Source organism: Ligilactobacillus hayakitensis DSM 18933 = JCM 14209 (genome assembly GCF_000615845.1).
GTDB classification, from domain to species: Bacteria; Bacillota; Bacilli; order Lactobacillales; family Lactobacillaceae; genus Ligilactobacillus; species Ligilactobacillus hayakitensis.
In genome coordinates this window covers 1-42,958 of the sequence record NZ_BAML01000011.1, presented here as the reverse complement: position 1 = coordinate 42,958, position 42,958 = coordinate 1, and the positions used below count along the sequence as shown (strand labels likewise).

Below are 42,958 nucleotides of genomic sequence, written 5' to 3'. Positions count from 1 at the left end.
GTTAGAGCTTGCAAGTGAGGGCTATCCCTCCAGTGGTTAAAACCACTGGTATCCCGCCCTAAAATCAATGAACTTTTTAAAAGAAAAAAAATCAAATTATTTTCTGATGCTTTTTATCATTGAATTAGTTCTCTTATTTATGCAAGGAACCACGATTATGTGGGCCTTGCCTTTTGAATTTGGAAGGTACTTAGTTAAAATAACTCAACTTATCGCTTTATTAGTATTATTAAAGCCACTGTTAATCGATAATATTGCTATAAAAAAGAAATTTTACATAATATTATTACTAATGGTTATTTTCTTAGCGTCATATAATTCAAAAGAACAAGATATGATAATTTATGCCAGTTTTATTACGGCGGCATTAGATGTGGATTTCAAACAAATTGTCCGGGCATATTTTTGGACGGAATTGAGTTGTTTGATAATAACGGCGACGTTATATATTCGTAAAATAATCCTTCATCAGATATCTTTCGGGATGGAACCGTTCATATTCGGTATGCATTAGGAATTATTTCGCCGTCTGATTTTGCGGCACATATCTTTTATTTGATGGTAGCGTACATGTTATATCGCGGCTTTAAAATCGAACGCCGGCATTGGATAATTTTTTTGGCAATCATTATCCTGACATACATTGTTAGTGATACGCGCTTAGATTTTGCTTTGATGCTATTAGCGTTCTTCTTATTAGTTTTCTATGACAAGATTATAAGAGTTCTAAAAAGATTAGGAATACCATTTTTACTTTCAGTAATTCCTGGATTTTTTATGGCATTTACTTTATTTACCTGGAAATTTAATTTTAATCCTAATGCGCATGTCTGGGCAACCATGAATCATTGGCTTTCAGGGCGTTTAGGATTAGGAAGTTTGGCGATGCATCGCTATCCCATGAACTTTACAGGAAACTTTATTCCGCAAATTGGAATGGGAGAAATGAATTATTCCGGTGAAAATTATTTTTATATTGATTCATCGATTATTCGTGCAATTATGATGTGTGGGATTATTTTTACTGCGATTATAATCATGTATATGCTTTATTTAGTGATGAGAGCTTGGAAATTTAAGCGCTATGACGTTATTTTGGTATTAATACTAACACTCATAAGTTCAGCAATTGATCAACATTTATGGGAAATGGCATACTCATTTATTTTATTTGCAGGGGTAGCTAATATTAATAAGAAAAATTTGAATAAAAGCAAATGAGACTGACGAAACGTCAGTCTTTTTTTGGTATACTAGAAAAGAGATATTTTTTGGAAAGGCAGCGTTTAGAATGAACAAACATGCATATTTAATTATGGCTGATCAAGATTTTGAACAACTTGAAATCTTGTTACCATTACTTGATGATGCTAAAAATGATTTTTTTATCCATATTGATAAAAAAGTTAGATTAACTTCTGAAAATCAAAGAAAAATTAAATCTTGTATCAAACGAAGTCAGGTTTATTTTGTTAAACGGCTAAACGTGAATTGGGGAGCGCCGGACCAAGTCTGGTGTGAACTTATTTTGATGAAGGCAGCTCATCAAAATGGACATTATAGTTATTATCATTTTTTATCGGCCAAGGACTTACCTTTGCAAAGTCAAAAAAAAATTCATGCATTTTTTGAGCAACATCAAGGAGAAAATTTCATTGAGTTTTTACCGATTAATCGAGAAGTAAAAAACCGAGTAGCTGTTAAGCATGCTTTTCCTAAAATTTCGGCTTACCGGTCGACGAATAATAAAATTTTACAAATCTTAATTCGCTTGTATCGTAAAAGTGAACGTGGAATTCAAAATATGTTGCACTTGAATGCGTACGCTAAATATCAATTGGATTTAGCATACGGTTCAAATTGGTTAAGTATTACCGAAGAAGTTGTTGATGAGGTTTTACATCAAGAAGAAAAAATCAAAAAAATGTATCAGCATAGTATTTTGTGTGATGAAATCTTTATTCAAACGATGGTAATGAACCATCCTAATCTCAAAGCTACAATCTCTCCCTTAGGAAATTTAAGATACCTTGATTTTGGGAAGAAAGATAGTAGTCCAAAGACATTTACGGAAAGTGATTTTCAGGATTTAAAAAATGCAAAAGAATCAGGGCTGATGTTTGCGCGTAAATTTAACGCAGACGTTGATAAAATAATTATAAAGAAATGGATAAAGGAAGGATTGCAGCATGAATAATTTAGTCTTATATTCAGTTTTAAAGACAAGTAAAAAAAGTAAAGATGCCGGTCCTAAAGCCAAAACCGATATCAATTATTTTTTAAAAGAGCAAGGATATCAGGTGATTGATATGGATTTGCCAGTATCACATTTTGATAAAGTTATGTATCGCTTATTCAAATTACCTAAATTCTTAAAGCATCAAAAAGTTGATAATATTATTTTTCAATATCCAATCTACTCACTTTTTTTAACTAAGCAAATTATTACGAGAATTCGGAAAAATACGCGAGCTAAATTAATCTTTATGGTGCATGATGTGGAAACTTTGCGCGTATATCTTGGTGATAAGAACTTCGAAAAAGGCGAATTAGAAATCTTTAATGCAGTTGATGCATTAATCGTTCATAATGAAGCTATGAAAGATTGGTTACAACAAAAAGGCGTTACAACGCCAATGATTGTGTTAGGGGTGTTTGATTATTTCAATCCCCAATCAATTCAACCAATTAAAGAATTTAATCAAAGTGTGTGCTTTGCAGGAAATCTACAAAAGGCAGAATTTTTAACGAAGCTTAATTTTAAGAAGACAAAGATGGCAGTATATGGACCTAATCAAAAAGATAAGTATCCTAATTGTGTTGATTATCAGGGGGCGTATCTTCCGGATGAATTACCAAAATATTTAAATGAAAATTTTGGGTTGATTTGGGATGGCGATACCCTAGATCGTTGTAGTGGAACATTTGGAGAATATATGAAATATAATAATCCCCATAAAACTTCGCTATATTTAAGTAGTGGAATTCCGGTGATTATTTGGAAAAAAGCAGCAATGGCTGAATTTATTGAAAAAAATCAAGTTGGAATTACAGTGGATAATCTTAATGAACTTGATCAAATTTTAGAAAATATGTCAGAAGAAACATATTTAACTTTAAAAAATAATGCCATGAACTTAGCCGAAAAGTTAAGAAATGGCGAATATATTAAAAATGCAATTAAACAAGCAATAACAAATAAATGAGGTAAGAGAAATGTCAATTTTTACAATGATTTTTGGAACTTTGGTTGCGCTAGAGTTCTTTTATATTTTTTATTTAGAAACAATTGCCACAACATCTAAAAATACTGGGCGTGTTTTTAATATGGATGAAGCAGAATTAAATCGCGATAGTGTGAAGACACTTTTTAAAAATCAAGGAGTATATAATTTATTAATCGGAATTTTAGTTTTGATTGCATTATATGTCCAACCTAATCCAGTTTGGTTAGGAATTTTTATGGGATATATCATTTTAGTAGCAGCATATGGTGCGATTACGAGTGATAAAAGTATCCTTTTAAAACAAGGTGGTTTAGCTATTATTACAGCAGTGACATTACTATTTTAGAGAGTAGTAGGATGGGAAAATGAAAAAGAACATTGTATTTTGTGTTGATCAAAGATATGTAACACAAGTTTTAGTAGCAATTAAATCATTAATTGCAAATAACGACAATATGGATATTTATATTGTAAATACTGATCTCCCATTTGAATTTTTCTTTAAATTTAAAGAAGAATTAAGTGGCACAAACATTCGTGTCATTGATTGGAAAATATCTGAAGACGAATTAAAGTGGGATGCATCGTTTGAATATATTACTAAAATTTCATATGCGCGTTTATTGTTGCCAGATTTGTTACCAGATTTAAATCGAGTGCTATATTTAGATTGTGATATTATTGTAACGGAAAACATTGATGAATTATTTACAGTCGAGTTACTAGATTCAGGGATTGGAATGACAATCGACTGGTTAAATTATAGGACTTTAGTAAATCGTTATAATTCAGGCGTGATGCTAATTGATTGTGAAATTTGGAGAAAAAATGGATATGTTGAAGGATTAAAAGCAGAAGTTGAAAATCGAATTGAAACTGATATGAAGGCCGACGATCAACATGTAATCAATGGGTATTTTGATTATGAAGATATTTATGAATTACCGATTGAATATAATGCTCAACATGGAACGACCGTTTTAGCAGTCCCTCAAAGTTATCTTGATAGATTTGGGGAATATGCAGGCGGAAAAATCATTCATTTTACGGGTCCTGCTAAACCTTGGGGAGACTGGGGAGTAATTCGTGGTCGCCGCCAGTGGTGGGAGTTTAACTTTATGAGTATCGGACAAGCACTTCAAAAAAATAAAGAAAAACAAAGCAAGCAACAGTTTTTAGTATATACAAGGACTGAAAATTTACGGGGAATTTTGGAGTTATCTAAAGCATTTCCCAAAGTTAGCTTTATAGTTGTAGCACCAACAAAAGCAAGTTTCAAGGTTATCAGATTAGGGGCTCAAACAAATATTTTTGTTAAAGAATTGTTCAAAAAAGAATTTTATAACTATGATGACATTAAAGCTGTACTTATGATCGGTGAATATGATGATGTGAAAAAAGATAGTCAATTTTATAATAAATTAAATATTCCAGTTTTAACGTATAAGGATTTGGCTTTCGATGGAGTAGATTATGCATATGAAGCTGAAAATGTCGAAGATATGGTTAATGAAGTTCAAAAATATTTAAATTAAATGGCTAAATGCTTAATTTAAATATGTTCAATTTATTTTAGGGGGGAAAACAAGTATGAATAATTTTTGTCAAAATTGTGGGCATTCTTTAGGGCCAGGTGAAAATTTTTGTCAAAATTGTGGATTTAAAGTTGGAGATTTGGAAGAACAATCATCACAAGTAAATCAAGAAGGTAATCAACAAATTAATACAGTTGATGATGCGTCTAATTCCAATATGACCCAAGAAAACCATGATAACAATCAAATGGCGGATGCATCACAAATGCAAGAAAATATTGATATGCCACAACAATATCAATATTTCGATCAACAGTTCTCGGAACAAATGTCGGTTCAAAAAAAATCGAAAAAGAATAATATTTTATTATGGGTAATTACTTTAGTTGCGGTTGCTGGAATTGTAGTTGCCGGAAATTACTATTTCTTTAATCATGTGTTTGCTCAACCAGAAAAAGAAACTGTGGTAGGAGCTAAAAAGAATGCAGCTAATTCTAGTAAAACTGTAGCTAACAATGATAGTGCTAAAGGCTCAACATCAAAAAAAGCAGCAAGTTCAAGTAGTAAAGATGACAAAGATAAATGGAATTCTGATAAAGAATCGGAATTAAAATCATTTCTTGATTCTTGGGCTCCAACTATGAATCAAACATATACTAAATCTACTAAGAGTGACATGCCATTAGACGGGCAACAGTATTATGAAAGCCACGGAAATGATTTAGATATTGGTTGGTCAGATTCTAAGAATGGCTCACATGATTACAATGTTGTGTCAATGTATAACTATAATAAAGTCGGCCAACAACAAGGACGACCAGGTGGAAGCCACATTACATATGCATTTTCATATCATAATGGGCAACCAGTTGCTTTAGTTTGTGAAAATTCAGACGGTGGTTATGTTTGGAAACCAACGCGTAATCCAGATGTAGCTGAAAATTGGCAAAGAATTGCCAGCGAATAACTTTACAAAAGATTGGGAAAATTTTCTCAATCTTTTGTATTAAATTGATAAGAAATATATAGGTGAAAATTATGTTAAAAATTTTAAAACAACGGTTTGACGAACACAAAAGTAGATTTGAAAACTTAGATTGGCAAGAAATTCAACAACGCCTTGAAGAAAATCCAACCGCATTGAAGGCGTTAGAGTGGATGGAAGCAACCAAAGGGGAACCTGCTTTATTAGGGTATGATGAAAGTAAAGATCGTTACATTTTTACAGACTTTTCAAAAGCATCACCTAAAGGTAGAGTAAAAGTTTGTTATGATCAACAAGCACGCGAAAGTCGAAAGAAATTTCCGCCAGAAACTAGTGCGATGGAATTAGCCCAAGAACACCAAGTTGAATTGTTGGATGAAGCAACTTATCGACAATTACAAGCAATAACTCCAGTTGACTTGAAGACAAGTAGTTGGTTAAAAACGCCTGAAAAAATTCGGGATTTAGGTGGAGCAATTTTTGGTGATAACCATTATGAATGTGTGTTTATTTACCATAACGGGGCAGATTCTTATTATTCTAACCGTGCTTTTCGCGTGAAAGTTGAATTATAAGCAGACCCAAAATTTAAATAAGAGTATAATAAAAAAGAAAGAACAAGGAGGAATTGCAATATGAAGATTGTATTAGCAAGTGACCATGCTGGAGTTGCCTTAAAAAAAGAAGTAATTGAATTACTAAAAGATATGGGACATGAAGTTGAAGATTTAGGTCCTTATAATGAAAATCCGGTGGATTTATCAGATTTCGTTTACCCCGCAGCTTTAAAAGTTGCTAAAAAAGAAGCTGATCGCGGAATTTTTATTGATGGTGTAGGCTATGGGAGTGCAATGATTGCGAACCGTGTTTTAGGTTGCGATGCTGTTGTTTGCCAAGATCCGTTTTGTGCGAGCTTATCACGCCAACATAACGATAGTAACGTTTTATGTCTTGGTGGTAAAATTATTGGACCAGCAATTGCAATGGAAATCGTCCGTACATGGATGACAACTGATTTCTTGAATGAAGAAAAATATATTCGTCGTGTCAAAAAAGTTGAAGCAATCGCTAAAAAGCACCTTCGTCCACTTGACGAAATCTAAAATGCATAGAAAAAAGAAGTTAGTTTGAGGCTAACTTCTTTTTTTATATATCAAATTTTTTGAGTGGATAACTACGATCATCAGCTTCGTCATAGACTTCGCTTGGAACACCATTGACTAAATTAATTCGAAGATGATAACCATAACTATCTAAGAAATTAAGACTGTGCTCGTTAATACTGAGAAATTTTCCAGGAAGGATTTTAGAATCAATCATGATTTCAAGTTTATCAGTAATTTGTAAACGGTGTTGGCGATTACTTAAGTCATCAAAAAAAGACCAAGTTCCATAAAAATGTTGGTGATTAAACGAAGTGGGAAGCCCCTTCTTTTTTAAATTTAAAAAATCTTTCATCTTTATAAAATTGCTTGAAACTTGATTCCAATTACCGATTAACTTACGGTGTTCCATTATGATTCTCCTTTCCCATTGCCCGTACAATTATTTTTTGTAACTCTATCATATACCAATGCTTCAAGGATGAAAATAGCTAAAACAAAATATTATCAAATTGAAATAATTCTGGGGTTTTGTTACAAAAAAGAAACATTTTAGCGTAACAAATATCACTAATATCAACCGTTTTTACAAGGACAAGACTGTATTAATATTAGAAATTTTGTTAAAATGAAAATGAAGTCTTTAAAAAAGGAGACGATAAGAATGAAATTAGGAATTATTGGGACTGGCTGGATTGCAAAGCAATTTGTACAAGCCGCCCTCAAAACTGAAAAATATGAATTAACAGCTGTGTACTCACGAAATCTTGAAACTGCTCAAAAATTTAGCAGTGATTTTACAGAATCAACAGTTGAACATTTTAATGAATTAACAGAATTTTTTCATAGTGATGCCTTTGATGTCGTGTATATTGCATCCCCTAATAGCTTGCATTATGCACAAGCAATGGCCGCTTTAAAAGCCGAAAAAAATGTAATTGTTGAAAAACCAATCGCAACTAATCCAAAAGAAATGGAAAACTTAATTGCAGAATTAAGATTGCATCCAAAGAACTATCTTTTTGAAGCAGCTCGTCACTATCATCAACCAAACTTTAAAGCGATTACGACTGAAATTCAAGGAATGGAAGTTATTCAAGGTGCTACTTTAACATATGAAAAATACTCTTCTCGCTATGATGCATATCTAGCAGGAGAAAAGCCAAATGTTTTTACAACTGACTTTGCGGGCGGAGCGCTAGAAGATTTAGGAGTCTATCTAGTGTATGATGCCTTAGCATGGTTTGGAGTACCCGACAGTGTAATTTACGAAGCTACAAAATTAAACAGTGGAGTAGATGGTTCGGGAATTGCGATTTTGAAGTACCCACAATTTAACGTGACGCTTCAAATTGGTAAAACTGCTAATTCATATTTACCGGGCGAAATTTATGGTCTTAAAGAAACTTTGGTAATGGATAATGCGGCCGACTTGAATATTGTTTATGTAGCCGATGAAAACGGAAATAAAGATGTAATTTCAAGATTAGTTGATGCTAACCCATTGTATGAAGAAGCCCAAGCTTTTGCAGAAGTATTAGAAAATCCTGATGATCTAGAATCACGGGATAACGCTGATCGTTGGTTGGCAATGGCAGTTGAAGTCAATAAAGTTCTCTATAAATTACGTCATTATGCAAAGATTACTTTCCCTAATGATGTAATAATGGATAAAGATTAAGGAAAGAAGAAAGAATGAATCCAAAATTTGAAGCAAAATTCAAAGAAGATGGTTTTAGTGAAAAGACACTAATTCAAGAAAAAACATATGAATTATTAGCGAAAGGACAAAACGTTTTGGGACTGGCACCAACCGGTTCTGGAAAAACCTTAGCGTATCTTTGGCCACTATTAGAAAAGGCAATGCCAAATGATGGGACCCAAATCTTAGTGATTGCGCCCTCACAAGAATTAGCGGCGCAAATTACAGAAGTAGCGCGTCCATGGGCTAAATTATTAGACTTAAATGTTTTAAGTTTGATTGGTGGAGCTAATGTTAAACGTCAAATTGAAAAGTTAAAAAAACGCCCGGAAATCGTAATTGGAACACCAGGGAGACTTTTAAATCTAATTGATATGAAAAAATTAAAATTACATTTGGTTGATGCCATTGTAATTGATGAAGCAGATGAATTGCTAGGACAAAGCGAATCATTAAAAGACGTTCGTGAAATTGTAAGTCATACCAAAGCTGACAGTCAACTCGCCTTTTTCTCAGCAACAGATGCTCCAATCTTAAGTGAGCTTCATCGCTGGTTTGGCGTTGATGTTACAAGAATCGATGTTAGAAGCCAAGATCAAACTCATGGTAAAGTAACTCATTTTATGCTTGAAACACCAACCCGTAAAAGAACAGAAATGCTTCGACGTTTAGGAAATATGGACGGATTTTATGGGTTAGTATTTTTCAAACAAACGTCAACTTTACGTGATGTTGCGGAAAAATTAACTCATATGAAAGTCCCAGTGGCATTGTTATCAAGCGAAAAACGTCAAATTGATCGTCAAGGAGCTTTACGACGTTTGAAGAAAAAAGAAATTCGGTTCGTATTAACAACAGATGTGGCTGCACGTGGTCTAGATATTCCTAACTTACCGGCCGTTGTTAACTACGACTTACCTAAAGACACTAATACTTACATCCATCGAGTAGGACGTACTGGTCGAATGGGAGCTGAAGGGGTTGTTGTTAATCTTGGAAATGAACATGGATTACGTCAATTCAAACAATTGATGAAAGAAACAACCTACCAAATCGAATCTGGAGTATTATTTGCTGGAAGTTTAATTAAGGAAGCGGATCGTCAAAATTATATTGAAGAAGCTGAATTAGAAAATAAACCCAAAGCAAAACCTAAGAAAAAAGCTCAACCAAAACCTGAAGCAACTAAAAAAGATGAAAAAGTGGCACAAAAGAAACGTAAGAAGCGTAAACGTAACCAAAAAAATAAAGGGATGCGTCGTAAGAAAAGCAAAGAATAAGATGTAAATTTGACTACTCTAGTATAATTTTCTATACTAGAGTAGTCGTCTTAATGCGTTCGTAGCTCAGCAGGATAGAGCAACCGCCTCCTAAGCGGTAGGTCATCGGTTCAATTCCGATCGAGCGCATATTAAAAAGGACTGGATTTTTTTCCAGTCCTTTTTTTATTTTTCAGAAATTTTTGGTGTTTGTTTAGCAATCAACCAGATTACAAGTATTGCAATGATTGATTCGATTAGAATGTATAAACCGCGTAATGCAATTTTAGTTCCACCTAACCAGACATTAAAGATGATTGATAAGATTAGTAAGGCAAAAATTAAGTACCATTGAGTTTTATCAAAAGCGATACCATATTTTTCTTCGCGCTTACGCACTGATGGTAAAATGGCACCTAAGCCAATTAAAACTGTAATTGAAACGATATTGATTACTAATTCATACCACCAAGTATTTGAAAATAACTTAACATCTTGAGGACTAATACCTAAAATTGTAGCTAATGCAGTCACTACAAGTAATCCTAAACCAGCGAAATAAGCTAAACGGTCATTTTTAATAAAGATATATTCAGAAGGATATTTAGCTGAATTTTTTCGTACACGCATAAACGCGTAGAAAATCCAGCAGGTTACACCTGGAGAAATAATGCCGTTTAAATTTAAGAGCCAATTGAAAATATCGTTCATTTCAGGTAAAAATATCCCAAGTAACATGATAAAAGCAGAAAGGCCACAAGTTAAGATGTAGCCATTAATAGGAAGACCATCTTTGTTAGTTTTTTGTAAGAATTTAGGCATGTAATGATCACCAGTATCAGAAATTAACATGCGGGTCATCGCATCAAGTAAAACAGCAAGTAAAGCACACATATAAAGAACTGATGTCCAAGCGTAAATGTACATAAATAAGTTTCCGACACCAAATTGCTTACCAAGAGCGGCGAAGGCATAGTATGAACCGTTCATTTTTAAGTCATTTGGTAAATTGTAAGCATCAAAGTAAATACCTAAGGCAAAAGACCCAAAAATGGTTAAAAATGCCGTCATGACAGCTAAAGCAATCATGGCTTTGGGGAATTCACGCTTTGGTGTTTTCATTTGCGTTACGTAAGGGGCAATTAATTCACAACCATTAACAGCATAAATCAACATCCCAACTGTCGACCAATATTTTAAATCGAATTTAGGGATGATTGTGTGCCATGTCATTGGTTGGGTTGCCATATGCCCTCCAGTTTTAGCTAAACCGACAAATGCGAGCAAAACAAAGAGGATAGTCATTAGAAACATCATCCCGCCACCAATGGTACTGAGAATTTCCATTGAGTTTTTCAAGCGTCTTTGAACGAAAATAAAGACGATAAATGTCACGAAAGTCCAAAATGTAAATGCGGCATTAGACATTGTATTTTGGAATTTTCCTGATCCAGTAAAGGCCCAACCAAACCCAACAACAACTGAATTAGCGGAATCCACGACGTAAGGAATTGAAGCGGCCCAATATGTCCAAGCTGTAAAGTATCCCAGAAATTCACCGTTAGTTCCACGAATCCAAGAACTTAAACCGCCGCCTTCTTTGTTAAAAATACCACCGAGTTGTCCAACCATTAAAGAGTAAGGAATTACATATAGAAATAACATTAAAATCCAAGAGGTGATAACAGTCATCCCTTGGTTTTGGAAATTATACATAATATCATCGAACCCAATAACAGTTACAAAGGCCATCAAAGTTAAGATGGGCCAAGTTAGATACTTCTTTTGAGTTTGTAAGTTATCCATGAGATTCTCCTTGTAAATAAAATATAAACACCGTGTACTAGATTATCACTAGTCCACGGTGTTTATCAAGATTTTTTTAATTTATTTAGCACTTTTTGTGCAAGGAATCCAAATAAAATAAGCCACATTAAAATTGAAAAACATAATAAACCTGTCATCCATTTTGGCTGGATAAATTGCAGGGTCACTGTATTTGTTCCTTTTTGTTGATGTAAGAGCGGCACGCCGATTTTAGTTTGAGCATAATGTGTTAAAACTTTACCATTTAAAGTTAAGCGTGATTGTTTGTATGTAATGATTGGAATCATAATTCGACTCGAATTGTTAGCATTCCATGTTAATTGAAGTTTCCCATTTGGAAGCACTTTGTGGTTAAACAAGTGGTATTGATAAATAACTTGTTCTTGATAAAGTTTAGAATTTGCTTTTTTGGCATGGTTTTTAGTGTCAATTTGTGGCAAATAGTCCGGAATTCTTTTTTCAACAAGTTGAAGAAGTTGGCCTGGATATTTTCCATGTAAAGAATGGCGAATTTCTTGACGGTTTTGGGAAACCGAAACGACAGCAGACCAGCTTGAAAGTACTTCATAGGTATGATACTTTTCACTTCTTTCAAAAGCATCAGTGACATTTGGGACAAAACTTTCCATTACTACAAATAATAATGCTCCGGTGATTAAATGACGCTTAATGTTATTGGAGTCCTGCAATAAAGCATGTACCGACATTGCGACTCCAACTAGTAAAAGTGGATAAGCAATGATAGTTAAACGGACGGGAAATTGGAGATTACTGGCTAAAAAGGGTAGTAATTTTTGAATCGGCATCCAAAAAAAGAGACTTGAACTAAGGTATAAGACAAGCGCTCCATAAATTGTAAGCCAAAAATTTAGTTTATCAACTTGAGTGCGTTGTTTAATGACAAATCCTAATTGAAAAATAAAAATGATAAGTACGGAATAAATAATATAATCGCGCGTATTTTTGAATACCCCGATTTTTAATGCGTTATCAGCTAGTGAAAACGGAGCGGGGGCGGCGATTGTGTTGGTGAATTTCAGATATAAGATACTTGCCCAAATATTAGCACTTAATGCAGTGGTCATGAGGACAGCCTTTAATGTATCCAAGATAAGTCTTTGTTTAGTTTGACTTTTTTTTAGACAATAAAAATAAAAGGGAATTAAAGTAGCTGCCAAAATTAAGGTACTTAAAATATGAATCTGCGCAATAATACTCATCAAAAGTCCGAGTTTAAACCATTCGATTTTGTGTTGGCGTACCATTTTAATCCCTAAAATAATTGCATAAGGAGCAATCGCTGCACCCCAAGAATTAAGATTTTGCGCCAAATGCCATCGTGGAAGCCACCCAATATTCATAAAAATTGTGGTTACTAATAAAGCAATTTGACGTTTAGGTTGCACTAAAATTGCTAATTTATACATTCCATAACCACCAATTAAATACACCATGAAGTTCGTAACAATTTGATAGCGGGACCAACTTCCTAAAATTGCCAGAAGTAAACCATTAAAATAGGCAAAAAATGGGCCATACATCGCATTAATAATCCGACCGCTTTGTTGGAATCCATAATTGGTTTGAAAAAAACTAAAATTAAAATTTTGTAATTGTTTAGCTGCATCATAGAAACGATTAAAATGAAACATTGCATCCGAACCGATAATAACACTGCGATAAACAATTTGAGCTTGCATTAAGAAAAATGCGATACAAGTAATTGCAATTAGCGGAAGAGCATTATCTAATAATTTAGCAATTTTTTTCATCTAAAAATTCACATCCTAAATAATAATTTTCTTGATTCAATAATGCTACTATAAGCTAGCATAGAATTATTTTTTTGTGTTTGCTATACTAGCTATGATAACAGAAAAAAGAGGTGCGAGGGAGAAATATGAAAAAAATTAAGGTAATGACTATTTTTGGTACCAGACCAGAAGCAATTAAGATGGCACCATTAGTCTTAGCATTAAAAAAAGATACACGCTTTCAAGCAATTACCACAGTTACAGCGCAACATCGTCAAATGCTTGATCAAGTCCTTGATATTTTTAAAATAAAACCAGATTATGATTTAGATATTATGCACCAACGCCAAACCTTGACGGAAATAACAGCTAATGTCTTAGTAAAACTTGATGAAATTTTAAAAGAAGTTAAACCAGATATTGTATTAGTTCATGGTGATACAACAACGACCTTTGCTGCAAGTATGGCAGCTTTTTATAATCAAATTCCAGTCGGGCATGTTGAAGCCGGCTTGAGAACTTGGAATAAGTATTCACCATATCCAGAAGAAATGAATCGACAAATGACTGATGTTTTAAGTGATTTGTATTTCGCGCCGACAACTCAAAGTAAAGCTAATTTACTAGCAGAAAAACATGATGAAAACAATATTTTTGTTACCGGAAATACAGCGATTGATGCGCTTAATCAAACGGTAAATCAAAATTATCATCATACTATTTTAAATCAGATTGATGAAAAGAAACGTTTAATTTTAGTTACAATGCATCGGCGTGAAAATCAAGGGGAACCTATGCGCAGGGTATTGAAACAAATTAAAGAAGTAGTCCAACAAACCCCTGATATTGAAGTTATTTATCCTGTTCATTTAAGCCCAACAGTTCAAGAAGTGGCCCATGAAGTATTAGGTGATGTTGAGCGGGTTCATTTAATCGAACCGCTTGATGTAGTTGATTTTCATAATATCGCTGCGAAAAGCTACTTTATTATGAGTGATTCAGGTGGTGTCCAAGAAGAAGCCCCATCTTTAGGCAAACCAGTTTTGGTTTTACGTGATACAACTGAGCGACCTGAAGGAGTGGCCGCTGGGACTTTAAAACTAGTAGGTACAGATAAAAAAAAGGTTAAAGAATCCATGCAAACATTGTTAAATAATGAAGCTGAATATCAAAAGATGGCAACTGCCAAGAATCCTTACGGAGATGGGAAAGCATCAAAACGAATTTTAGATGCGATTGCATATCACTTTAATGTTGAATTAAAGCGCCCGATTGATTTTGGATAATAAAAAAGGACCGGAAAAAATTCCAGTCCTTTTTTTTATATTGAAATTCGTTTTTTAAATTGAAGCATCCAACTAAAAATCAGAAGAATAATCCCGATGACAGATAAAGTTAAGCCTAACTTTAAGCCAGGAATCTGGTAAACCAAGTTAATATGATGTTTACCACTTGCAAGTTTAAAACCAACAAAAGCCTGGTTAGTACGGTAAAGTGGTACTTTTTTACCGTCAACATATAATTTCCATCCTTTTGAATAAGGGATAGATGAAGTAATAACCCCCAGTTGATCAGTTGTAATGTCACCACTTACCCCGTTTTGTTTAAATGAAAGATTCTTAACGGCATGCTTTTGAATTTGTTTAACATCGCGTTGATAATCTGAAGTAAAAGGTTGGGCGTAAACTTTTATTTTGAAATTATACGTTCCCATTTTTGAAAGTGTTAATTTTAATGAATCAGGTAAGGTTTTAAATTGGCCCAAATTCATTGTTCCATTATTAACAATTTTGAAAAAAGAAGTTTTACTTTGACGCGGTTGTGCAATGGTTTCAGCACCTAATTTTGAATTAACGGTAATATTATAACTCATATCCGGCGAACCTTTTAAAACGTGGTATCTAAAGTATTTATAGTATGCTAAACGGTCGTTGGAAGCTAAAAGTCCTTTAGTTAAATCATCGGCTTGATTTTTTTCTTCAAATTGAATTTGTTTTTTGAAAGAAAACGGCGTGTATTTGATGTCGTTTATTTCAACATGCAATTCACTATTTTTAGGGAGTTGTTTTGTCCGTTTAAGTTCTTCAAGATTCAAAACAATGCGATAAGTTTCATTCTTGTCTGAATTTTGCAGATTTGAAGGATCAACAATATTACCTCGATCAGAAATCAATTTAAACGGAACTTCTACAGTGTCATTTTTGATGTCTAAGCGTTTTAAGCCGGTTGCATCTTTTTTAGTCATCAAAACCCCTTGACTTAAAAGGCGTTCTTTTTGCGTCACACTTAAGGATTGAATTTGCTTTGCAGTAATCACTTTGTTTTGCCAATACATCAACGGAAAGGCGTAATTGGTTGTATAACGACGCATTTGTTGATTTTTTGATGCCTTTTGGTTAACATCATGAATTAAGCGCGTGGATTGGCTCAGATGATAACCATAAGGGATTTTATTATCGTTAGGTTGATTCAATTGCGCAAATAGATGTTTAACACCAAGGAAATTAAGAAGAATTGCGCGATCATCAAATTCGCGTAAAGGGACATTAGTTTCGTATTGAATGTTTTGCATGTTACGTGAGAAATCACCTAAATATTGGTTTTGAAGTGAATAATAAGAACTAAGCCCATGAAGTTTTTCATTTAAAGTATTATACATTTTAAAATCTTTAGCTAAAAAGAAGTTATTACTAATCGTTGATACTCTAAATGTATTGCTTGGAGCGATGTCATCATCAAGGCCACCATAACGATTCTTGAGCAGTTTTTCATAAGCTCCGTTAGGTAACATTTCGTTAGCAAATCCGCCATTATACGGTGTTTCAAAATAAATTGCATTTAAAACAATATTGGCAATAATTAAACCGTTGGCTAAGCGATACGGGTGAATTGATTTACCATATCTAATCCAAAACAGCATTCCTAAAAATACCAATAAGAAAATAATTGGGATAAAGAGTTTTTCTGAATTTTGGAAGTAATAGTTAATTCCGACAACTGTAATGTAAGCAAAGGTTAAGTAAGCTAAATATTTCATTGTCCGATCAGAAAGCGTTGGTAACTTTTCCAACAATTCACTTACAGCAAGTGAAAGGGGCAAACAAAGCATTAAAGTCCAACGATTCGATGGAGACATCATTCCGTTGAAAAGCGCTCCAAATTGAGGGAACAAGAGCATTATAAAACTAAGGATAAATGTACTTGCCAATAATGGATAGCGTTTATATTTTAAAAGAATAAAGCAAACCCCAAAAAAGGCAATGCTCGAAAAACCTAATGCACTCCAAAAATAAAAATCACGGTTCCCACCATTAATTAACTGAGATGGTAAAGCTAAGTAATAATAAATTGGATAAGTTTTAAGGCCGTTAGCAAATAAACTGCCAGCGCGAGTAGAGCTTTGAACGGCTAAAATTTCAGGTAAAAGTAAGCCTGCACTGATTAATAAACTAGTTAAACTAGCAAAACTTAACTTTTTAAAAGTTACCCAATAGTCAAGGCGCTTACGGTAATTAAATAAAACGCGTAAGATTAAATATATAATGCCTCCTAGACCAAGGATAAATGCAAAGTAAAAATTATTAATAAACATCCATGAAAACACGAAGGTGAGATAAAATGCTGATTTTCCTTGCAAAATCCTTTCAATTCCTAAAATTACCAACGGAAAGATAATGAATGCCGTGGTAAAAAATGGCTGCGCAACATTGGCATATAAAAGATATGCATTAAAAATATAAATCATCGCTCCAACAATAATCGTAGAATTTTGCAACCTTAAGTGTTTCGCAAAGTAAGCAAATGATAAGCCAGCAAAATACATGCGCAAGATAATCATTACTTGATAAGCAAAAATAATTTTACTTGCTGGAAACAGCAATGTAAGATATGCAAAAATATCGCCGATTGTATAGTAGGAGTAAATCTGAAAGGTATCAGACCCAAGACCATATTTCCAAGACCAAGTTGTAATTCCAGCAAAGGGATGTTGGAAAAATTCAATCAAGGCTTTACGGTAACTAATTAATAAGGGCAGATGTTGTTGAGATCCATCAATTTGCCAAATTAATGAGTGACCGGAAAGATAATATGCTCCATAAACAAAGAAGGCAACAACTATAAAAGTAAGAGTATACCAACTAAAAAGCGAGTGATACGATTTTTTTTTAAAAGAAAATTCCAAAAAAATAACCTCCTAGTCATTCACTAACCATTTTACCGTACAAATGGTTTACTGTGAACAAGCAGGAGATTATTAATTATTAAGATTTCTTAGTGAAAATGAAAAATTTACTGAAAATATAATTCAATAATACAATCACAAATTGATCAATTAATTTGGTTAAATTACTATTGGCATGGAGTAAAGAAATACCGATAAACATAATACCAGCATCCATAAAATAGGAAAGTCCCCGAAAGAAAAAGAAACTCCATAATTCTTTAAAAAAAGCTTTAACGGTTGTATATGAAGATCCAAAAACCCAAACTTTATTGGTAAAAAAGGCAAATAAAACAGAAACCAACCAAGCAATAAAATTCGCTAATTGATAGTTCCATCCAAGCTGGGTATCAAAAATATAAAAAACAACCATATTAATTAGAGTCGTTAATCCACCAAAAAAAAGATATGCGATGATATTTTGATATTTTTTAAATAATGCAATCATGGTTTAAAAACCTAACTTTTGACTTAAATCAGCGGCTAGACGGTCAAGGTTATCGATATCTTCTGTTGTATCAGGAGCAAAATTAATCTTGATATTTTCAGTTGCTTTAGTAGCACCGCTCTTAGCTAATTGGGCATCGAACTTATCAACAGCGACGCAGAAATCATCGCCATAAAATTCATCTCCAGAACCTGCAACCGCATAAAATTTACCAGTAAGATCAACTTCTTCAAGGTCATCAAAGAAATCTAAACCTTCTTCAGGTAAACTACCACCATCGTATGTATATGGACAAACAACAACAGCATCAAAATTTTCCAAATCAAAAGCATCTGCTTGAGAGATTTCTTCAACATCAACAGTTAAGTTTTTATTTTCTAAACTTTCAGAAATAACATCAGCAATTTCTTCATTATTACCTGTAATTGTAGCAAAAATGATTTTAACATTTGCCATGATTGAACCTTCTTTCAAAATTAGTTTTAAAACTATTATAACAGATATCAAGGAAAAATTTTAATTTCAGTGATATAATGGAAAGGTAAATACAAAATGGAGGCATAAAAATGATTACATTAAAATCACCTCGTGAGATTAAGGAAATGCAAAAATCAGGTCAAATTTTAGCAGGATTACATATTGCTTTACGCGATATCATTAAGCCGGGGATTTCAAGTTGGGAAATCGAAAAATTTGCACGTAAATACTTCAAGGAAAATGATGCGATTGCTGAACAAATTGGTTTTGAAGGTTATGAATATGCTACATGTGTTAGCGTAAATGACGAAATTTGTCACGGTTTTCCAAGAAAAGGCCTTATTTTAAAAGACGGAGATTTAGTTAAAGTTGATACAGTTGTTAACTACCACGGTGCAATGAGTGACTCATGCTGGTCATATGTTGTAGGTAAATCAACTCCCGAAATTGATCGCTTAATGGAAGTTACAAAAGAAGCAATGTACAAAGGAATTGATCAAGCTCAAGTTGGTAACCGCATTGGCGATATTGGAGCAGCAATTCAAAAATATGTTGAAGACGAAAATGGTTATGGCGATGTCCGCGAATTTATCGGTCATGGAATTGGACCAACAATGCATGAATCTCCAAATGTTCCTCATTATGGTGAAGCTGGTAAAGGACTTCGCTTAAAAGAAGGAATGACAATTACCATCGAACCAATGGTAAACATGGGAACATGGGAATCTATCATGGATGATCCTAACGGGTGGACAGCACGTACAGCTGACGGAAGCCTTTCATGCCAATTCGAACATACAATTGCAATTACAAAAGAAGGTCCAAAAATCTTAACTTCACAAGATAAAAAACGTGATGCAAAATATCTTTTAGAAGATTAAAATATACACATTGAGAACAATTTTTAAGAAATTATTAAGAAATTATATTGTAAAAATAGCTTTTTTTAGTATAATGTTACTAGAAGAATTGATTAGAATATTTTTTTGAAACAAGATATGTATAAGGAGTTTAATATGAAAGTAAGAAAAGCGGTTATTCCAGCTGCAGGTTTAGGGACTCGTTTCTTGCCAGGGACAAAAGCTTTAGCTAAAGAAATGTTTCCAATTATTGATAAGCCAACAATTCAATTTATTATTGAAGAAGCTAAAAAATCAGGGATTGAAGATATTTTAGTAGTTACTGGGAAAGGTAAACGTCCAATCGAAGATCACTTCGATTCAGTTCCAGAATTAGAACAAAACCTTAAAGAAAAGGGAAAAACTGATTTATTACGTTTAGTTCAACAAACTACAGATATTAACCTTTACTTTATTCGTCAATCTCATCCACGTGGATTAGGGGATGCCGTATTGATGGCTAAGGATTTCGTTGGAAATGAACCTTTCGTTGTTATGTTAGGTGATGATGTGATGGAAGATAAGGTGCCTTTAACAAAGCAACTTATTAATCGTTATGAAGAAACTCATGCCTCAACATTAGCAGTAATGAAGGTTCCTCATGAAGAAGTTAACAAATATGGTGTTATTGATCCAACTGCTGAAACTAAACCAGGACTATACGATGTTAAACAATTCGTTGAAAAGCCTGCTGTTGAAGAAGCTCCAAGTGATTTAGCAATCATTGGTCGTTATCTTTTAACACCTGAAATCTTTGGAATGCTTGAAACTCAAGAACCAGGAGCAGGGAACGAAATTCAATTAACTGATGCAATTGATCGTTTAAACAAAATTCAACGTGTATTCGCACATGAATTTAAAGGCGAACGTTATGATGTTGGATATAAATTTGGTTACTTGAAGACATCAATCCAATTTGGATTACGTCACCCAGAAGTAAAAGACGAACTTAAGGAATATATCCAAGAATTAGCTAAGTCTTTTAAATAAAATTAATGTAGGACGGGGGCAGTGATGCTCAAGTCCTATTTTATTTGAAATAAAGATTATCGTTAGGAGAAAAAGTGTGAAGAAAAAAAGACGTCAAAAAAAATTAATTATGTTTACAAGCTTACTTGCCCTGGGAGCATTTTTATTTTTCTTTTTTAGTAATCAAGTAATTCAACAACGAATTAAAGAACATATTTCACCATCAGCTGAATTACAAAAAGCAGAGTACGAAAAAAATAAGCAAGCAGCTAAAGTACGTTATGGTGCTTCAAAGGTACAAACAAGTAGTGAAGTAAATGAAGTGGATGAGGATGTAGAAATTGATCAACTTGCTTCAACTACTACACAAGCAAAAAAAGTCATCAAATATAAAGTTCAACCAGGAGATTCATTAACAATGATTGCTGAAAAATACAACACGACGGTTGAACAAATTATGCAAGATAATAATTTGTTGGATGGAAACGTTGCTAGTGGAGTAACTTTAACAATTAAACGACACTAAAAATGATGAAGGAAAAATTATTAAAAGTACGGGATTTATTTTTTAATATTGTCAAAAGAGCTAGTGAGGCCAATATTAACGGAGTGGCAATTATAATTTCGTATTATTCTTTGCTTGCAATTTTACCTACCGTTATTTTTTTAGGAAACTTAATTCCGTTGTTAAATATTCATGTACAAGATATTTTAGATTTTTTAAAAACCTTAGTTCCGGTTAATATTTATCCAACGCTTAAGCACATTATTAATTCCTTTTTAAAACGCGGTTCTGGTAGTTTAGCGTCAATTAGTGCGATTTTAGCCATTTGGGCTGTTAGCCGAGCTATTAATACGTTGCAAAGAGGATTTAATCTGGCCTATGGCGTGGGGAAAAGGCAAGGGGCGTTTTTCTCGCGGATGTTTGCAATTATTTTGACTTTAATTATTGGATTTTTAATTGCGTCATTATTTATCTTATTTAGTTTTGGTCAAATTGCTTTAGATTATCTAACGCCAATTTTTAATTTATCAACTGACTGGATGGAGATATTTTTGAAATGGAAATTTCCGACAGTATTTTTAGGGATTTTTATTAGTTTGGTAATTGCGTATCGCGTGATTCCTAATGCAAAAACTCATTTTATCTTAGTTATTCCAGGAGCGATTGTTGCAACGATTGGTTGGATAGTTCTCTCACAAGGTTTTTCGATTTACGTAACTTATTTTGCACGTTCAATTATGAGTTATGAAGCTTTGGGAACCTTTATTGTACTGTTATTATGGCTTAATTATACCGGTTGGGTCATTATGTTAGGCGTGGTTTTAAACGCCGGCTTAGAGTACTATTTTTACCAAGGTGTTGAAGAAAAAACACGTAGATTACATCGCATTTATTTAAAGACAAATAAAAAAGAAAACAAAAAAGGATTGGAGTAATTTTCCAATCCTTTTTTAGTCCTCAAAATCATTTTCTTTATCTTCAAGGTATTGTCTAATATCATCAAGAGCAAACCCTTTACGATAAAGCGCTTGTTGAATTTTTAACGCCCGTTTTTTGCTTTCAAGTCCGACATAGCGGTTCCACAATTTATCTCCGGCAGACACCAGTAAATCAAATTCGTTTTCTTGATCTAATTCTAAGGCCAAGTCTTCAAGGGTTAAATTGGCAATCTCGCTTGAAAAACCTTTGGTAATAAGACCTTGTTTAATTTTTGTTTGTAGGTTTTTGAAAGATTCATTATGATACCGTTGTGCGAGTTTTTTGCCTAATTTTAGACAGTTTTTAGCTTGAAGCTCTGGGGTATATAAAATAAGCGCATCTTCAATGTCGTTTGAACTGACCCCTTTTTGGAGTAATTTTGTTCGAATGACTTGGGGTCCTTTATCAGACGTATTATACATGGTTCGAACAAAACTTTTAGCATATTCTAAATCGTCAATTAAGTGATTTTCTTTAAGTTTAGTTATGATGTCATCAAAAAAGCCTTCGGCGATATCTAAAGATTTGAGCTTGAGTTCAATTTCTTTTTGTGTCCGCATTTGATGGGAAAGGAAATCTAAAATTTTATTGTATCCTTTTGAAATGTTATCGCTAATTTGAATATCAGCGATTAATTCTAGGCTTAATTTTTTACCTTTGGCTAAGCGGTAATTAATTAAGACGCTTTCGCTAACAGCAAACGCATATTCGCCATCTAAATAGATATTATAGCGCCCTGGTTTTTTTTGAGCCTGAATCATCGTGATTTTTTTATCCACGGAATCATCCTTTCCTTAAATTTGATATAATAATCATAACAGAAAATACGAGAGAGGATATAGCAATTTAACATGCAAAAAAACAATCAAGGAATTATTGTAAAAGCCGGCCAAAAATTTGTTGTGACAATTAAACGTCTAGGAATTAATGGGGAAGGGATTGGTTATTATAAGCGTAAGATAACGTTTGTCCAAGGAGCTTTACCTGGAGAAGTTGTCTATGTGCAAGTAACCAAGGCCCACCCTAAATATATTCAGGCGAAATTATTAAAAATTAATGAAAAAAGTCCTGATCGGGTTGTTGCCGTTGATAAATATGATGTAGGGGGCATTGAGTTAGAAATTCTAGATTATCAAAAACAATTGGAATTTAAACGCGATGTTGTATTACAAGCTTTAGAGAAGTTTAAACCTAAAGGATATCAAAATTATGAATTACGACCAACATTAGGCATGCAAAATCCTTATGAATATCGTAATAAAGCTGCTTTTCAAATTGGAAAAAATAAGAAGGGCGAAATTATTGCTGGTTTATACAAAGCCAATAGTCATTACTTAGTAGACTTACCAACTTTTAAAACGCAAATGCCGTTAACGATGGAAGTAATGAGAGCAATTGTGAAGTCGCTAAACAAATTTCGGGTTGCCGTTTATGATGAACGTAAAAATACTGGGGACTTAAGAACCGTGGTCATTCGGCAAACAACTTTCGATCAGTTACAAGTCGTATTTATTACGCGCCAAGCTCATTGCGCACGCTTAAATAATGTTGTGGCTGATATTAAGCGTCAGTTCCCACAAGTCGTATCAATTATGCAAAATGTTAATCCAGCGAAAACATCATTAATTTGGGGTGAAGAAACATTCAAATTAGCTGGGACCGACCGTTTGAAAGAACAGTTAGGCGATGTTAAATTTGAACTTTCCGCTAGAGCGTTCTTCCAACTTAATCCCAAACAAACAGAAGTTCTTTATACTCAAGTTAAAGAGGCTTTACAACTAAAAGAAACTGAATCTTTAGTTGATGCTTATTGTGGTGTCGGAACGATTGGATTATTTGTTTCTAATGATGCTAAAGAAGTTCGCGGGATGGATACAATTAAAGAATCAATTGAAGATGCCAGGGTAAATGCAGAGTTATCGCAACGAAAAAATGTCCATTACGAAGTTGGCGCAGCAGAAGATGTGTTTTCAAAATGGACCAAAGAAGGTTTTGTTCCTGATGCATTAGTTGTAGATCCGCCCCGAACAGGCTTAGATGATAAAATGATTGATACGATTATTAAATATCAACCAGAAAAATTTGTTTACGTTTCATGTAATCCATCGACTTTAGCGCGTGATTTAGTGCGCTTAGTTGATGTTTATGACGTTGAATATCTCCAATCAGTCGACATGTTTCCACAAACCGCGCGGTGTGAAGTGGTAGTTAAGTTTGTCAAGAAATAAGTCATTCTAGATAAGTCTTGCAAACTTTGGTATAATATCCATGATAATGATGTAAGTACATTCATGTTTATATGAAGTGGAGGCCAATTTAATGGTGAATCTATCCGGACCCCGTGAAGGTGAGTTCATTACGATTAAGAGTTATAAGCATGACGGTAGTTTACATCGTACGTGGCGAGATACAATGGTTCTAAAGACTAGTGAAAATTCAATTATTGGTTGTAATGATCATACGTTGGTGACCGAAGCAGACGGTCGTCGGTGGGTAACTCGTGAGCCAGCATTAGTTTATTTTCATAAACATTATTGGTTTAACATTATTACGATGATTCGCGATAATGGAGTTTCATACTATTGTAACCTAGCTTCTCCTGCTGTTTTAGATAAAGAAGCATTGAAATATATAGACTATGATTTAGACGTTAAGGTCTTTCCTAATGGGGAAAAACGATTGCTAGATGTAGATGAATATGAAGATCATGGTAAAAAATGGCAGTATTCAAAAGATACAGACAAGATTTTAAAAAGCAACGTTATGACTCTAGTGGATTGGATTAATAATGAGAAAGGACCATTTTCTAAGGAATACGTAGAAATTTGGTATAATCGTTATTTAGAATTATCGCGTCGTCAATGATGTTACGCCGCTGTATTGTAACTAAATAGTGACTAGCAATAGTCGAAGACAGAAGCTGGAGAAACCGCTTGATAAAGGATTTTTCCAGCTTCTATTTTGATACAAAGGAGAAAATACATGAGTAATTCTTTCAAAAGAAATTTATTATTTTGGACCTTCGAAATTTTAGTGATTGCCTTGATAATTTGGGTAAGTACAAAAATTGATTTTATTTTTCAACCAATCGTAACTTTTTTTTCTACACTTTTTATGCCGATTATTATTGCAGGATTTTTATACTATGCATTAATTCCGTTGGTCAAACAAGTTGAAAAAATAAAACTCGGAAAAATGAAGTTAAATCGTACCTGGGCAACAACCGTTGTATTAGTTCTTTTATTTTTAGGACTAGGATTAGCAATCGCATCAATTGTCCCTAAGTTAATTGTTCAGTTTGAAAAATTATTATCAAATATTCCTGAATATAGCAATATATTGCAAGATAACTTCAAGCATTTTATGCAAACAGATGCTAAAAAGGGCTGGTTTGCTAAAATTAATTTACAAGGAAATATTAAAGAATTAGAAAATTCTGCTTTAAAGGCAAGCAAAAACTTCTTAATGACATTTACTTCAAGTTTTGGCAATGTGATTGCTGCAATTAAAGATATTACGGTAACAATTGTGACAGTCCCATTTTTGCTATTCTATATGTTAAAAGATGGTGAAAAATTATTACCAAATATTTTGAAATTTTTCCCCGAAAAAAGTAGAAGTTCAATGAAAGGACTTTTATCAGATATGAGTAATACAATTGCTAAATATATCAGTGGGCAAGCTATTGAATGCTTATTTGTGGGGACGTTTACTTCAATTGGTTATGGGATTTCGGGAGTCCCATATGCCTTATTATTAGGTTTGTTTGCTGGAGTTGCCAATATGATTCCATATTTAGGGCCATACATTGGACTGGTTCCAGCATTGATTTTATCGATGACAATATCAACTAAAGTAGCAATCTTGGCAATTATTGTTTGTATCGTAGTTCAACAAATTGATGGAAACTTAATTTATCCAAATGTTATTGGAAAAAGTTTAGATATTCATCCCTTAACGATTATTTTATTGTTATTGGTAGCCGGAAATATTTCTGGACTTCTCGGGATGATTCTTGGGATTCCAGCATATGCAATTACTAAAGTTGTGTTTAAACATTTAAGAGAAATAATAAGATTAAATCAAGATGAAGAAATTCATATTGATTAGTGGTATGATAAAAGAGAATGATTAATTGAAATGAAAAATAAGGATGGTATTTTAGAATGAAAGAAAAAGTGGCAGTTTTAGGTGCTGGTTCATGGGGAAGTATTCTTGCCAGTGTGTTAGACGAAAATGGGCATGATGTTTGGTTATGGTCAAATTCTCAAGCTCAAGTAGATGAATTAAACAATCAACACACTAACGAACGTTATATTCCAAATTACAAGTATTCTGAAACTTTACATGCAACTGTTGATTTAAAAGAAGCAGTTGACGGAGCTAAAGCAGTCTTATTTGTAGTTCCAACTAAAGTAATTCGTTTAGTTGCTAAGCAATTAGTAGAAGTGTTATCAGAATTAAAGCAAAAACCTTTGATTATTCATGCAAGTAAAGGGTTAGAATTAGGTTCACATAAACGAATTTCAGAAGTAATTGCTGAAGAAATCCCTTCAGATTTACGTCGTGAAATCGTTGTGCTCTCAGGACCAAGTCATGCTGAAGAAGTAGCTAAAAAAGATATTACATTAATTACATCAGCATGTGAAAACCTCGAAGCTGCAAAAGAAGTCCAAAAATTATTCATGAATAACTACCTCCGGATTTATACAAATACAGATGTTATTGGAGTTGAAACTGGCGCAGCCTTTAAAAATGTTGTGGCAATTGGAGCGGGAGCCTTACATGGTTTAGGTTACGGTGATGATGCCAAAGCTGCACTTATGACACGTGGTTTAGCTGAAATTTCACGTTTAGGAGTAGCCTTTGGTGCCGATCCATTAACATTTATTGGTTTATCAGGGGTTGGTGATTTGATTGTAACATGTACAAGTGTTCATTCAAGAAACTGGCGTGCTGGAGATCAATTAGGTCAAGGTAAAAAACTTGATGAAGTTATTGAAGATATGGGAATGGTTATTGAAGGAATCAATACTTGTAAAGCAGCTTATGAATTGGCACAACAAAAGGGAATTGAAATGCCAATTACTGAAGCAATTTACCATGTTTTATATGAAAATAAAGATATCAAAGAAGAAATCAACTTGTTGATGAGACGTGAAGGTAAAGCTGAATTAGGTTAATTTACGAAAAAGAGGAAATGCTGGAAAATAATCAAACAGCATTTTCTTTTTTTTATTTAAAATAGTTTGTAGTAAATGTATAATGATAAGTGTTAGTTGGAAAACAACAAAAAGGGTGAAAATATGGCAAAATTAACAGTTAAATACTTGACTAAAAGCGGACCTCTTTTAGGGGAAGCAGTAGAAAAAACTAAAAACAAAAAGCAATTCTGGGCTTTAAAAGGTTTGAACTTTGACGTTAATCAAGGCGAAGCTATCGGATTAATTGGAAAAAATGGATCAGGTAAAGCTTTGTTACTTAAAATATTAGCTGGAATTGAAGAACCATCAACAGGTTTTGTTATTTCAGATGCACATATTTATTTGGCTTCGATGACAAATAGTATTGATGCAAAACTTTCGGGAATGGCAAATATTGAAAAAGAAGTTAAAAAAATAATTTTAGATGAAGTTCAACAAGGCCATGTCATCAAATCCATTGTCAATTTTACAGAAATTGGACAATGGATTTATCGACCAGTTGAAGAATATTCAGCAGGAATGATTTCCCGCTTGGTACTGTCAATTGCATTATTTAATAAACCAGAAGTCGTTTTATTAGATGATGTCTTTTCATCATTAGAGCAAACTTTCTTCCAAAAAGTGATGCAAAAAATTCGAGAACTAAAAGATTTAGGGGTATCTTTTGTAATTACTGCAACTACAGGAGTAACCTTGGAAGCTATTTGCGAACGCACTATTTGGATGGACTTTGGGGAAGCTAAAAAAATTGGACCAACCCCAATGGTTATGCGTGATTTTCGCTTTGAAAATGATTGGTATAATGGCCTATCTAGTGGGGAAAAGAATAATTTTATTCGTGAAAAACAAAAAGCACAAATTGATTATGATATTACCTCACTATATAATCAATTTAAAGAAGAACAATTTGAAAATGGGTTCACACGAAAAGATGAACGTAAAATGAAAAAAGCTTTTTACAATAATCACCGGATTGATCCATTAGTAGAGTTGACCAGTGATGCTAAAAAAAGCGATAAAAATAAAAAGCATAAAGCAACCAACCATAAAGTAAAGAAAAAGCGCGGACTTAGAGTACTAATTGCGATTGTTGTTTTAGGGTTGTTAGGTGTTGGTGGATATCAATTATGGGATCAACATCAAGTTCGTCAGGCAAAAATAGCGCAAGAATCTTCAAAAAAAGCATCTCAACGTTATTCTGTGTCTGTATCAAGAGCCCAAAAACAAGCTTCGATTAAAAAAGTTGAAGCAAGTAAGGCTAAGGCAAAATCAATTTCTGAAAGCAAAAAAAATGAGAGTGCAAAAGCTAAAAGTTCTCAAAAGAAAGCTTTGGAAGCCAATTCTTCAACAATTACAGCCCAAGATGGCGATACGCTTGAAAGTATAGCTAATCGTTATGGTGTAAGTGTTGGTGATATTATGTTGTTAAATGATTTTGAAGGAAATGTCTCTATTTCAGGAGGACAAAACCTAAAAGTTCCCGGAAACGGAGTACCTTTAGATCAAGGGGAAAGTGAAAGTTTACAAGTCCAAGAACAAGCTGATTCAAATACAAATGATTATGGACAAACTCAAGCTGACACAACGACAGTCAATGGATAGTTTTCATAATTTATCAAAGGTAGGAGCTTGAAACCTACCTTTTTCTTATGTAAGATAGTAATGACTGATATTTAAAAATAGGAGAAAAAAATGGATCAAGAACAATTAACTAAAGCAGTTGATAAGCGTCGTACATTTGCGATTATTTCTCACCCTGATGCAGGGAAGACAACAATCACGGAACAACTCTTGCTTTTTGGTGGGGTTGTGCGTACTGCCGGAACTGTTAAAGCTAAAAAAAGTGGAAATTTTGCTAAATCTGACTGGATGGAAATCGAAAAGAAACGTGGGATTTCTGTTACTAGTTCAGTTATGCAATTTGATTATGCAGGCAAACGTGTCAATATCTTAGATACACCAGGGCACGAAGATTTCTCAGAAGATACTTACCGCACATTAATGGCGGTTGACTCAGCGGTCATGGTGATTGACTCAGCCAAAGGGATTGAGCCCCAAACAAAGAAATTATTCCAGGTTTGTCGCATGCGTGGTATTCCAATCTTTACTTTTATTAACAAGTTGGATCGCGATGGACGCGAACCATTAGATTTAACTGCGGAACTTGAAGAAGTTTTAGGAATTGAATCATACCCAATGAATTGGCCAATTGGGATGGGTAAAGGTTTAGAAGGACTTTACGATATCTATAACAATCGCATTGAACTTTATCGTTCTGAAGGGGAAGGCCAAGAATTTTTAGAATTAGATGAAAATGGAGAAATCAAAGGGGATAGTCCTCTTAAAGAAGAAAGTATCTATCGTCAAGTTTTAGATGAAATTGATTTAATTAAAGGTGCCGGAAGTGAATTTGATAAAGAAAAAATTGCAAACGGAGAATTAACACCAGTTTTCTTTGGTTCTGCCTTAACAAACTTTGGGGTTAAGACATTCTTAGATGCTTACCTTCAATTTGCGCCTAAACCAGCTGAACATAAAGTTGAAGATGATAAGCAATTAGCTCCTGATGACGAAGCATTTTCTGGTTTTATTTTCAAAATTCAAGCTAACATGAATCCTAACCACCGTGATCGGATTGCCTTTGTAAGAATTTGTTCTGGTGAATTTGATCGGGGAATGGATGTTTTCTTAGAAAGAACTGGGAAAAAATTACGCCTGTCAAATTCAACGCAATTTATGGCTGATACCCGTGAAACGTTAGAAACAGCGGTTGCTGGAGATATTATTGGGTTGTATGATACTGGTAATTTCCAAATTGGTGATTCAATTTATACAGGTAAAAAACCAATTAAGTTTGAAAAACTACCACAATTTACTCCTGAATTATTTATGCGTGTTCAAGCTAAGAACGTTATGAAACAAAAGTCATTCCATAAAGGAATTAACCAATTGGTCCAAGAAGGTGCGGTCCAACTTTACCAAAGTTACAGTACTGGGGAATATATCTTAGGTGCTGTTGGTCAACTTCAATTTGAAGTATTTAAATTCCGTATGATGAATGAATATAATTCAGAAGTTGAAATGACACCGATGGGCCGTAAGATTGCGCGTTGGATTAATCCTGAACAATTAGATGAAAAGATGTCATCATCACGAAATCTGTTGGTTAAAGATCGCGCAGATCAACCATTGTTCTTATTTGAAAACGAATTTGCAGAACGCTGGTTTAAAGATAAATATCCTGATGTTGAATTAACAGCAAAATTATAATAATTATTTCTATGTAAAAAAGACTTGAGATTTTTTTCTCAAGTCTTTTTTTTAGAATTTAAGATACTCCCAAATTGTCCATCCGAGATCATCGATTTTAAACCATACCATATCGCCAACACGATTACGTGCAGTAACTAATACAGTTGAATTATTGTCAATTTCATTAATTTTTCGTCCAAAAGGTCGGTCATACAAGGCTAACTTTTTATTAGGTACGAAGTTAATTATAGCAGTAATTGAAACTGGAATTGGTTCTGGAATATGCAATTCGGGATCTTCTTGAATAGGTGCGAGTAGGAATTTTTCATCGAATTTATAAGGATTTTGCTCTAATAATTCCATTTTATTTTCATCGAATTTAACCCAAGAGTTTCCTCCGATGTTGTACCACCATTCATCGTTAATCATTTGAATTGATTCAAATGTTTGCCAAACAGTATCTGGAGAAAGTGTAACAGATACATTTTGACCTTCAGGTTCATCATAACTTAAGCTGTAAAATTTAACCCGAAGATAATGAACGTTATGATCAACATGTTTCCACCGTGATTTACGATAATAGTAGGTAACTTTTTGTTGTTTTGCAGAAAAAGTTCCACGAGTTGGACCAATTGCCTTTTTTAAAGAATAATCAGGGATTCTTGGAGCATTTAATTCAAATCTAGTCCCAATATCTCCTCGAATAAAAGCTGGGCGCATTAATAATTGTTGTTTGTCAATGTCTTGTGAAAACATCCAAACATCGGCGCTTGGTGCTTACGATAAGTTAAAGTTATTGAACCATATGTATCAACAAAAGCACTGGTAAAACCTGAAATATTAACTAAATCATAGTTAGGAAATTCTTTAAATTGAAGATTTAATTGTTCTCCTTGATACCCTGAAATGATTTGAGGAGTTGACAAACTTTGACCATGGTCATCTTGGTAGATAATGATTAAAGTTGCACTTTGTCGTTTAGCCGCAACCTTTGTTTGATTAAAATCAATTTCATTTTGATTAGAATCATCGTTTTTGACGCTTGTTTCAAGCACGGCATTTGTTTTTTGACGTGCTGCTTCAGCGTTACTCTTACCAAATAAATTTTTCATTGTATCGAAAATAGCCAAAATTTTCACCTTCTTTTCCCAATATAAATATTAATTCTATTATACCGTATATGGCAGCGTATTTTAAATGTTTTTGAATAAAAGTTTCAGTGAAAAAATAAAAGAGGACTAATTAAAAATTAGTCCTCAAAAACAAGCTGTTAATTAGCCTGAGTAATATCAATAACACTACCTTGATTAGTAATGTCCAATGAATCAGAATTATTATCAAATAATTTTTTAATAACAAATGCTAACTCTTTTTCAGTAATGTCACGTAATTTATTTGAAATTACTACCTCTGAAAAAGCTTCTTTTTTCTTGTAAACTACACGTGAATTGCCAAGCGTATAAACTTTAATAAAGTGGACGGGTGTTTCTGCAAGAACCCGTTGAACTTGATATGCATGGCTTTTAGTAACGTCAATCAAAGTCATCATAAGCGTTGCCATCCCTTCACATAATTTTCTAAGTTCATCTTATAATTAAAATTTTAATTTAGCAAGAAGTTTTTTACAAGAAATCATGAATCTTATTCTTCAGTTGACGTTTCTGTATCGCTAGTTACGGTTTGTTTTTCATTTGCTTTATCTGAAATAACAATTTGATCGTCGTTTAAGCTAGCATAGAAGTGTCTGCTAGTAGGGTTGTCCAAGTAGAAATCAGCAATTTTATCTTCAATTTGTTCTTGGATAACGCGACGCAATGGACGTGCCCCCATTTTAGGATCATAACCAAGTTCTGCAAGTTTTTCAATTACATCTTTATCTACTGTGAGCTCAAGTCTTTGACGAGTAAGCATATTATTTACATCAGCTAACATTAAATCAACGATTTGAACTAGATTTTCTTTTGATAGCGGTTGGAATTCAACAATATCATCGAAACGGTTTAAAAATTCAGGCTTAAAGTAAGCTGTTAATTTTTCAATGATTGAATTTGTTGATGAATTATCAGCCCCAAAACCAACAGATGTAACTGAATCACCGCTACCAGCGTTACTTGTCATGATAATAATTGTATCTTTGAATGATACGGTACGCCCTTGAGAATCAGTTAGACGTCCATCATCAAGAATTTGAAGGAACATATGCATAACGTCAGGGTGAGCTTTTTCAATTTCATCCAATAAGATTAAACTGTATGGATGACGACGAACTTGTTCCGTTAATTGACCAGCTTCTTCATATCCCACATATCCAGGAGGTGAACCGATAAGTTTTGAAACTGAGAATTTTTCCATATATTCACTCATATCAAAACGAATCATCGCATCATCAGTTCCGAAAAGTTCACGTGCTAATTGTTTAGCAGTTTCTGTTTTACCAACCCCAGTAGGACCAACAAATAGAAATGATCCAATTGGGCGACCTGACTTGTTAAATCCAATTCGATTACGACGAATTGCATGAGCAACGCGATCAACCGCTTTTGTTTGACCAATAACGTGCTTATCTAATGAATCAGCTAAGTTACGTAATTGTTCTTTTTCTTTAGCCTTTAAATCACCGACAGGAATTTCAGTTTTTTCTTCGATGATATGTTCCATATCTTCTTCTGTGATAATCGGAATATTTTGATCTTCGACGTTATCGTTTTTCATTTTTTGGAAACGAGCAACTTGATCACGATAATAAGCGGCTTTTTCGTAATCTTCATCTTGTAACGCAGATTGTTTTTGCTTCTCAGCATTTTCAATTTTTTCTTCGATAACCTTTGGATCAACTAAGCTAATCGTTAAGTTCTTCTTAGATCCTGATTCATCAAGTAAATCGATTGCTTTATCAGGTAAAAAGCGATCTTGAATGTAACGATTTGATAGGTTAACAGCGGCTTCAATCGCTTCATCTGTATACTTAACATGATGATAAGATTCATATTTTCCTTTAATTCCCATCAAAATTTTAATTGTTTCTTGTGTTGATGGTTCGTTTACTTGAACTGATTGTAATCTTCGTGCAAGTGCAGCATCTTTTTCAATTGTCCTAAATTCATTTAATGTTGTCGCACCAACTAATTGGAATTCACCACGGGCGAGGGCAGGTTTTAATACGTTACCTGCATCCATTCCACCTTCGGCATTACCAGCCCCAACAATTTCATGAATTTCATCGATGAAAGAATCGTATCTTTTGATGCTTTTAATTCATTCATTAACTCTTGCATTCTTTGTTCAAATTGACCACGCACACCAGTCCCTTGAACTAAAGAAACAACATCAAGGCGCACAACTTTTTTGTTTGTAAGTTTTTGTGGTACATCGCCATCAATGATTTTTTGGGCTAAACCTTCAACAACCGCTGTTTTACCGACCCCAGCTTCTCCGATTAAAACAGGGTTATTTTTAGTACGACGGTTTAAAATTTCAATCACACGGGCAATTTCTTTGTCTCTTCCGATAACGGGATCGATACGACCGTTACGAGCTTCTTCAGTTAAATCAAGTCCGTATTGGCTTAAAATTGAATTACCGTTACGATTATTTCCATTGTTGTTATTTACTCGTCCACTTTGGGGATTTGGCTTTTTAAAGTTAGCGTTTTGATTTGAAAAATCAGAATTAGACATTGATTTTAAAAGATCATCAAGACTGCTAAATCCAAATGGATCAGATGGTGTATGATAATTATCTTGGGTTTCATTGCGTAATTCGCGATAACATTTTTGGCAAAGGTCAACGGAAGTTTGTTTACCGTTTAAATTTGCAGTTAAATGAATAGTTGCCGGATTATTATGACAATTTTGACAATACATAATTTCACGACCTTTCTTAAAATCTAAATACAGGTTTTGCCAAATGGAAGTTTGACTATCTTTGACCTTGTGATTTTTATTATACCTTTTTAGAATTAAAGTTCAAGCAAAATGATTTCTTGGGTGAATTTTGATAAAATTAGTGAGATTATAAATAGGAAAGGAGATAGAAATGACAAAAAATTATACTCAATTATTAGAAGATTTAAAAGATGGTAAAATCGACAAGTTAGAAATTACTACCGAAGAATTTATGGATTTTCAACGGGAGTATATGAATTTTGGTCACCGTAAAAACGTCGTCGGTACTGCCAAAAGAAATGGTGGGGCGGTTTATCATTATGCCCATAATAAAGAAGGGTAAGGGTTTTCAAAAAAAGAGAATTTTTTGAATAAACGCAAGTAATCACCCTTGTTTTACTATAAAAATCATGTTATTATTTTTTTAGCAAGAAAATTGTTAGCGTTCGCAAAGTTATTAAACCGTGTGTTAAGGCAATTTTTCTTAATTTAAATACAAATTTTTATGTTACTCAAAGGAGAATGATTTAAAATGGAAAAGAAAGAATTTCACGTAATCGCAGAAACAGGTATTCACGCACGCCCAGCTACTTTATTAGTACAAGCTGCAAGCAAATTTAGTTCAGATGTTAACTTAGAATACAATGGTAAGACAGTTAACTTGAAGTCAATCATGGGTGTTATGTCACTTGGTGTTGGTCAAAATGCTGACGTTACAATTACTGCAGACGGTGCTGACGAAGCAGAAGCAATCGCAGCAATCTCAGAAGCAATGACTAAGGAAGGTTTAGCAGAATAATGACAAAAGTTATTAAAGGGATTGCAGCTAGTGATGGTATCGCAGCTGCTAAAGCTTATATGCTTGTTCAACCTGATTTGTCATTTACTGAAAAAACTATTGATGATGTTGATGCAGAAGTTGCACGCTTAGAAGCTGCAGTTGAAACATCAAAACAAGATCTTGAAGTTATTAAACAAAAAGCTGCACAAAACTTAGGTGAAGAAGAAGCACAAGTTTTTGAAGCACACTTGACTATTTTATCTGATCCAGAATTATTTGGACAAATTAATGAAAAAATCAAGAATGATAAGGTTAATGCCGAATCAGCATTGAAGAGCGTAACAGATATGTTTATCTCAATGTTTGAAAGTATGACTGATAACAAGTATATGCAAGAACGTGCCGGAGATATTCGTGACGTTACTAAGCGTGTTATGAGTCACTTGTTAGGTGTTAAATTACCTAACCCTGCTTTGATTAATGAAGAAGTTGTTATTGTTGCACATGATTTAACTCCTTCAGATACAGCTCAATTAGACCGCAACTTTGTTAAAGGATTTATTACTGATATTGGTGGTCGTACATCACACTCAGCAATTATGTCTCGTACATTAGAAATCCCTGCAGTTGTTGGTTCAGGTTCAGCAACTTCAGATATTCAAGAAGGTCAAATGGTAATCATTGATGGTCTTGATGGAGAAGCGTTAGTTGAACCAACTGCTGAAGAATTAGCAGATTATGAAGGTCGCGCAAAAGCTTTTGCTGACCAAAAAGCAGAATGGAAGTTATTAAAAGACGCTAAGTCATTAACTAAAGATGGCAAGCAAGTTAAATTGGCAGCAAACATCGGTACACCTAAAGATGTTGAAGGTGCTAATGATAACGGTGCTGAAGCTGTTGGCTTATTCCGTTCAGAATTCTTATATATGGATGCTGCTGAATTACCTTCAGAAGAAGATCAATTCCAAGCTTACAAACAAGCTTTAGAAGGTATGGACGGCAAGCAAGTTGTTGTACGTACAATGGATATTGGTGGGGATAAGGAACTTCCTTACTTACCACTTCCAGAAGAAGAAAATCCATTCTTAGGATATCGTGCTATTCGTATTTCATTGGATCGCCAAGATATCTTCCGTACACAATTACGTGCATTACTTCGTGCATCTGAATTTGGTCGTTTAGCTATTATGTTCCCAATGATTGCAACAGTGCAAGAATTTAAGGATGCTAAGGCTATCTTCGAAGAAGAAAAGGCTAAATTAGTTGCTGAAGGTGTTGCTGTTTCTGATGATATCGAAGTAGGTATGATGATGGAAATTCCTGCTGCAACTATGATTGCTGATAAGTTAGCAAAATATGTTGACTTCTTTAGTATTGGTACTAATGATTTAATTGGTTACACAATGGCAGCAGACCGTGGTAACGAACGTGTATCATATCTATATCAACCATATAACCCATCAATCTTACGTATGGTTAAACGTACAATTGATGCTTCACATGCTGAAGGTAAGTGGACTGGTATGTGTGGTGAAATGGCTGGTGATCAAACAGCGGTTCCATTGTTAGTTGGTTTAGGCTTAGATGAATTTTCAATGAGTGCTACATCTGTTCTTAAGACACGTAGCTTACTTAAGAAGTTAGATTCAGCTAAGATGGAAGAATTAGCTAACAAAGCTTTAGATTGCGAAACTTCAGAAGAAGTTGTTGCTTTAGTAAACGAATATACTGAACAATAAAATCTAATAATGAAGGCTGGAGAGGTGTCTCCGGCCTTTTTATGTATAATTTTCTAGTTTTGATTGAAATAGGCCCTATAACAACATATAATTAATAATGATTATATTAAAAGTGACGAGGAGGATTTAAGTGAATATCGGAATATTTACGGATACATATTATCCGCAAGTAAGTGGTGTTGCAACCTCGATTAAAACTTTACGAGATCAACTAGAACGTCAAGGGCATGTCGTGTATATTTTTACCACAACTGATCCAAACGTAAACAAAGATATTTTCGAAAGAAATATTTTTCGTTTTGCTAGTGTGCCATTTGTATCTTTTACTGACCGGCGAATTGCATTTCGTGGTTTGTTTAGAGCATACCAAGTCGCTAAAGAATTAAATTTAGACGTTATCCATACTCAAACAGAATTTTCGATGGGGATTATTGGCAAATTAGTTGCAAAAAATTTGAAGATCCCATGTCTACATACTTATCATACAATGTATGAAGATTACTTACATTATGTTGCTAAGGGCCGCTTGTTAAAGCCGTATCATGTTAAGCAAATGACCAAGTCATTTTGTTCAAATATGAGTGCTGTTGTTGCTCCTAGTTTGCGTGTTAAAGAAACTCTAGAATCTTATGGGATTCAACAAAAAATTGTAATTATTCCAACAGGAGTTGATATTACAAAGTTTACCAAGAGCGAATATTTAAATGTGAGATCTAAATATGGAATTGATGAAAACACGCCGTTATTGCTAACTTTAAGTAGGTTAGCGTTTGAAAAAGATATTGATAAGATGATTGCTGTAATGCCAGAAATTATTAAGCAAAAACACGATGCAATGCTTATGATTTGTGGAGATGGTCCCGCTAAGAACAGTTTGAAACAGCAAGTTTCAGATTTAGGATTAAATGATCATGTAATTTTTACTGGTGAAATTAATAATAATCTAGTAGGAAATTACTACAAAGCAGCGGATATTTTTGTATCAACATCTGCATCTGAATCACAAGGGCTTACGTATATTGAAGCAATTGCTTCAGGTACAAAGGTAATTACAACGCATAGTCCTTACACAGATCAAATTTTAACGGATAAAAGTATTGGAATGGCATTTAGTACAACAGATGAATTAGTACAACAAATTTTAGATTATCTAAATCATCCAGGAAATTATAGTGATACTAAGCCGCGTGAAATGTTGCTTCATGATATATCTTCTGAAAAATTTGGTGAACAAATAGTTACTTTATACCAAGATTGTATTGGGCTTTTGAACGCCAGGAATATCAAAGAAATGAAAAGAAAATATAACGAAGATTTTGGAACAGAAAGGAAAGAGTGTTTTGTTGAGAATCCAGATGTTTTCTTCTGCGACTAAGGTAAAAGGTCAAGGGGTAGGAAGTGCTTACCTTGAGTTAATTAATTTATTAAAAAAATATTATCCTAATGAGCTAGAAGTTAGAATTAACGAATTAACTAAGGCACCAATCAGCCATTATCATACTGTTGATTTCAAATTTTTCTTATCGACATTTTTGCCTTACAGAGGAGTTAAAGTAGGCTACGTTCATTTTTTACCTGAAACGCTAGAAGGAAGTTTAAAGCTTCCTTGGATTGCCCAAAAAGTCTTTTACAAGTATTTGATTAGATTTTATAAACGGATGGATTGCTTAGTTGTTGTAAATCCGATGTTTATTAGCAAATTAGAGGAGTACGGAATTAATCGAAATAAAATTACTTATATTCCTAATTTTGTTTCAAAAGATGAATTTTATGTCATTGATGAAGATAAATCAGCGATCCGTCAGAGTTTAAATTTAGATGATAAATTTACAATTATGGGAGCAGGGCAAGTTCAAGAAAGAAAAGGTGTTTTTGATTTTATTGAATTAGCCAAACGAAATCCCCAAATGCAGTTTGTGTGGGTTGGCGGTTTTTCTTTTGGAAAACTTACAGATGGATATAACGAATTGAAAAGGGTGATCGACAATCCGCCCCAAAATTTAAAGTTTCCAGGAATTGTAAGTCGTGCCGAAATGAATCGTTATTATAATGCAAGTGATGTTTATTTCTTGCCATCGTACAATGAATTATTTCCTATGACAGTTTTAGAAGCATTTAATACGCAAACACCAGTTGTTTTACGCGATTTAGAGTTATATCATTCTATTATTGAAGGGTACTTTGAACCGGTAAAGAACAAAGAAGATATGCAGGTCGTTTTACAAAAATTAATGAATGACAATAGCAAGTTAAAGGATTTAGCAAAAAAATCAAAGCAAGCAGCGCAGTACTATTCTGAAGAACGCCTAGCTAAAGTGTGGTTTGATTTTTATCAATCGTTGCTGGAGGATCAAAATGACATCTAAAAATCGCATAGCTTTGTTTACAATGTTTTTTATTGGGATTTTAATCATGATTTTTTCATTGCGAAATATCTCAATGGAAAGTTTTATTCATGATTTAAACAATTTAAATTTGTGGTGGTTATTAGTCGCTTTTGGCTGCATGTTTCTATCATTAGTATTTGAAGCGATAATTATTAAAGTATTTGTCCGAAGACAGGTGCAACATTATCCTTTTAGAGATGCGTTAAGAGTTCCGATGTTGGAACAATTATTTAATGGAATTACTCCATTTTCAACTGGAGGACAACCAGCACAACTTTTTGCATTAACCCAATCCGGAATTGACGCAGGTAGAGCTACATCCAGTACTTTAATGAAATTTGTTGTCTATCAAGCAATGATTGTAGTTAATTTTATTATTTGCTTAATTATTGGTTTTGAATTTATCGCAGAAAAAGTCCATATGCTTTCAATTTTATTGATCTTAGGATTTGTGGCTCATTTTGCCGTAATTGTTGGCTTGTTATTAGTGATGTACTGGTATAATTTTACTAAGAAATTAGTGGATATTTGTTTGAAACCAGTTTCTTGGATTAATCAAGAAAAACATCGCAAATGGCAAATGGTTTTAGAAGAAAAAATTCAAAACTTCTATGAGGAGAGTTTAGGCTTAAAATCAGATTGGAAGCTCTTATTGAAAGTTTGCATATACACATTGATCCAGTTGATACTGTATTATGCTATTCCATATTTTATTTTGTTATCTTTAGGTGTTACCAAAGCTAATGTAATTTTGGTGATTTCGATGCATGTGTTGATTGTAATGATTATATCGTTATTCCCAATTCCTGGAGGAGCAGGCGGAGCAGAGTATAGTTTTTCAATCATTTTTAGTAGTTTTATTGGTTCTGGGAGTAAATTAGTATTAGCGATGTTATTATGGCGTTTTGTAACGTATTATTTTGGGATGATTGCAGGATTAGTTGCCTTGTTAGTTGTTCCTAAAAAAGTTAAATACATTGAAAAAAAGTAAATTTTTAATAGTTTTTAATGTAAAAGCGTGTTAAACGTGATATTATCAAAAAGGTAGAAAAAAAAGAGATAAATCGGAAAGAAGAGGTGCCAGAATGGAAAATTCACAATTAGTTGCTATTATTACTCGTCTTGATGCAATGGCAAAGACAGAAAGTGATGAAATTCAAACACGTCGTTTTGAAAAAAATGGTGAAGAAAGAGGATTAGTACAATACGATCCAGCAACTTCAACTTATACATTAGAAGATATGTCAACTCATCAAAAATTTGGATATGATGATATTGATATGGCAGCAATGGACATTTACGACTTGCTTAACGACTAAATATTAAAAAAATATGAAGGATGGCTGTTTCTATTTAAAATTGCCATCTTTTTTATTATAATCACTATTGGATAAAGTTAAATATATGGAGGCAAAGACAGTGCGGTCAAAATTAAATAAAATCCAGGCAGCATTTAGTTCTCGAATTGGATTTTTTATTACTGTTTTAGTCTTATTTTGGCTAAAAACGTATATAGTTTATAATACTAAGTTTACTTTGGGTGTTAATGGAGGGATGCAGGAATTTTTACTTGCGCTCAATCCAATTCCATTTGCATTACTTTTATTTGGAATCGCCTTATTCTTTAAAGGTAAAAAATCATATTGGATTATGATTGTAATTGATTTAATCCAATCAATGTGGTTGTTTGCAAATATTTTATATTATCGCGAATTTTCAGATTTTTTGACAATGGGTGTTGTTAAATCTTCTGGATCGGTTTCGAATAACTTAAGTTTAAGTATTAGTCAGATTATTCATCCGGATGATTTTTTAGTGTTTTTAGATGTCATTATTCTAGCATTGCTAGTGACTTTTAAAGTTATTAAGCCTGATTTTAAAAAAGTTAATTATTGGGTTCCTACATCAATCATCATTGCTTCGATTGCATTATTTTTTGGTAATTTGGGATTAGCAGAAAAGGATCGTTCACAATTACTAACAAGAACATTTGATAACAACTATATCGTTAAGTACTTGGGGTTAGATTTTTTTGCGGGATATAGCACGTACCAATCACATAAAGAATCAACTACTAGAGCTAAAGCGAATAGTGGGGATTTAGACGATGTATTTAAGTTTGTTAAGAAAAATCGAACAGCGCCAAACGTCCAATATTTTGGTAAAGCTAAAGGCAAAAATGTCTTTATGATTCATTTAGAAAGTTTTCAACAATTCCTAATTGATTATAAAGTCAACGGGGAAGAAGTAACTCCTACAATTAACAAATTTTATCATGATCAAAATACAATATCATTTGATAATTTCTTTAATCAAGTAGGGCAAGGGAAAACTTCCGATGCGGAAACAATGTTGGAAACCTCGCTATATGGATTACCTTCTGGGTCAGTGATGACTTCATATGGAACATCAAATACATTCCAAGCAATGCCTGCAATGTTAGAACAAAGGGGTTATTCAACAGCTTCGTTCCACGGGGATGTGGGTAGTTTTTGGAACCGTGATAACACGTATAAATCATGGGGATACCAAAATTACTTTAGTAAGGACTACTACAAAGATAAAGCTGATTATGAAATTGGTTATGGTTTAAAAGACAAGATTTTCCTAAAACAATCGGTTAAATATATTGAACAATTACCACAACCTTTTTATGCAAAACTAATTACAGTTACTAATCATTATCCATACGAGTTAGACAAAAAAAACCAATCAATTGAAAAAACGACGACAAAGGATGCGACTGTAGATGGTTATGTTCAAACAGCGCGTTACTTAGATCAATCAATCGCTGAATTTATAGATTACCTAAAGAAAGCAGGATTGTATGATAACTCAATGATTGTAATGTATGGAGATCATTACGGAATTTCTGATAATCATCCAAAGGCAATTGCACAATTATTGGGTAAGAAATCGGTAAGTAGTTATGATTTGGCAATGTTCCAAAAGGTACCATTTATGATTCATATGAATGGGCTTCAAGGTGGAATTAACCATACTTACGGTGGCGAAATTGATGTTATGCCAACATTGCTAGATTTATTAGGTGTAAAAAATAATGACACTGTCCAAATGGGGCATGACCTATTATCAGAAGATGTAAATTCGATGTCTCAAACAGTTGCATTTAGAAATGGTAACTTTGTTTCACCAACATATTCTAAAATTGGAAGTAAGATTTATGATAATCAAGGTAAAGTTGTTACTGATAAACTAAGTAAAGAACAACAAAAGCAAGTCGATGAACAACAAGATTTTGTAAGTAATCAATTAGCGTTATCAGATAAAATTGTTACTGGGGATTTATTAAGATTCTATACACCAAAAGGATTTGATAAGGTTGATAAAACGAAGTACACATATAAAAAATCTGACGCTTTACGAAATTTGAAGAAGCAACAAAAGAAAGAAAAAACGAGTTTACTTTATAAAAATAAAGGGAAAACAACAGAAGACTTGTATCAAACGGACGCGCCTGAGTTGAAATAATTAAAAAGATTAGAGATTTATTGAATCTCTAATCTTTTTTATACAAGGAATTTATAGATCGTAAATGAAATTAGGTTTTTATCGATGTTAAGGTTGACGAATAAGAATTTTTCGTTTATATTAGTAAATTGTCAGTACGAATTGTTTATCAATTGGATTTTAAATTTATTTTTAAAATTTGTTTGACATAAGCTGTAAAAATTGGTAACATATTAAGCGTTGATATAAGACATTTGTTATCAACTTCATAATTTTTTTGAAAATTGTTGTTGACATCTGCTATCAACATGATATAATTAATATGTTATCAGGTGATGATAACTGATATA

Annotated in this window: 39 protein-coding genes, 1 tRNA gene and 1 pseudogene; 30 read left to right on the top strand and 11 right to left on the bottom strand. The window is 33.5% G+C overall.

What is annotated here, in order from left to right; translation table 11 throughout:
- Positions 1-570: 570 nt before the first annotated feature.
- From JCM14209_RS04625 to JCM14209_RS04590, 8 genes are all read left to right on the top strand, one after another.
- A complete protein-coding gene (locus JCM14209_RS04625) occupies positions 571-1,221 on the top strand; it encodes a hypothetical protein (RefSeq protein ID WP_025022405.1) in 651 nt (216 codons plus the stop codon).
- A 70-nt stretch (positions 1,222-1,291) separates the two neighbouring features.
- The gene (locus JCM14209_RS04620; protein WP_025022404.1) at positions 1,292-2,197 is read left to right on the top strand and encodes a beta-1,6-N-acetylglucosaminyltransferase; all 906 of its coding nucleotides are present in this window, start codon (positions 1,292-1,294) and stop codon (positions 2,195-2,197) included.
- Positions 2,190-3,206, top strand: coding sequence for a glycosyltransferase (locus tag JCM14209_RS04615; RefSeq protein WP_025022403.1), 1,017 nt, complete (start codon positions 2,190-2,192; stop codon positions 3,204-3,206). The genes JCM14209_RS04620 and JCM14209_RS04615 overlap by 8 nt, the downstream gene beginning before the upstream one ends.
- A gap of 10 nt (positions 3,207-3,216) precedes the next feature.
- A complete protein-coding gene (locus JCM14209_RS04610; protein WP_025022402.1) occupies positions 3,217-3,573 on the top strand; it encodes a DUF1304 domain-containing protein in 357 nt (118 codons plus the stop codon).
- Positions 3,574-3,592: 19 nt separating this feature from the next.
- A complete protein-coding gene (locus tag JCM14209_RS04605; protein WP_025022401.1) occupies positions 3,593-4,762 on the top strand; it encodes a glycosyltransferase in 1,170 nt (389 codons plus the stop codon).
- A 55-nt stretch (positions 4,763-4,817) separates the two neighbouring features.
- Positions 4,818-5,729: a zinc ribbon domain-containing protein gene (locus JCM14209_RS04600; RefSeq protein ID WP_025022400.1), complete on the top strand. Its 912-nt coding sequence runs from the start codon at positions 4,818-4,820 to the stop codon at positions 5,727-5,729.
- 71 nt (positions 5,730-5,800) lie between these two features.
- Positions 5,801-6,322, top strand: a complete 522-nt coding sequence (locus JCM14209_RS04595) for a DUF4256 domain-containing protein (protein WP_025022399.1) — start codon at positions 5,801-5,803, stop codon at positions 6,320-6,322.
- Positions 6,323-6,382: 60 nt separating this feature from the next.
- Entirely contained in the window at positions 6,383-6,850 is a 468-nt protein-coding gene (locus JCM14209_RS04590) for an RpiB/LacA/LacB family sugar-phosphate isomerase (RefSeq protein ID WP_025022398.1), read from the top strand.
- A 43-nt stretch (positions 6,851-6,893) separates the two neighbouring features.
- Here JCM14209_RS04590 and JCM14209_RS04585 read toward each other — a convergent pair whose 3' ends face one another.
- A complete protein-coding gene (locus JCM14209_RS04585) occupies positions 6,894-7,262 on the bottom strand; it encodes a DUF4828 domain-containing protein (RefSeq protein ID WP_025022397.1) in 369 nt (122 codons plus the stop codon).
- Positions 7,263-7,514: 252 nt separating this feature from the next.
- On the opposite strand from JCM14209_RS04585, the gene JCM14209_RS04580 reads away from it, so the two are divergent.
- From JCM14209_RS04580 to JCM14209_RS04570, 3 genes are all read left to right on the top strand, one after another.
- Positions 7,515-8,531, top strand: coding sequence for a Gfo/Idh/MocA family protein (locus JCM14209_RS04580; RefSeq protein WP_025022396.1), 1,017 nt, complete (start codon positions 7,515-7,517; stop codon positions 8,529-8,531).
- Between the two features lie 14 nt (positions 8,532-8,545).
- Positions 8,546-9,832: a DEAD/DEAH box helicase gene (locus tag JCM14209_RS04575; protein WP_025022395.1), complete on the top strand. Its 1,287-nt coding sequence runs from the start codon at positions 8,546-8,548 to the stop codon at positions 9,830-9,832.
- A 55-nt stretch (positions 9,833-9,887) separates the two neighbouring features.
- Positions 9,888-9,961 (top strand) — tRNA-Arg (locus JCM14209_RS04570).
- 36 nt (positions 9,962-9,997) lie between these two features.
- Here JCM14209_RS04570 and JCM14209_RS04565 read toward each other — a convergent pair.
- Both JCM14209_RS04565 and JCM14209_RS04560 read right to left on the bottom strand, forming a co-directional pair.
- The gene (locus tag JCM14209_RS04565) at positions 9,998-11,617 is read right to left on the bottom strand and encodes an APC family permease (protein ID WP_025022394.1); all 1,620 of its coding nucleotides are present in this window, start codon (positions 11,615-11,617) and stop codon (positions 9,998-10,000) included.
- Between the two features lie 65 nt (positions 11,618-11,682).
- Entirely contained in the window at positions 11,683-13,410 is a 1,728-nt protein-coding gene (locus JCM14209_RS04560; RefSeq protein WP_025022393.1) for a putative glycosyltransferase family protein, read from the bottom strand.
- 128 nt (positions 13,411-13,538) lie between these two features.
- On the opposite strand from JCM14209_RS04560, the gene wecB reads away from it, so the two are divergent.
- Entirely contained in the window at positions 13,539-14,678 is a 1,140-nt protein-coding gene (wecB, locus tag JCM14209_RS04555) for a non-hydrolyzing UDP-N-acetylglucosamine 2-epimerase (protein ID WP_025022392.1), read from the top strand.
- 35 nt (positions 14,679-14,713) lie between these two features.
- Here wecB and JCM14209_RS04550 read toward each other — a convergent pair whose 3' ends face one another.
- From JCM14209_RS04550 to JCM14209_RS04540, 3 genes are all read right to left on the bottom strand, one after another.
- Positions 14,714-17,575 carry a YfhO family protein gene (locus tag JCM14209_RS04550; RefSeq protein WP_025022391.1) on the bottom strand — a complete coding sequence of 954 codons (2,862 nt, stop codon included), beginning with the start codon at positions 17,573-17,575 and terminating at the stop codon, positions 14,714-14,716.
- Between the two features lie 79 nt (positions 17,576-17,654).
- Positions 17,655-18,062, bottom strand: coding sequence for a GtrA family protein (locus tag JCM14209_RS04545; RefSeq protein WP_025022390.1), 408 nt, complete (start codon positions 18,060-18,062; stop codon positions 17,655-17,657).
- Between the two features lie 3 nt (positions 18,063-18,065).
- On the bottom strand, positions 18,066-18,518 hold the full coding sequence (locus JCM14209_RS04540; protein WP_025022389.1) for a flavodoxin: 453 nt from the start codon (positions 18,516-18,518) through the stop codon (positions 18,066-18,068).
- A gap of 110 nt (positions 18,519-18,628) precedes the next feature.
- Here JCM14209_RS04540 and map point away from each other — a divergent pair, with 110 nt between their 5' ends.
- The 4 genes from map (at position 18,629) to JCM14209_RS04520 (ending at position 21,847) form a co-directional block, all read left to right on the top strand.
- On the top strand, positions 18,629-19,420 hold the full coding sequence (map, locus tag JCM14209_RS04535) for a type I methionyl aminopeptidase (RefSeq protein WP_025022388.1): 792 nt from the start codon (positions 18,629-18,631) through the stop codon (positions 19,418-19,420).
- 135 nt (positions 19,421-19,555) lie between these two features.
- Positions 19,556-20,428, top strand: coding sequence for a UTP--glucose-1-phosphate uridylyltransferase GalU (gene galU / locus JCM14209_RS04530; protein WP_025022387.1), 873 nt, complete (start codon positions 19,556-19,558; stop codon positions 20,426-20,428).
- A gap of 76 nt (positions 20,429-20,504) precedes the next feature.
- Positions 20,505-20,933 (top strand): LysM peptidoglycan-binding domain-containing protein, encoded by a 429-nt coding sequence (locus tag JCM14209_RS09065; protein WP_025022386.1) that lies wholly within the window; start codon positions 20,505-20,507, stop codon positions 20,931-20,933.
- Between the two features lie 2 nt (positions 20,934-20,935).
- Complete coding sequence (locus JCM14209_RS04520; protein WP_025022385.1) at positions 20,936-21,847, top strand: YihY/virulence factor BrkB family protein; 912 nt, start codon at positions 20,936-20,938, stop codon at positions 21,845-21,847.
- Between the two features lie 15 nt (positions 21,848-21,862).
- Here JCM14209_RS04520 and recX read toward each other — a convergent pair whose 3' ends face one another.
- Positions 21,863-22,669: a recombination regulator RecX gene (gene recX, locus JCM14209_RS04515; RefSeq protein ID WP_025022384.1), complete on the bottom strand. Its 807-nt coding sequence runs from the start codon at positions 22,667-22,669 to the stop codon at positions 21,863-21,865.
- A gap of 72 nt (positions 22,670-22,741) precedes the next feature.
- Here recX and rlmD point away from each other — a divergent pair, with 72 nt between their 5' ends.
- The 6 genes from rlmD (at position 22,742) to JCM14209_RS04485 (ending at position 30,364) form a co-directional block, all read left to right on the top strand.
- Positions 22,742-24,118, top strand: a complete 1,377-nt coding sequence (gene rlmD, locus JCM14209_RS04510; protein ID WP_025022383.1) for a 23S rRNA (uracil(1939)-C(5))-methyltransferase RlmD — start codon at positions 22,742-22,744, stop codon at positions 24,116-24,118.
- Between the two features lie 91 nt (positions 24,119-24,209).
- Positions 24,210-24,755, top strand: a complete 546-nt coding sequence (gene ntdP, locus JCM14209_RS04505) for a nucleoside tri-diphosphate phosphatase (RefSeq protein ID WP_025022382.1) — start codon at positions 24,210-24,212, stop codon at positions 24,753-24,755.
- Positions 24,756-24,872: 117 nt separating this feature from the next.
- Entirely contained in the window at positions 24,873-26,000 is a 1,128-nt protein-coding gene (locus JCM14209_RS04500; protein ID WP_025022381.1) for an AI-2E family transporter, read from the top strand.
- 56 nt (positions 26,001-26,056) lie between these two features.
- Complete coding sequence (locus JCM14209_RS04495) at positions 26,057-27,073, top strand: NAD(P)H-dependent glycerol-3-phosphate dehydrogenase (RefSeq protein ID WP_025022380.1); 1,017 nt, start codon at positions 26,057-26,059, stop codon at positions 27,071-27,073.
- Positions 27,074-27,196: 123 nt separating this feature from the next.
- Entirely contained in the window at positions 27,197-28,696 is a 1,500-nt protein-coding gene (locus JCM14209_RS04490) for an ATP-binding cassette domain-containing protein (RefSeq protein ID WP_025022379.1), read from the top strand.
- Between the two features lie 90 nt (positions 28,697-28,786).
- A complete protein-coding gene (locus JCM14209_RS04485) occupies positions 28,787-30,364 on the top strand; it encodes a peptide chain release factor 3 (RefSeq protein ID WP_025022378.1) in 1,578 nt (525 codons plus the stop codon).
- Positions 30,365-30,415: 51 nt separating this feature from the next.
- On the opposite strand, the gene JCM14209_RS10255 is transcribed toward JCM14209_RS04485, so the two are convergent.
- From JCM14209_RS10255 to JCM14209_RS09055, 4 genes and pseudogenes are all read right to left on the bottom strand, one after another.
- A complete protein-coding gene (locus JCM14209_RS10255; RefSeq protein WP_225349688.1) occupies positions 30,416-31,102 on the bottom strand; it encodes a MucBP domain-containing protein in 687 nt (228 codons plus the stop codon).
- The gene (locus JCM14209_RS10250; RefSeq protein WP_225349687.1) at positions 31,066-31,476 is read right to left on the bottom strand and encodes a MucBP domain-containing protein; all 411 of its coding nucleotides are present in this window, start codon (positions 31,474-31,476) and stop codon (positions 31,066-31,068) included. Before JCM14209_RS10250 ends, JCM14209_RS10255 begins: the two co-directional genes overlap by 37 nt.
- Before the next feature lie 140 nt (positions 31,477-31,616).
- The gene (locus JCM14209_RS04475; RefSeq protein ID WP_420806395.1) at positions 31,617-31,907 is read right to left on the bottom strand and encodes a DUF1827 family protein; all 291 of its coding nucleotides are present in this window, start codon (positions 31,905-31,907) and stop codon (positions 31,617-31,619) included.
- Between the two features lie 80 nt (positions 31,908-31,987).
- A pseudogene (locus JCM14209_RS09055) lies at positions 31,988-34,209 on the bottom strand (ATP-dependent Clp protease ATP-binding subunit).
- A 172-nt stretch (positions 34,210-34,381) separates the two neighbouring features.
- Between JCM14209_RS09055 and ykzS the strand changes: the two are divergent.
- The 8 genes from ykzS to JCM14209_RS04430 all read left to right on the top strand — a co-directional run bounded on the left by ykzS (position 34,382) and on the right by JCM14209_RS04430 (position 42,629).
- Complete coding sequence (gene ykzS / locus JCM14209_RS04465; protein WP_025022376.1) at positions 34,382-34,573, top strand: protein YkzS; 192 nt, start codon at positions 34,382-34,384, stop codon at positions 34,571-34,573.
- 189 nt (positions 34,574-34,762) lie between these two features.
- Positions 34,763-35,029: a phosphocarrier protein HPr gene (locus JCM14209_RS04460; RefSeq protein WP_025022375.1), complete on the top strand. Its 267-nt coding sequence runs from the start codon at positions 34,763-34,765 to the stop codon at positions 35,027-35,029.
- Positions 35,029-36,750 (top strand): phosphoenolpyruvate--protein phosphotransferase, encoded by a 1,722-nt coding sequence (gene ptsP, locus JCM14209_RS04455; RefSeq protein WP_025022374.1) that lies wholly within the window; start codon positions 35,029-35,031, stop codon positions 36,748-36,750. The genes JCM14209_RS04460 and ptsP overlap by 1 nt, the downstream gene beginning before the upstream one ends.
- 130 nt (positions 36,751-36,880) lie before the next feature.
- A complete protein-coding gene (locus tag JCM14209_RS04450; RefSeq protein WP_025022373.1) occupies positions 36,881-38,125 on the top strand; it encodes a glycosyltransferase family 4 protein in 1,245 nt (414 codons plus the stop codon).
- Positions 38,091-39,116, top strand: a complete 1,026-nt coding sequence (locus JCM14209_RS04445) for a glycosyltransferase family 4 protein (protein ID WP_025022372.1) — start codon at positions 38,091-38,093, stop codon at positions 39,114-39,116. The genes JCM14209_RS04450 and JCM14209_RS04445 overlap by 35 nt, the downstream gene beginning before the upstream one ends.
- Complete coding sequence (locus tag JCM14209_RS04440; RefSeq protein ID WP_025022371.1) at positions 39,106-40,128, top strand: lysylphosphatidylglycerol synthase transmembrane domain-containing protein; 1,023 nt, start codon at positions 39,106-39,108, stop codon at positions 40,126-40,128. The genes JCM14209_RS04445 and JCM14209_RS04440 overlap by 11 nt, the downstream gene beginning before the upstream one ends.
- Positions 40,129-40,222: 94 nt before the next feature.
- A complete protein-coding gene (locus JCM14209_RS04435) occupies positions 40,223-40,456 on the top strand; it encodes a YkuJ family protein (protein ID WP_025022370.1) in 234 nt (77 codons plus the stop codon).
- Between the two features lie 100 nt (positions 40,457-40,556).
- The gene (locus tag JCM14209_RS04430; RefSeq protein ID WP_025022369.1) at positions 40,557-42,629 is read left to right on the top strand and encodes an LTA synthase family protein; all 2,073 of its coding nucleotides are present in this window, start codon (positions 40,557-40,559) and stop codon (positions 42,627-42,629) included.
- Positions 42,630-42,958 lie beyond the last annotated feature (329 nt).

What these genes read in the sequence shown, in the direction of transcription:
- JCM14209_RS04625 (WP_025022405.1), top strand. Translation starts at nt 571, where the DNA reads ATGTTATATCGCGGCTTTAAAATCGAACGCCGGCATTGGATAATTTTT.
- JCM14209_RS04620 (WP_025022404.1), top strand. Translation starts at nt 1,292, where the DNA reads ATGAACAAACATGCATATTTAATTATGGCTGATCAAGATTTTGAACAA.
- JCM14209_RS04615 (WP_025022403.1), top strand. Translation starts at nt 2,190, where the DNA reads ATGAATAATTTAGTCTTATATTCAGTTTTAAAGACAAGTAAAAAAAGT.
- JCM14209_RS04610 (WP_025022402.1), top strand. Translation starts at nt 3,217, where the DNA reads ATGTCAATTTTTACAATGATTTTTGGAACTTTGGTTGCGCTAGAGTTC.
- JCM14209_RS04605 (WP_025022401.1), top strand. Translation starts at nt 3,593, where the DNA reads ATGAAAAAGAACATTGTATTTTGTGTTGATCAAAGATATGTAACACAA.
- JCM14209_RS04600 (WP_025022400.1), top strand. Translation starts at nt 4,818, where the DNA reads ATGAATAATTTTTGTCAAAATTGTGGGCATTCTTTAGGGCCAGGTGAA.
- JCM14209_RS04595 (WP_025022399.1), top strand. Translation starts at nt 5,801, where the DNA reads ATGTTAAAAATTTTAAAACAACGGTTTGACGAACACAAAAGTAGATTT.
- JCM14209_RS04590 (WP_025022398.1), top strand. Translation starts at nt 6,383, where the DNA reads ATGAAGATTGTATTAGCAAGTGACCATGCTGGAGTTGCCTTAAAAAAA.
- JCM14209_RS04585 (WP_025022397.1), bottom strand. Translation starts at nt 7,262, where the DNA reads ATGGAACACCGTAAGTTAATCGGTAATTGGAATCAAGTTTCAAGCAAT.
- JCM14209_RS04580 (WP_025022396.1), top strand. Translation starts at nt 7,515, where the DNA reads ATGAAATTAGGAATTATTGGGACTGGCTGGATTGCAAAGCAATTTGTA.
- JCM14209_RS04575 (WP_025022395.1), top strand. Translation starts at nt 8,546, where the DNA reads ATGAATCCAAAATTTGAAGCAAAATTCAAAGAAGATGGTTTTAGTGAA.
- JCM14209_RS04565 (WP_025022394.1), bottom strand. Translation starts at nt 11,617, where the DNA reads ATGGATAACTTACAAACTCAAAAGAAGTATCTAACTTGGCCCATCTTA.
- JCM14209_RS04560 (WP_025022393.1), bottom strand. Translation starts at nt 13,410, where the DNA reads ATGAAAAAAATTGCTAAATTATTAGATAATGCTCTTCCGCTAATTGCA.
- wecB (WP_025022392.1), top strand. Translation starts at nt 13,539, where the DNA reads ATGAAAAAAATTAAGGTAATGACTATTTTTGGTACCAGACCAGAAGCA.
- JCM14209_RS04545 (WP_025022390.1), bottom strand. Translation starts at nt 18,062, where the DNA reads ATGATTGCATTATTTAAAAAATATCAAAATATCATCGCATATCTTTTT.
- JCM14209_RS04540 (WP_025022389.1), bottom strand. Translation starts at nt 18,518, where the DNA reads ATGGCAAATGTTAAAATCATTTTTGCTACAATTACAGGTAATAATGAA.
- map (WP_025022388.1), top strand. Translation starts at nt 18,629, where the DNA reads ATGATTACATTAAAATCACCTCGTGAGATTAAGGAAATGCAAAAATCA.
- galU (WP_025022387.1), top strand. Translation starts at nt 19,556, where the DNA reads ATGAAAGTAAGAAAAGCGGTTATTCCAGCTGCAGGTTTAGGGACTCGT.
- JCM14209_RS04520 (WP_025022385.1), top strand. Translation starts at nt 20,936, where the DNA reads ATGATGAAGGAAAAATTATTAAAAGTACGGGATTTATTTTTTAATATT.
- rlmD (WP_025022383.1), top strand. Translation starts at nt 22,742, where the DNA reads ATGCAAAAAAACAATCAAGGAATTATTGTAAAAGCCGGCCAAAAATTT.
- ntdP (WP_025022382.1), top strand. Translation starts at nt 24,210, where the DNA reads ATGGTGAATCTATCCGGACCCCGTGAAGGTGAGTTCATTACGATTAAG.
- JCM14209_RS04500 (WP_025022381.1), top strand. Translation starts at nt 24,873, where the DNA reads ATGAGTAATTCTTTCAAAAGAAATTTATTATTTTGGACCTTCGAAATT.
- JCM14209_RS04495 (WP_025022380.1), top strand. Translation starts at nt 26,057, where the DNA reads ATGAAAGAAAAAGTGGCAGTTTTAGGTGCTGGTTCATGGGGAAGTATT.
- JCM14209_RS04490 (WP_025022379.1), top strand. Translation starts at nt 27,197, where the DNA reads ATGGCAAAATTAACAGTTAAATACTTGACTAAAAGCGGACCTCTTTTA.
- JCM14209_RS04485 (WP_025022378.1), top strand. Translation starts at nt 28,787, where the DNA reads ATGGATCAAGAACAATTAACTAAAGCAGTTGATAAGCGTCGTACATTT.
- JCM14209_RS10255 (WP_225349688.1), bottom strand. Translation starts at nt 31,102, where the DNA reads ATGTTTTCACAAGACATTGACAAACAACAATTATTAATGCGCCCAGCT.
- JCM14209_RS04475 (WP_420806395.1), bottom strand. Translation starts at nt 31,907, where the DNA reads ATGGCAACGCTTATGATGACTTTGATTGACGTTACTAAAAGCCATGCA.
- ykzS (WP_025022376.1), top strand. Translation starts at nt 34,382, where the DNA reads ATGACAAAAAATTATACTCAATTATTAGAAGATTTAAAAGATGGTAAA.
- JCM14209_RS04460 (WP_025022375.1), top strand. Translation starts at nt 34,763, where the DNA reads ATGGAAAAGAAAGAATTTCACGTAATCGCAGAAACAGGTATTCACGCA.
- ptsP (WP_025022374.1), top strand. Translation starts at nt 35,029, where the DNA reads ATGACAAAAGTTATTAAAGGGATTGCAGCTAGTGATGGTATCGCAGCT.
- JCM14209_RS04440 (WP_025022371.1), top strand. Translation starts at nt 39,106, where the DNA reads ATGACATCTAAAAATCGCATAGCTTTGTTTACAATGTTTTTTATTGGG.
- JCM14209_RS04435 (WP_025022370.1), top strand. Translation starts at nt 40,223, where the DNA reads ATGGAAAATTCACAATTAGTTGCTATTATTACTCGTCTTGATGCAATG.